Origin of the sequence: Leifsonia sp. Leaf264 (assembly GCF_001422325.1) — a bacterium.
Lineage (GTDB): Bacteria > Actinomycetota > Actinomycetes > Actinomycetales > Microbacteriaceae > Orlajensenia.
In genome coordinates this window covers 224111-279941 of sequence record NZ_LMMR01000008.1, presented here as the reverse complement: position 1 = coordinate 279941, position 55831 = coordinate 224111, and the positions used below count along the sequence as shown (strand labels likewise).

General features: G+C 68.6%; 55 protein-coding genes (2 of these 55 cut by a window edge). 23 read left to right on the top strand and 32 right to left on the bottom strand.

Features of this window, described 5'->3' with window-relative positions; genetic code table 11:
• From ASF30_RS20385 to ASF30_RS20360, 6 genes are all read right to left on the bottom strand, one after another.
• Window positions 1–601, bottom strand: partial view of a carbohydrate ABC transporter permease gene (locus ASF30_RS20385; protein ID WP_055911006.1) — the 5' portion only. The gene continues 233 nt to the left of window position 1, outside the view; the window shows 601 of its 834 coding nt (coding positions 1–601); its start codon is at window positions 599–601; its stop codon lies beyond the left edge, outside the window.
• A complete protein-coding gene (locus ASF30_RS20380; protein ID WP_055911005.1) occupies window positions 598–1542 on the bottom strand; it encodes a carbohydrate ABC transporter permease in 945 nt (314 codons plus the stop codon). Before ASF30_RS20380 ends, ASF30_RS20385 begins: the two co-directional genes overlap by 4 nt.
• A gap of 7 nt (window positions 1543–1549) precedes the next feature.
• Window positions 1550–2830 carry an ABC transporter substrate-binding protein gene (locus ASF30_RS20375; protein ID WP_055911003.1) on the bottom strand — a complete coding sequence of 427 codons (1281 nt, stop codon included), beginning with the start codon at window positions 2828–2830 and terminating at the stop codon, window positions 1550–1552.
• A gap of 38 nt (window positions 2831–2868) precedes the next feature.
• Window positions 2869–3993: a LacI family DNA-binding transcriptional regulator gene (locus ASF30_RS20370; protein ID WP_157497547.1), complete on the bottom strand. Its 1125-nt coding sequence runs from the start codon at window positions 3991–3993 to the stop codon at window positions 2869–2871.
• A gap of 164 nt (window positions 3994–4157) precedes the next feature.
• On the bottom strand, window positions 4158–5942 hold the full coding sequence (locus ASF30_RS20365) for a DUF4012 domain-containing protein (RefSeq protein ID WP_055911001.1): 1785 nt from the start codon (window positions 5940–5942) through the stop codon (window positions 4158–4160).
• A 4-nt stretch (window positions 5943–5946) separates the two neighbouring features.
• On the bottom strand, window positions 5947–6597 hold the full coding sequence (locus ASF30_RS20360) for a cell wall protein (protein ID WP_235480420.1): 651 nt from the start codon (window positions 6595–6597) through the stop codon (window positions 5947–5949).
• Window positions 6598–6779: 182 nt separating this feature from the next.
• On the opposite strand from ASF30_RS20360, the gene ASF30_RS20355 reads away from it, so the two are divergent.
• Window positions 6780–7616, top strand: a complete 837-nt coding sequence (locus tag ASF30_RS20355) for an exodeoxyribonuclease III (protein WP_055910998.1) — start codon at window positions 6780–6782, stop codon at window positions 7614–7616.
• A 93-nt stretch (window positions 7617–7709) separates the two neighbouring features.
• On the opposite strand, the gene ASF30_RS20350 is transcribed toward ASF30_RS20355, so the two are convergent.
• Entirely contained in the window at window positions 7710–8546 is an 837-nt protein-coding gene (locus ASF30_RS20350) for an SDR family oxidoreductase (RefSeq protein ID WP_055910996.1), read from the bottom strand.
• Between the two features lie 95 nt (window positions 8547–8641).
• Between ASF30_RS20350 and ASF30_RS20345 the strand changes: the two genes are divergently transcribed.
• The 5 genes from ASF30_RS20345 to acs all read left to right on the top strand — a co-directional run bounded on the left by ASF30_RS20345 (window position 8642) and on the right by acs (window position 14157).
• Window positions 8642–9118, top strand: a complete 477-nt coding sequence (locus tag ASF30_RS20345; protein WP_055910994.1) for a GNAT family N-acetyltransferase — start codon at window positions 8642–8644, stop codon at window positions 9116–9118.
• 89 nt (window positions 9119–9207) lie between these two features.
• Window positions 9208–10053: an ABC transporter ATP-binding protein gene (locus tag ASF30_RS20340; RefSeq protein WP_055910992.1), complete on the top strand. Its 846-nt coding sequence runs from the start codon at window positions 9208–9210 to the stop codon at window positions 10051–10053.
• Window positions 10054–10120: 67 nt separating this feature from the next.
• The gene (locus ASF30_RS20335; protein WP_055910990.1) at window positions 10121–11179 is read left to right on the top strand and encodes an aliphatic sulfonate ABC transporter substrate-binding protein; all 1059 of its coding nucleotides are present in this window, start codon (window positions 10121–10123) and stop codon (window positions 11177–11179) included.
• A gap of 81 nt (window positions 11180–11260) precedes the next feature.
• Entirely contained in the window at window positions 11261–12166 is a 906-nt protein-coding gene (locus ASF30_RS20330; RefSeq protein WP_082468182.1) for an ABC transporter permease, read from the top strand.
• Window positions 12163–14157, top strand: a complete 1995-nt coding sequence (gene acs, locus ASF30_RS20325) for an acetate--CoA ligase (RefSeq protein ID WP_055911129.1) — start codon at window positions 12163–12165, stop codon at window positions 14155–14157. Before ASF30_RS20330 ends, acs begins: the two co-directional genes overlap by 4 nt.
• Before the next feature lie 62 nt (window positions 14158–14219).
• Here the strand turns inward: acs and ASF30_RS20320 are convergent, their stop codons facing one another.
• Entirely contained in the window at window positions 14220–14978 is a 759-nt protein-coding gene (locus ASF30_RS20320; RefSeq protein ID WP_055910988.1) for a DNA alkylation repair protein, read from the bottom strand.
• A gap of 64 nt (window positions 14979–15042) precedes the next feature.
• Complete coding sequence (locus ASF30_RS20315; RefSeq protein ID WP_055910986.1) at window positions 15043–15510, bottom strand: hypothetical protein; 468 nt, start codon at window positions 15508–15510, stop codon at window positions 15043–15045.
• 274 nt (window positions 15511–15784) lie between these two features.
• Here ASF30_RS20315 and ASF30_RS20310 point away from each other — a divergent pair, with 274 nt between their 5' ends.
• The gene (locus tag ASF30_RS20310) at window positions 15785–17227 is read left to right on the top strand and encodes a DUF6421 family protein (protein WP_055910983.1); all 1443 of its coding nucleotides are present in this window, start codon (window positions 15785–15787) and stop codon (window positions 17225–17227) included.
• Window positions 17228–17230: 3 nt separating this feature from the next.
• On the opposite strand, the gene ASF30_RS20305 is transcribed toward ASF30_RS20310, so the two are convergent.
• The 4 genes from ASF30_RS20305 to ASF30_RS20290 all read right to left on the bottom strand — a co-directional run bounded on the left by ASF30_RS20305 (window position 17231) and on the right by ASF30_RS20290 (window position 22044).
• Window positions 17231–17830 (bottom strand): DUF4232 domain-containing protein, encoded by a 600-nt coding sequence (locus tag ASF30_RS20305; protein WP_055910981.1) that lies wholly within the window; start codon window positions 17828–17830, stop codon window positions 17231–17233.
• A 19-nt stretch (window positions 17831–17849) separates the two neighbouring features.
• Window positions 17850–20000, bottom strand: coding sequence for a M1 family metallopeptidase (locus ASF30_RS20300; protein WP_162240784.1), 2151 nt, complete (start codon window positions 19998–20000; stop codon window positions 17850–17852).
• A gap of 110 nt (window positions 20001–20110) precedes the next feature.
• Window positions 20111–20725 carry a sugar O-acetyltransferase gene (locus tag ASF30_RS20295; RefSeq protein ID WP_055911127.1) on the bottom strand — a complete coding sequence of 205 codons (615 nt, stop codon included), beginning with the start codon at window positions 20723–20725 and terminating at the stop codon, window positions 20111–20113.
• A gap of 23 nt (window positions 20726–20748) precedes the next feature.
• On the bottom strand, window positions 20749–22044 hold the full coding sequence (locus ASF30_RS20290) for an MFS transporter (protein ID WP_055911125.1): 1296 nt from the start codon (window positions 22042–22044) through the stop codon (window positions 20749–20751).
• A 130-nt stretch (window positions 22045–22174) separates the two neighbouring features.
• Here ASF30_RS20290 and ASF30_RS20285 point away from each other — a divergent pair, with 130 nt between their 5' ends.
• The 4 genes from ASF30_RS20285 to ASF30_RS20270 all read left to right on the top strand — a co-directional run bounded on the left by ASF30_RS20285 (window position 22175) and on the right by ASF30_RS20270 (window position 26220).
• A complete protein-coding gene (locus ASF30_RS20285) occupies window positions 22175–23596 on the top strand; it encodes an AAA family ATPase (RefSeq protein WP_055910978.1) in 1422 nt (473 codons plus the stop codon).
• A 9-nt stretch (window positions 23597–23605) separates the two neighbouring features.
• Window positions 23606–23992: a phage holin family protein gene (locus tag ASF30_RS20280; RefSeq protein ID WP_055910976.1), complete on the top strand. Its 387-nt coding sequence runs from the start codon at window positions 23606–23608 to the stop codon at window positions 23990–23992.
• 75 nt (window positions 23993–24067) lie between these two features.
• Window positions 24068–25504, top strand: coding sequence for a sensor histidine kinase (locus ASF30_RS20275; protein ID WP_082468176.1), 1437 nt, complete (start codon window positions 24068–24070; stop codon window positions 25502–25504).
• Complete coding sequence (locus ASF30_RS20270) at window positions 25501–26220, top strand: response regulator (RefSeq protein ID WP_055910974.1); 720 nt, start codon at window positions 25501–25503, stop codon at window positions 26218–26220. Before ASF30_RS20275 ends, ASF30_RS20270 begins: the two co-directional genes overlap by 4 nt.
• Before the next feature lie 49 nt (window positions 26221–26269).
• Here the strand turns inward: ASF30_RS20270 and ASF30_RS20265 are convergent, their stop codons facing one another.
• Entirely contained in the window at window positions 26270–27709 is a 1440-nt protein-coding gene (locus tag ASF30_RS20265) for an HNH endonuclease signature motif containing protein (RefSeq protein ID WP_055910972.1), read from the bottom strand.
• Between the two features lie 192 nt (window positions 27710–27901).
• On the opposite strand from ASF30_RS20265, the gene ASF30_RS20260 reads away from it, so the two are divergent.
• The 4 genes from ASF30_RS20260 to ASF30_RS20245 all read left to right on the top strand — a co-directional run bounded on the left by ASF30_RS20260 (window position 27902) and on the right by ASF30_RS20245 (window position 30882).
• Window positions 27902–28303, top strand: coding sequence for an ArsR/SmtB family transcription factor (locus tag ASF30_RS20260; RefSeq protein ID WP_055910970.1), 402 nt, complete (start codon window positions 27902–27904; stop codon window positions 28301–28303).
• The gene (locus ASF30_RS20255) at window positions 28296–28760 is read left to right on the top strand and encodes an SRPBCC family protein (RefSeq protein ID WP_055910969.1); all 465 of its coding nucleotides are present in this window, start codon (window positions 28296–28298) and stop codon (window positions 28758–28760) included. Before ASF30_RS20260 ends, ASF30_RS20255 begins: the two co-directional genes overlap by 8 nt.
• Window positions 28761–28897: 137 nt before the next feature.
• Window positions 28898–29782, top strand: a complete 885-nt coding sequence (locus ASF30_RS20250; protein WP_055910967.1) for an ABC transporter ATP-binding protein — start codon at window positions 28898–28900, stop codon at window positions 29780–29782.
• Complete coding sequence (locus ASF30_RS20245; RefSeq protein WP_055910965.1) at window positions 29779–30882, top strand: ABC transporter permease; 1104 nt, start codon at window positions 29779–29781, stop codon at window positions 30880–30882. The genes ASF30_RS20250 and ASF30_RS20245 overlap by 4 nt, the downstream gene beginning before the upstream one ends.
• 31 nt (window positions 30883–30913) lie before the next feature.
• Here the strand turns inward: ASF30_RS20245 and ASF30_RS20240 are convergent, their stop codons facing one another.
• On the bottom strand, window positions 30914–31531 hold the full coding sequence (locus tag ASF30_RS20240) for a TetR/AcrR family transcriptional regulator (protein WP_055910962.1): 618 nt from the start codon (window positions 31529–31531) through the stop codon (window positions 30914–30916).
• Window positions 31532–31617: 86 nt separating this feature from the next.
• Here ASF30_RS20240 and ASF30_RS20235 point away from each other — a divergent pair, with 86 nt between their 5' ends.
• Entirely contained in the window at window positions 31618–32688 is a 1071-nt protein-coding gene (locus ASF30_RS20235) for a threonine aldolase family protein (RefSeq protein WP_055910960.1), read from the top strand.
• A 308-nt stretch (window positions 32689–32996) separates the two neighbouring features.
• On the top strand, window positions 32997–33587 hold the full coding sequence (locus tag ASF30_RS20230) for a nitroreductase family protein (RefSeq protein WP_055911120.1): 591 nt from the start codon (window positions 32997–32999) through the stop codon (window positions 33585–33587).
• A gap of 160 nt (window positions 33588–33747) precedes the next feature.
• On the opposite strand, the gene ASF30_RS20225 is transcribed toward ASF30_RS20230, so the two are convergent.
• From ASF30_RS20225 to ASF30_RS20215, 3 genes are read right to left on the bottom strand one after another with little or no spacing between them, the layout of a single operon-like run.
• Entirely contained in the window at window positions 33748–34215 is a 468-nt protein-coding gene (locus ASF30_RS20225) for a heme-degrading domain-containing protein (RefSeq protein ID WP_055910959.1), read from the bottom strand.
• Window positions 34212–35261, bottom strand: a complete 1050-nt coding sequence (locus ASF30_RS20220) for a zinc-dependent alcohol dehydrogenase family protein (RefSeq protein ID WP_055910957.1) — start codon at window positions 35259–35261, stop codon at window positions 34212–34214. The genes ASF30_RS20225 and ASF30_RS20220 overlap by 4 nt, the downstream gene beginning before the upstream one ends.
• Window positions 35262–35296: 35 nt before the next feature.
• The gene (locus tag ASF30_RS20215) at window positions 35297–35770 is read right to left on the bottom strand and encodes a hypothetical protein (protein WP_055911119.1); all 474 of its coding nucleotides are present in this window, start codon (window positions 35768–35770) and stop codon (window positions 35297–35299) included.
• A gap of 141 nt (window positions 35771–35911) precedes the next feature.
• On the opposite strand from ASF30_RS20215, the gene ASF30_RS20210 reads away from it, so the two are divergent.
• The gene (locus tag ASF30_RS20210; RefSeq protein ID WP_235480419.1) at window positions 35912–37174 is read left to right on the top strand and encodes an MFS transporter; all 1263 of its coding nucleotides are present in this window, start codon (window positions 35912–35914) and stop codon (window positions 37172–37174) included.
• A 55-nt stretch (window positions 37175–37229) separates the two neighbouring features.
• Here the strand turns inward: ASF30_RS20210 and ASF30_RS20205 are convergent, their stop codons facing one another.
• From ASF30_RS20205 to ASF30_RS20195, 3 genes are all read right to left on the bottom strand, one after another.
• Entirely contained in the window at window positions 37230–39389 is a 2160-nt protein-coding gene (locus tag ASF30_RS20205; protein WP_082468174.1) for an ATP-dependent Clp protease ATP-binding subunit, read from the bottom strand.
• 115 nt (window positions 39390–39504) lie between these two features.
• Complete coding sequence (locus ASF30_RS20200) at window positions 39505–40176, bottom strand: GAP family protein (protein WP_055910953.1); 672 nt, start codon at window positions 40174–40176, stop codon at window positions 39505–39507.
• 55 nt (window positions 40177–40231) lie between these two features.
• Window positions 40232–41881, bottom strand: coding sequence for a SulP family inorganic anion transporter (locus tag ASF30_RS20195; RefSeq protein WP_055911117.1), 1650 nt, complete (start codon window positions 41879–41881; stop codon window positions 40232–40234).
• Between the two features lie 110 nt (window positions 41882–41991).
• On the opposite strand from ASF30_RS20195, the gene ASF30_RS20190 reads away from it, so the two are divergent.
• Complete coding sequence (locus ASF30_RS20190) at window positions 41992–42432, top strand: nitroreductase family deazaflavin-dependent oxidoreductase (RefSeq protein ID WP_055910951.1); 441 nt, start codon at window positions 41992–41994, stop codon at window positions 42430–42432.
• Window positions 42433–42466: 34 nt separating this feature from the next.
• Complete coding sequence (locus ASF30_RS20185; RefSeq protein ID WP_055910949.1) at window positions 42467–43873, top strand: DUF1254 domain-containing protein; 1407 nt, start codon at window positions 42467–42469, stop codon at window positions 43871–43873.
• Here ASF30_RS20185 and ASF30_RS20180 read toward each other — a convergent pair whose 3' ends face one another.
• Genes ASF30_RS20180 through clpS form a run of 6 tightly spaced genes read right to left on the bottom strand, consistent with a single transcriptional unit; the run spans window position 43874 to window position 47126 of the window.
• On the bottom strand, window positions 43874–44326 hold the full coding sequence (locus tag ASF30_RS20180) for a hypothetical protein (protein WP_147430615.1): 453 nt from the start codon (window positions 44324–44326) through the stop codon (window positions 43874–43876).
• Entirely contained in the window at window positions 44323–44619 is a 297-nt protein-coding gene (locus ASF30_RS20175; protein WP_055910945.1) for a WXG100 family type VII secretion target, read from the bottom strand. Before ASF30_RS20175 ends, ASF30_RS20180 begins: the two co-directional genes overlap by 4 nt.
• Window positions 44616–45047, bottom strand: coding sequence for a hypothetical protein (locus tag ASF30_RS20170; RefSeq protein ID WP_055910943.1), 432 nt, complete (start codon window positions 45045–45047; stop codon window positions 44616–44618). The genes ASF30_RS20175 and ASF30_RS20170 overlap by 4 nt, the downstream gene beginning before the upstream one ends.
• Window positions 45044–46258: a hypothetical protein gene (locus tag ASF30_RS20165; RefSeq protein ID WP_055910941.1), complete on the bottom strand. Its 1215-nt coding sequence runs from the start codon at window positions 46256–46258 to the stop codon at window positions 45044–45046. The genes ASF30_RS20170 and ASF30_RS20165 overlap by 4 nt, the downstream gene beginning before the upstream one ends.
• A gap of 53 nt (window positions 46259–46311) precedes the next feature.
• On the bottom strand, window positions 46312–46833 hold the full coding sequence (locus ASF30_RS20160) for a DUF2017 family protein (RefSeq protein ID WP_055910940.1): 522 nt from the start codon (window positions 46831–46833) through the stop codon (window positions 46312–46314).
• On the bottom strand, window positions 46830–47126 hold the full coding sequence (gene clpS / locus ASF30_RS20155) for an ATP-dependent Clp protease adapter ClpS (protein WP_055910938.1): 297 nt from the start codon (window positions 47124–47126) through the stop codon (window positions 46830–46832). Before clpS ends, ASF30_RS20160 begins: the two co-directional genes overlap by 4 nt.
• 115 nt (window positions 47127–47241) lie before the next feature.
• On the opposite strand from clpS, the gene ASF30_RS20150 reads away from it, so the two are divergent.
• Both ASF30_RS20150 and ASF30_RS20145 read left to right on the top strand, forming a co-directional pair.
• Entirely contained in the window at window positions 47242–48549 is a 1308-nt protein-coding gene (locus ASF30_RS20150) for an ion channel protein (RefSeq protein ID WP_055910936.1), read from the top strand.
• Between the two features lie 50 nt (window positions 48550–48599).
• Complete coding sequence (locus ASF30_RS20145) at window positions 48600–49994, top strand: glycosyltransferase 87 family protein (protein WP_055910935.1); 1395 nt, start codon at window positions 48600–48602, stop codon at window positions 49992–49994.
• Here ASF30_RS20145 and ASF30_RS20140 read toward each other — a convergent pair.
• The 5 genes from ASF30_RS20140 to dnaK form a co-directional block, all read right to left on the bottom strand.
• Window positions 49963–51093, bottom strand: coding sequence for a class I SAM-dependent methyltransferase (locus tag ASF30_RS20140; RefSeq protein WP_055910933.1), 1131 nt, complete (start codon window positions 51091–51093; stop codon window positions 49963–49965). The two genes, ASF30_RS20145 and ASF30_RS20140, sit on opposite strands and share 32 nt — an antisense overlap.
• Window positions 51094–51253: 160 nt before the next feature.
• Complete coding sequence (locus tag ASF30_RS20135; protein WP_055910931.1) at window positions 51254–51670, bottom strand: heat shock protein transcriptional repressor HspR; 417 nt, start codon at window positions 51668–51670, stop codon at window positions 51254–51256.
• 28 nt (window positions 51671–51698) lie between these two features.
• Complete coding sequence (locus ASF30_RS20130; protein ID WP_055910929.1) at window positions 51699–52685, bottom strand: DnaJ C-terminal domain-containing protein; 987 nt, start codon at window positions 52683–52685, stop codon at window positions 51699–51701.
• 28 nt (window positions 52686–52713) lie between these two features.
• Window positions 52714–53334: a nucleotide exchange factor GrpE gene (locus tag ASF30_RS20125; RefSeq protein WP_055910927.1), complete on the bottom strand. Its 621-nt coding sequence runs from the start codon at window positions 53332–53334 to the stop codon at window positions 52714–52716.
• A 2-nt stretch (window positions 53335–53336) separates the two neighbouring features.
• A complete protein-coding gene (gene dnaK, locus ASF30_RS20120; protein WP_055910925.1) occupies window positions 53337–55187 on the bottom strand; it encodes a molecular chaperone DnaK in 1851 nt (616 codons plus the stop codon).
• A gap of 315 nt (window positions 55188–55502) precedes the next feature.
• On the opposite strand from dnaK, the gene ASF30_RS20115 reads away from it, so the two are divergent.
• Window positions 55503–55831: the 5' portion of a hypothetical protein gene (locus tag ASF30_RS20115; protein ID WP_157497546.1), read on the top strand. It continues 286 nt past the right edge of the window; only the first 329 of its 615 coding nucleotides appear in the window; it begins with the start codon at window positions 55503–55505; its stop codon lies beyond the right edge, outside the window.

Below are 55831 nucleotides of genomic sequence, written 5' to 3'. Positions count from 1 at the left end.
TGAAGGTGAGCAGCACGACGGTGAGCAGCGCCGGTCGCACCAACGGGATGGCGACGCTCCAGAGGATGCGCAGTTCGCTGGCGCCGTCGATGCGGGCGGCGTTGAAGAGGTCCTTGGGCAACTGCAGGAAGTACTGCCTGAAGATGAGCACGGCCGCCGAGCTGATGAAGAACGGCAGGATCATGCCCAGGTAGTTGTCGCTCAGGCCGTAATTGCGGGCGATCATGACGTACAGCGGGATCATCAGCAGCTGGAACGGGATCACCTGCACCAGCAGGACCAGCGCGAACGTCACGCCCCGCCCGCGGTAGGACAGCACAGCGAGCGCATAGCCGGCCAGGAGTCCGAAGACCACGGTTCCGAGCAGCACGCCACCGGTGAAGATGCCGGAGTTGACCAGTCCCTGCGCCAGGTTGATGCGTTCGTTCACGGCGACGTAGTTGTCGAGCGTGAGGTTGCCCGGAGCCGGGAAGGCTCCGGCCGGGGTCGCGTCGGGTTCAGTCTGCAGCGACCCGACGATCATGTAGTAGAACGGGAACAGGAAGATCAGCGCGCCCAGGAACAGCAGGATGTACCGCAGCACGATTCCGAATCGGATCATGACTCCTCATCTCCCACGATTCGTCGCTGGATGAAGGCGATGATGAGGACGCCGATGATGAGGATGACGCCGATCGCCGAGGCGACATCGGGATTCCCCTGTTCGATGCCCTTCTGGTACATCAGGAGCACCGGGCTCGTCGATGCGCCGTTGGGCCCGCCGCCGCCTGTCAGCAGGTAGGGCTCGGTGAACAGGTTCGCGCCGGTGATGGTCGAGATCAGCAGCACGAGCAGGGTCGCCGGGCGCACGCCGGGGACCGTGACGGAGAAGAAGGTGCGCACTCCGCCCGCGCCATCCGTCGCCGCGGATTCGTACAGCTCCTTCGGCACGTTCTGCAGGGCAGCGAGGTAGAGCAGGATGTAGAAGCCCAACTGCTTCCAGGTCACGAACAGCGCGATGACCGGCATCGCGAGCTGGGCATTGATGAGCCACGACGGCTGCGGCGCGAACGGACCGAGCAGGTGGTTCACCAGGCCCGAGCCGCTGAACAGGAACAGCCAGACTCCCACCACGGCCACCGACGCCGTGACGTAGGGAACGTAGTAGCTCACGCGCAGGAACGCCCGGGCGTGCACCACCTTGTTCAGTGCCGTCGCCAGCACGATCGAGAGCACGACGGTGAGCGGCACGTTGATGATCAGGAAGACGCCCACGTTGCGGAACGACTGCCACACGGCGGGATCCTGCAGCACCGTGACGTAGTTCGCGAAGCCGACGAAGGGCCTGTCCACCTCGACGCCGGGCGCCGAAAAGAAGTAGTCCTGGAACGACATCCAGACCGCGAAGACCAGCGGATACGCGAAGACCACGCACACGAAGACCAGGTAGGGGGCCGTGAACAGCAGTCCGAGCGGGTTGCGCCCCATCCAGCGCCGGCGGCGGGGCCGAGGCGCGTCATGTCGCTGCGCCTCGACCTCCGTCGGTCGAGTGATCGTTGTCATGACAGCCTCAGTTCGCTGCCGCGAGGGTGTCGATCTTGGCGGCGGTGTCCTTCAGGAAGTCGGGGATGGTTCCCTCGCCGAAGATCACGGCCTTGGAGTAGCCGTCACGGAAGTTCTGCCAGATCTCGACGGAGTTCGTGACGTTCGGCACCTCGACAGTGCGGCTCGCCTGGTCGCCGAACGCCTCGTATGCCGGGTTCTTGGCGAAGTAGTCGGGGTAGACGGTGGTGAGGTCTGCGCGCAGCGGCATCTGTCCGGTGAGCTCGAGCAGCTTGCCGTCCTGCTCCTCGCTGGTCGCGAACTTCAGCACGTCCCAGGCCGTCTGCTGGTTCTCGCAGGCGCTGTAGAGGCCGATGTTCTTCGCGTCGCTGAAGGTGTAGGTGTCAGCGGCATCCGTTCCCTCCGAGGTGGGAACCGGAACCGCGCCCCAGTTCACGTCGTCGCCGTAGACCGCGATCGCCCACGGTCCGACGATGGCCATGGCGGCCTCGCCGTCGAGGAAGGAGTCGCCCTGGTACTGCTCCTGGCCGGCCAGCTTCTCGTCGTACATGGTGCGCCAGAGCTCGGAGACCGATTCGCCCTCGTCGGTGTCGAAGGTGGCCTTGCCGTCCTCGACGAGCTGGGTGCCGCCGGTCTCGGCCGCGTAGAGCGGGTAGAAGTCGAACCAGCTCTGGAAGAACTCGCTCGTGGGCGCCGGGTGGATGGCGTACTTGGCGGCGCCGGACTTCACGATGGCGCGGGAGGCGGTGAGGAAGTCGTCGTAGGTCGAGAGCTTCGGGTTCTCAGCGTCGAGCCCCGCCTTCGCGAACAGGTCCTTGTTGTAGAAGATCATGACGGGGTTCGACTTCCACGGCATCTGGAAGTACTGGCCGTCGGCGGAGGCGTACTGCGTCGCGAGGTCGCCGGTGCGCTTCGTGATGTAGTCGTCGCCGTCCTTGAACTCGCTCAGGGAGACGAGGCCGCCCTGCTTCTCGAACTGCGGCACGGCCGCGGGCGAGGTGTTGAAGATGAGGCACGGGGCGTTGCCCGCGGTGATGGCCGCACTGATGACCTCCTCGCTGGAGTCACCGGCCGGGATCTCCTGCGCCTTGATCTTCTCGTCGGGGTTGTCGGCGTTCCACGCCTCGACCATCTGCTTGCCCCAGGCGATCTCGGCCGGGTTGTTCGAGTACCAGATGGTGATCGGGCCCTTCGTCTTCGCGTCTCCCCCGCCTCCACCTCCCGAGCAGCCCACGAGGGCGATGGCTGTTGCTGCTGCGAGGATTCCGATCGTCATGCTTCTTCGCATGATTTCTTCCTTTCGTTGCGACGGGTCGTGCCGTCGGTTCAGACGGTTGTGGTGCCGGGCGAGGCCGGCGGGGACGGGGTTTGCAGGGGCGAGGGCGGCGGCGTGCGTGCCGCCTCTGGCGCTGCTGCCGTCGATTCGCGGATGACGAGGCGGGTCGGTAGCGGCACGCGGCCGTCGATGGCGTCGCCGGCCACGGCCGCGAGCAGCACGCGGGCCGCCGTGGCACCCCAGCGTGCGACATCCGTCGCCACCGAGGTCAGTGAGGGATAGACGTGCTCGGCGATGTCGGTGTTGTCGAATCCGGCCACGGAGAGGTCGCGCGGAACGTCGAGTCCGGCACGGCGCGCCACGGCGATACCCGCGATGGCCATCGGGTCGTTGGAGTAGACGATGGCGGTGGGCCGCATCGACGAACGCACGGCGAGCAGGCGCCTCGTCGCCTCGGCCCCCTCGCGCGCCGAGAAGTCGGTCTCGACGACGCGGCTCGCGTCGAGTCCGGCTTCAGTCATAGCCTCCTCGAATGCGATGCGGCGGTGCGTCGCATGCAGCATGTCTGCCGGACCGGCCACATGGGCGATCCGAGTGTGGCCCAGCACGATCAGGTGCGCGACGACAGCACGGATGCCGGCGCCGTCATCGCTGGAGACCACGGGGAACGGCGATGCGACGTCGGGATGCCCGAGGGTGACGGCACGCAGGCCGAGCTGTTGGAGCAGCGAGATGCGTTCGTCGTCTGCCCGGAGGTCGGTGAGGAAGAACCCGTCGACGCGCTTGTCGCGGGCGAGCTGCCGATAGGTCTCGGCCTCCTGCCGCTGCGAGGTCGTCGACGCCAGGACGAGGGACTGGCCGACCTCGGACAACTCGCTCTCCACCCCGGAGATGAACGTCGGGAAGAACGGGTCGGCGGCGACGATGCCCGGATCACGCGCGATGACGAGGCCGAGCGCGAAGGAGCGGTCGATGCTGAGGGAGCGGGCCCTGACGCTCGGCGTCCAGCCCATCTCCTCGGCCACGCCCAGGATGCGCTGCCGGGTCTCCGCGTTGACTCCGGGGCGATCATTGAGCGCGAAGGAGACGAGGCCCTTGCTCACGCCGGCACGACGCGCGACATCGGCGATGGTCGGACGCGAAACGGATGCCGGCACCACGGGCTGGTCGGTCATCGTTCCTCCTCGTCGAGGCCGATTCGCGAGCGTCAGTGAGCTTTGCTCGTCTAAACCGGTTTAGATGACTGTACCCCTTTCGGGGGTAATACGCGAGGGTCTCTTCCTCACCATCGGCAGGCCCATCCGTCAGACCTGTCGTCGATGAGTCGGCGCCGAGCGCTTCAGAGCGAGCCGACCTCGAGAGGTGTCATCGTGGGGGTGTGCACGATGACGGGAGAATCCTGGCCCGCCTTCGCCGAGATGTAGCCGAACTTCAGTGTCGTCGACTCGCCCGGAGAGAGTCTCACACCGAGTGATTTCACGAGTCGATCACCGTCGTCATGGCTGGCGTACGCGACGTTCGTGCCATCCTTCTGCACGCCGAAGTCATAGGCACCGGACGGAGAGTAGACGGTGACGTTGGTTCCGATCTGACCCTCCGGAACGACTCGACCTCCGCCTGTCACATGTGCCGTCAACGATGTGGCTGAATCTGACGGAGCGCTGTTACGCAGCGTCACCGTCACAGTGACGACCGAGCGTTCGTCCGAGCGTGGGACGACATCGGTGTCGATAGCGACATCGAGGTAGGCGTCCATCTTCGCCCGTGTCGTGTCATTGAAGTACACGCCGTACGCCTGATCACCCGCCGACCGCTGAGCGGCATCCAACCCACCCAGGGTCGTGCTTGCGAAGATGGCCTGTTCGGTCGGGTCGGCACTCCAGAGAGCGACGCGACTCTCATCTCCGGCGCGGATCAGCGCTCGCACGAGCTTCGTCGGATCGGCGTTGCCACCTGACACCGCGTCGAAGGCGGCTGAAGCGGCCTCGGCGAAATAGGCGTCCTGGTCAGCCGGCTCCTCCAGCCGCTGATAGACATCCTGGAGCAATGACTTCGCAGCGTTCTGGGAGGTCAGCTTCGAGCCGTCGGGCAGCACCACCGGCCCCGTCGCCTTGAGAAAGTAGCCGATGGCGACAGGATCGACGGCGATGACTCCGTCTACGACACCCCCGAACCGTCGCTCCCACATCGCCTTCGCGAGACTCGCGGAGACGGCGAAATCCGGTGTCATCGTCACGTTCTGCATGAACTGTCCCGGGAGTGAACCGTAGATGGCTCGCGTCGTCTCGTCGACAGGCAGCCCGGATTGGCGTGGTGTCGCGAAGTCGGACGCGGCCACCTGCGCGGTGAGCCGCATCGTCCCGCCGTCGGTGTGCAGGAGGGCCAGCGCGCCGGGAATGCCACCAGCAGAGCGGAGCTCGGCGTTGTTCTGGAACAGGATCAGGTAGTTCCGAGGACCGTCGGCGCCGAGCATCGTGGGTGCGACCCGCAGTGCATTCTCGAGCACGTCAGCCACTCCCACGGCCTTCGCGAGAGTTGCGGCGACATCGTCTCGGGCCGCGGCTATCGGCCCCAGAAGCCCGTCGTCCTTGATGGCACTGACACCTGCGGACGCTTCGGTCAGGGCACCCAGTGCAGACAGAACAGTCGGCTGCGCGTCGATGAGGGGCTGGACGTCGACATGTCCGTCGACCGGGCGGAAAGAGGCCGCGCCGATCGAGTCGGTCAATCCCGTGAGCGGGCGGATGGCGTCGCTCGCCGCGGTGTCGAGCTCGGCCGAGAGCACCCTGACGGCGTGCAGGTTCGCTCCGACCCCTGGCACGAGCTCGGCCAGTCGCCAGACGGGGTCACCGGTGAGGCTCGCGGCCTCGCCGGTGTGATCGACCAGACTGTCGGCCGCGTGGCCGGCGTCGGCCGTGTCGCCCGCCTCGATGTGCTTCTGGAGCACACCGGCCGTCGACGCGGCGGCCTCCAACTCTCCTTTGGCGAGCCACCCGCGCACACCCACCCAGACCGCTGCGCCGATCACGGCGACGAGCACGACGCCGAGGACCAGCCAGATCAGCCCTCGACGTCGACGCCGTGGTGTTGCAGCGGGGGCCCCCTCCGCCGATTCGTCACTCACGCTGTCAGTGGGTGCTGGCGCGACGTCGAAGCAGGAAGATCGCGAGGCCGGCGAGGATCACCAGGATCGAGCCGATGCCGATCGGCAGCATCGCCTGGCTCACGCCGGTGGAGGCCAGCCCGGAGCTCGACGACGAGGTCGTCGTCGCACTGTCGGACGGCGACGTCAGGCAGTCCGGTGCGCTCGGCGGGTAGCTGAGTGGAACCGTGGTCTCGGGGTTGACCGTGATCAGGGCCGACGTCACATCGCGGGTCCATGCGTAGTTCCCGTCGGTCTGCACCCAGGTGCCGCCGACGAGCATCCAGCCCGGCCAGCCCGTCGGCTGGCCGTCATCGCCGACGCTCGCGCCGGGCCAGAGCATGGTCCCGCTGAGCTGTCCGTCGACGATCTCGCCGAGGAGGAACGTCTCGGACTGGCCGCCGCCGCTCAAGGTGAGGTAGGCCGTGTGGCTGGTGGCCTGGTTGTCGGGATCGACGAGGGTGATGTCGTACGAGATGTACGGCACGTCGGCGACGCACACGGAACTCAGGCTCGAGTTGGCGATCGACGGCGCGACGGGGGGAGGTGGAGGAACATAGTCCTCCGCGTGGGCTGCGGCTGGTGCGAGCACCAGGACGGCAGCGAGAAAAATGGCAGCAGGGATACTTCGGAGCACAATGGCCTCCGCGATTCGGATTCGGGTTCCGGTCTGTCTTCGGGTGATAGACACTCTGACGGTACGCCGCGTCCCTCGTTCGAGCGCCCCCCATTTGTGGTGACAGTTCCTCGGCTTCGCCGCGGCTGTGCTCGCTCCTGCCCGGTTCGTCCGACGTCCGGGGCAGCCGGTACCGTTGCCCCATGCGCATCGCCACCTGGAACGTCAACTCGATCCGCGCCCGCGTGGGCCGCACCGTGGACTGGATGGTGCGCGAGGACGTCGACGTGCTCGCGATGCAGGAGATCAAGTGCAAGCCCGAGCAGTTCCCCTACGAGCAGTTCGAGGAGGCCGGCTACGAAGTCATCGCGCACGGGCTGAACCAGTGGAACGGCGTCGCCTTCGCGAGCCGCACGGCGATCACCGACGTCGAGACCGCGTTCCCTGCCATGCCGGGCTTCCTCAAAGGGGTCGAGGGCCCCGACCAGCCGCAGGAGGCTCGCGCCCTCGGCGTGACGATCGACGGCATGCGCCTGTGGAGCCTCTACGTGCCCAACGGCCGCTCGCTCGACGACCCGCACTACGCCTACAAGCTCGACTGGTACGAGGCTCTCGCCGCCTACACGCGCGACGCCCTGGCCGCTGATCCCCACCTGGCGCTCGCGCTCATGGGCGACTACAACGTGGCGCCGACCGATGGCGATGTCGGGGATCCCTCGCTCGTGCCCGGCCTGTCGACGCACATCTCTCCACCCGAACGCGCCGCCTTCGCCGCCCTCGAACAGGCCGGGGTGAGTGACGTCGTGCGTCCGATCCTGCCGACCGGCTACACCTATTGGGACTACAAGCAGCTGCGCTTCCCGCGCAACGAGGGCCTGCGCATCGACTTCATCCTCGGCTCGCACGCCTTCGCCGACAGGGTGACGGATGCCTCCATCCACCGCAATGAGCGCAAGGGCGACGCGCCCAGCGACCACGTGCCCGTGCTCGTCGACCTCGCAGACGACGGTGACGACGACGATCGGCCGATGATCTTCTAGCGCCACGCCATTTCGTGGGCCTGCGCTCCACCTGAGATGGCGCGCGCACCCACGAATGGCGCAGGGCCACTGTCCCCCTGCCGGCCCCTCCGGCTAGCGACCGGTGAAGCGGTCCATCGAACTGTAGACGCCGAAGAAGCGGCCGGCGACGGCGTCGAAGGCCGCGCCGGGCAGCACGCCGCGGAGCACCTTGGAGACGCCGACGGTCCACGGCAGCATGAGCATCGGACGCCCAGCGAGCATGGCCTTCCAGACCTGGTCGACGACGTACTCCGGGGTCAGCACGGGGGTGAGCAACGGACCACGCGCTCCGGCGAACATGCCCGTGGAGATGTAGCTGGGCGCCACGGTGGTGACCTTCACGTTGGAGTGGTCATCGCGCAGCAGTTCGAGCCGCAGTGAGTCGCTCCAGCCGATGAGGGCCGCCTTCGAGGCCGCGTAGACGCTCATCCGGGGGTTGGAGATCATGCCGGCCGCCGAGGCGATGTTGACGATGCGCGACGCCCTGTAGGCACGAGCCACCATGCCCGGCAGGAACTCCCGCGTGATGTACATGGGCGCGAGGGCGTTCACCTGCATGGTCGGGCGGGTGTCGTCGCCGTTGTCGGTCTCCCAGAAGTAGCCGTTGCCGCGCACGACTCCGGCGTTGTTGATGAGCACGTCGGGGTTGCCGACCTCCTTGCGCACCTTCTGGGCGGCCTTGGCGATGGCGCCGAGATCGGCGACGTCGACGACGTAGGAGTGGATGCGGGTGCGCCCCTTCGACGCGGCTCCGAGTTCACCGACGGTCTGGGCCAGCGCGTGAGCATCGCGATCCCACAGCACGACGGATGCCGCCCCTTCTGCGACGGCGCGCTCCGCGTACAGCCGTCCCATGCCCATGGCCGCTCCGGTGATCAACACGGATGCCCCGCGCACGGTTCTCGTCATGACTTCATTGTCGCAGGGGTCCCTCGGCTTCGGCGCCCTCGCTGCGCTCCCGGGCCTCTGCCAGCTGGGGTCGCCGCCCCGGCAGAATGGAGGCCATGACCGCCGTTGCATCCGTCACCCTCGTCGACAAGACCCCCGAGCAGCTCGGCGTGTGGCTGCCGATCGCGAACGCCCTCTACGCCCAAGCACGCGTCGATGCCGGCGACAGCCCCGAGGAGGCGGCGACGGCTGCGGAGAGCTCACGAGCGCGGTTCTTCCCCGACGACGTGCCGAGCGACGGCCACAGGATCTTCACCATCACCGTCGACGGGAGCGACGCGGGTTGGCTGTGGATCGGACCGACGGCCGACGGTCCCTCTGGCGACTGGTGGATCTGGGACATCGAGGTGCACGAGGCCTTCCGCCGCCGCGGCATCGCCGAGGCCACGATGCTGCTCGCCGAAGACGTCGCACGCGCCGCCGGAGTCGAGGCGATCGGCCTCAACGTCTTCGGCGGCAACGACACCGCCCGGCGGCTCTACGACAGGGTCGGCTACTCGGTCACCAGTGTGCACATGCGCAAGACCCTCTGAAGAGACCCCCTGTTACGCCGGACAGCGCACTGTTACGCCGTGTCTCACGTGCCTGTCCGGCGCCTGCATACGGTGGGTAATTTCGAAGGATGCCCTCCGATTCCGCGACCTCCACGACGCCCGCCGGCGTAGCGGTCTCGGTCGACTTCGCGGGCCTGGGCCGAGCGTTCGACCCCGCGAAGCCCGTGCTCGCCGATGTCGACCTGCGGGTGGAGCCCGGCGAGATCGTGGCCATCATCGGAGCGAGCGGATGCGGCAAGTCCACCCTGCTGCGCATAGCCGGCGGACTCGATACCCCGACGGCCGGGAGCGTGAGCATCGACGGCACGCCCGTGGCCACCTTCGATGCACGCACCGCCGTCGGCTTCCAGGAGCCGCGGCTGCTCCCGTGGCGCAGCATCGCCGACAACGTGGCCCTCGGAGTCCCACGCGGCACCCCGAAGGCCTCCGCCCGTGCCGGCGTCGCCCGCCTGCTCGACCTGGTCGGGCTCGCGGATGCCGCCGAGCAGCGCCCGCGCGAGGTCTCCGGCGGCATGGCCCAGCGGGCGTCACTGGCCCGCGCCCTCGCCCGACGGCCCGGCGTCCTGCTGCTCGATGAGCCGTTCGGCGCCCTCGACGCCCTCACGCGGCTGAAGATGCAGGATCTCCTGCTCGACATCCATGCGGCGGAGCCGACGACGGTGCTGCTCGTCACGCACGACGTCGATGAGGCACTGCAACTGGCCGACCGCATCGTGCTCCTGGGCCGTGGCGACGACGGCGGAGCGGCCTCGATCCTCGAGATCGTGACGGTTCCCGGACGTCGGCCGCGCGACCGCGGATCGGCCGAGCTCGCCGAACTGCGCGCCAGCCTGCTGGCCGGGCTCGGCATCGACAGGCACGGTCACGCCCGCGGGATCGCGAGCACCACGACCATCCCGGCATTCCCCTACTGAAATCGCACCACGGCACCACAGCACCTCCCTGCACCACTTCCCCTCACAGCACCAGGAGAGACACGCCATGACCTTCCTTCGAAAGACCTCCACGACAGCCGCGATCGTCGCGGCCGCGGCATCCGTCGCCCTCATGCTCACAGGCTGCGTAGCGGGTGAAGGCGCGGCGTCAGAGCCGGCCTCGACCAGCTCGGGCGACGGCGATGCCGTCGTCACGAAAGGCGGGACGCTCAACATCGACTTCGCCACGTACAACCCGCTGAGCCTGGTGATCAAGGACCAGGGCTGGCTCGAGGACGCCCTCGCCGACCAGGACATCACCGTCAACTGGGTGCAGTCGGCCGGCTCCAACAAGGCCAACGAGGCGCTCCGCGCCGGCGCCATCGACGTCGGCTCGACGGCCGGCTCTGCAGCGCTCCTGGCCCGCTCGAACGGCTCCCCCATCCAGGTCATCGACATCTTCTCGCAGCCCGAGTGGTCGGCCATCGTGGTCGGCAAGGACTCGACGATCACCGACGTGAGCGAGCTCAAGGGCAAGCAGGTCGCGGCCACCAAGGGCACCGACCCGTACTTCTTCCTGCTGCAGGCTCTCGAGGAGGCCGGACTGTCGGCCTCCGACGTGACGGTGCAGAACCTCCAGCACGCCGACGGCTGGGCGGCCCTGCAGAACGGATCCGTCGACGCCTGGGCCGGCCTCGACCCGATCATGGCCGGCGCCGAGGAGGAGGGCGCACAGCTCATCTACCGCAACGTCGACTTCAACAGCTACGGCTTCCTGAACGCCACCGAGTCGTTCCTGAAGGAGAAGCCCGACGTGGCGCAGACGGTGGTGAACGCCTACGAGCACGCTCGCGCGTGGGCCATCGCCAACCCCGAGAAGACTGCAGACATCCTCGCATCCGTCGCCAGCCTCGACCCGGCCGTCGCCACCAAGGTGATCTCGGAGCGCACCAACCTCGACGTCGACAACGTGCCCGGTGACGCCCAGATCGCCGTGCTGAAGACGATCGGCCCGGTGTTCGTCGAGAACGGCGACGTGCAGACGCAGGCCCAGGTCGACGACGCCATCGACACGATCGTCAACGACGTCTACGCCAAGGCCGCCGACCCCGACGCGATCGGCTAGCACCCCCAGTCGTGCGGGGCGCTGCACCGGCGCCCCGCACGACCGCAAGCACGAATCCCGCACCCGAGAGAGGAGAGACCGATGAGCTATCAGACCGAACCCGACGCGCGCACGCAGGTGGTCGCCGGAGTCTTCGGCAGCTCCATCGTCGAGCACCCTGCTGCTCCGGATGCCGGGAGCCAGCGGCCTCCGGGCGGCACTGCCCCGCGCGAGAACGGGCGCAAGCGCCTCACCAGCCGGCGTTGGTTCGTCATCGTCGGCGGCGCACTCCTGCCGCTGCTCATCCTCGCCGTCTGGCAGGTCGCCTCGACCACCGGCCTCGTTCCCATCTCCCAGCTGCCGTCGCCCGAGATGGTCTGGCTCGCCGCCGTCGACCTCGCGCAGCGCGGCCAGCTCGGCCTCTACGTCGCCATCTCGACCCAGCGCGTGCTGATCGGCTTCGCCATCGGCGGCGCACTCGGCCTCCTGATCGGAGCCGTCGTCGGACTGTCGCGCCTGGCCGACATCCTCCTCGCTCCCACGCTCGGCGCCATCCGCGCCGTGCCGTCCCTCGCCTGGATCCCGCTGCTCATCCTGTGGTTCAAGATCGGCGAGGAATCGAAGATCATCCTCATCTCGATCGGTGCGTTCTTCCCCGTCTACACGATCGTGGCGTCGTCCCTGCGGCATGTCGACCGTCACCTCATCGAGGCCGGGCGAGCGTTCGGCCTCAGCGGTGTTCGTCTGTTCACGTCGGTGCAGCTCCCCGCCGTCGTGCCCTCGGTCATCTCGGGCCTCCGCCTCGCGCTCGCCCAGTCGTGGTTGTTCCTGGTGGCTGCCGAGCTCATCGCCTCGTCGATGGGTCTCGGATTCCTGCTGAACGACTCCGGCCAGAACGGCCGCATCGACCGCATCTTCCTGGCGATCATCCTGCTGGCCCTGCTGGGCAAGCTGACGGATGCGCTCGTCGGCCTCTTCGAGAAGTGGGCGGTGCGCAAGTGGGCGTGAACGACACCATCAGCGCCCTGCTCGACGAGCAGCGCCGCTTCCCGGCACCGGCCGGGTTCACCGCGGAGGCGAACGTTCCGCACTCGGAGTACGAGCGGGCGGCATCCGACCCCGTGGCGTTCTGGGCCGAGCAGGCCGAGCGCCTCGACTGGGCCGAGCCGTGGCACACCGATCACGCCTGGGCCCCTGCGGTGACGGATGCCGCCGGCGACCTCTCCGTACCGCGTGCGGAGTGGTTCGCGGGCGGTCGGCTCAACGTCGCCGTGAACTGCGTCGACAGGCACGTCGACGCCGGTAACGGCGAGCGCATCGCCTTCCACTTCGAGGGCGAGCGCGGAGACCGTCGCTCCCTCAGCTACGCCGAGCTGCAGCGTGAGGTGGCTCGCGCCGCCAACGCCCTCACCGCCCTCGGCATCACGCAGGGCGACCGTGTGGTCGTCTACCTGCCGGTGCTGCTCGAGACCGTCATCGCCACCCTCGCCATCGCCCGCATCGGCGCCGTGCACTCGCTGGTGTTCGGCGGCTTCTCGGCCGAGGCGCTGCGCTTCCGCGTCGAGGACACCGGCGCCAAGCTGCTCATCACGACCGACGGTCAGTTCCGTCGTGGCCGGGCCGTGGCGGTCAAGGAGGCCGCGGATGCGGCCGTCGCCGGCGTCGCGTCGATCGAGCACGTGCTCGTCATCAGGCGCACCGGCGACGAGACGCCCGACATCCCGTGGACCGAGGGGCGCGACGTCTGGTGGCACGAGGCCGTGGCTGCGGCATCCGATGTGCACATTCCGGAGTTCTTCGACGCCGAGACCCCGTTGTTCATCATCTACACGAGCGGCACGACGGGGAAGCCGAAGGGGCTCGTGCACACCAGCGGTGGCTACCTCACCCATGCCTCGTACACGCACTGGGCCGTCTTCGACGCCAAGCCCGAGACCGACGTGTACTGGTGCACCGCCGACCTGGCCTGGGTCACGGCGCACAGCTACGTGCTCTACGGCCCGCTCTCGAACGGCGTCACCAGCGTCATCTACGAGGGCACGCCGAATACTCCGCACCCGGCGCGGCACTTCGAGATCATCGAACGCTACGGCGTCACGACGTACTACACCGCTCCCACGCTGATCCGCAGCCTGATGACCTGGTTCCCCGACGGCGTTCCCGCCGCGCACGACCTGTCGAGCATCCGCCTGCTCGGATCCGTCGGCGAGGCGATCAACCCCGAGGCGTGGATGTGGTTCCGCGAGAACATCGGAGCGGGCCACGCGCCCATCGTCGACACCTGGTGGCAGTCGGAGACCGGCGCCGCGATCATGGCTCCGCTCCCCGGCGTCTCGACCCTGAAGCCGGGCTCGGCCCTGCGAGCGCTGCCCGGGCTGCGGGCTTCAGTCGTCGACGAGAACGGCGTCGAGGTGCCACGGGGCGCAGGCGGCTACCTCGTGATCGCGGGCACCTGGCCCGGGATGGCGCGCACGATCTGGGGCAACCCCGTGCGCTATCGCGACTCGTACTGGGCGCGCTTCGCCGAGCAGGGGCTCTTCTTCTCCGGCGACGGCGCCAAGTACGACGCCGACGGCGACATCTGGCTGCTGGGACGGGTCGACGACGTGATCAACGTGTCGGGCCACAGGCTCTCGACGATCGAGATCGAGTCGGCGTTGGTCGCGCATCCGGCCGTCGGCGAGGCCGGGGCCGTCGGAGTGACGGATGCACTCACGGGCGAGGCCATCGCCGCGTTCGTCGTCCCGTCGTCCGGCGTGCTCGACGACCCGGCGCTGCTCGACGAGCTGCGCCGCCACGTGGCCCAGCTGATCGGACCCATCGCCAAGCCGCGCGACATCCTGCTGGTGCCCGACCTGCCGAAGACCCGCTCGGGCAAGATCATGCGCCGTCTGCTCGTCGACATCGCCGAGGGTCGCACGCTGGGTGACACGACGTCGCTTCAGGACGAGAGCGTTCCGGGGCGGATCGCGGAGCTCCTCACCGCCGCGACCTCCTGACCGCCTCCGGTCTCTGAGGGCCGAGCGAAGCGACCGCCAGCAGCGTGTCACCCGGTCCTCGATCAGCGGAGCTCCCGCGGCACCGCCCGGTACTGCGCTCGCAGCTCCGGCGAGAGGTGCTCGGTCGCGTAGGAGAGCGCCGTGCGCGGCATCCGTCCGGCGTACTCGTCGAGGAAGCCGATCAGCAACTCGCGGTCGACGCGCTTGCCGACCTCGCGCAGCATCCAGCCGACGGCCTTGTGCATGAGGTCCTCGGTGTCGCCGAGCAGTAGGGGCGCCAGGTCGAGAGTCGTCGAGGCATCGCCGCGGTTGATGAAGCCCTGCGTCGCGATGATCGCCACCCGGCGTTCCCAGAGGTCCGGGCTGGCGGCGAGCTCGAACAGCACGTCGCGCGGGCGGTCGAACAGCCAGCCGCCGAGGATGACTCCGGCCGAGGCGTCGACCAGGTCCCAGTTGTTCACCCGGCCGCGGCGCACGGCTGCGAGGTACCAGTCGGCGATGGCCGCACGGCGCTCCTCGTCGCGAGCAGCGGGCCGCGAGGCGCGCTCGAGACTGTTGCAGGCGATGATCAGTCCGCTGAGCCTGTGCTCGTGCACCTCCGAGTCGAGCAGCGCATCCAGCTCGGTGACCGGCAGTGCGGGGAACAGTCTCGCCACGCGACGTTGCGCCGGAACGGTGATGCCGATGAACACGTCACCCGCGCCGTACTGGCCCGGCGCGGTCTTGAAGAAGCCCTGACTGCTCGCTGCGCGCTCGGGGTCGGCGAGCTCGGCGAGCGCCTGCACGACGACGGCCGCGGACTGCGGTGCTGCATCCGTCATGGAAGCGGACTCTACCGCTGACGGATGACGCACCGCAGTCCGCGGCCGTCGGAGAGGTGTGCGACTAGCGCGCTGCGGGTGCCTCGGGGTCGGCGGCCGGTGCAGCGGGCTCGCTCACGACGACCGGCTCGGCAGCAACGGGGGCAGCGACCGGCGCAGCGGTGGCGGTCTCGAGCTCGTCGACGCCGTCGATGTCGTCATCGAGGAAGTCGTCCTCGAAGACGTCGATCTCGGCCACGACGGCGTCGCGGCGGAATCCGTTCAGGCCGATGAGGATGCCGATCGCGGCGAGCGAGATGACGACGCCGATGATGCCGGCCGACAGCACGGCGGAGGAGACGCTGATCGCGGACTGGCCGCCGTAGACGTCCGTGGCCGTGGCGGTCTGGCTCTCGAGTGCCTTGCTGAGGGCGGCGAGGCCTGTCGTCGTCTGCACGTAACCCACCACGGCGGCCACGAGCGCAAGCACGAGGGTGATGATCGGCAGGGCGAGCTTGGCGGGCGAGATGCTGCTGGAGCGGGGAGTTGACACGGAACGAACCTCTGACTTCTTCGAAGGGGTGTGGATGCGCGCCACGTTAGGGACGCACGCTATGACCAGCCTATGAGCAAGCTGTGAAGGGGCCCGGCTGTGACCGCTCGTGACGTGCTCTCGGACATCCGTTGCGCGAGGCAGCGGGAACCCGCTCACCACTGGCTGGCCACGCAGCAAAGCCGCGTCGGCCCTCAAGAAAACGCCCGGTGAGCCCGTCTAGCCTTGATGAAGCGGGGGTTTCCTCGCGCGCCTGAAGGATCGGAGGTTCACAATGTCCAACGCCACGCTGTCAACGCAGGCCGTCATCGGAGAGCCCGAGGTCCTCGAGGACGCCCGTCCCCTCGCCGCCGAGGTCGAGGCCCATCCGGCCTGGCTCCGTCTCAAGGACGCGGCCGGCACCCTTCAGACGCTGCAGACGAAGGACGGCTCGGTTCCGGATGCCGAGAACCACGCGCACGCGCACGGCCTGGTCTCGGTGCTCACCGACGCCATCACCGAACTCGCCCCGCTGTTCCCGCACGACGCCGCCTACCTCGACGCCGTCGTGGTCGACTTCGACCGCTGGGCACGGGACGGCTTCGGCGTGCCCGACTTCTACGACTCGCTGCTGGCGTTCCAGCCGCAGCAGCACCGCATCGACGGACTGCGTCACCTCGTGGTGTTCCCGATGTACACGCAGAACGGATCGACGAACCGCTTCGTGGAGGCCGTGCTCGTCGAGGTCATCTGGCCCGAGTTCATCGCCGCGCTCGAGGCCGGCGACTACGCCAACAAGCTGTTCGTGCCGATCCGTTTCGTGGACTTCACGGCCGGATATGACACCAATTCGGCCGTGCTGTTCCCCGAGACCGTCGCGATGCGCGCCATCCCGACCTTCACGTGGGGCGCGATCTTCCAAGACCGCGAGGCCGCCCGCTACCGCCGCGTGGTGCGCGAGGCTGCGGGCATCACGAAGCTCGAGCTGCCGGATGACGCCGCGGCGATGCTGGACGACCAGCAGCTCACCGAGGAGACCTTCGTGATGTGGGACCTCATCCACGACCGCACGCACATGCGCGGCGACCTGCCGTTCGATCCGTTCATGATCAAGCAGCGGATGCCGTTCTTCCTTTACTCGCTCGAGGAACTGCGCTGCGACCTCACGGCATTCCGCGAGTCCGTGAAGATCACCCGGGCGCTGCGGGCGCGGGTCGCCCAGGGCGAGTCCCTCGGAGAGCTCGACGCCGAGACGCTGCACCACTCGACGCTGGTGCAGTACGCGGTGATCTTCGATCGCATCTTCCGCTTCTCGATCACGGGTTCCCGAGTGCGCAACTACGACGGGCTCGGCGGCCAGCTGCTGTTCGCGTGGCTGCACCAGCACCACGTGCTGCACTGGACCGACACCCAGCTCACCTTCGACTGGGACGCCGTCCCGGATGCGGTGGTCGCGCTGGGCGATGCGATCGACGAGCTGTACTGGAAGTCGATCGACCGCCCGAAGACCGCACACTGGCTGGCCGCCTACGACCTCGTCGCCGGCGTGCTGACGCCGAACCCGGCATCGAACTGGGCGCGCGGGCTGCCGATCGACGTTCTCGCCGGAGCGCCGAAGGGCTACACGGACCTCGTGCTGGACGACGAGTTCCCGCTGTCGATGTTCTTCGAGGCCCTCGACAAGAAGATGAAGGTCGTCATCGAGTCGACCGTGGGGATCACCGGCGCCACGGCCTAGTCCTCAACCCGCCAGGACGAGCGAACCCACCGACAGGGTTCTCGTGTCATCCGCGCAGACCGGGATGGCGGCCGGGACGGGGACTCCCGGACCGGCCCCGTCCGCGGTGAAGCGCGCGAGCAGAGTGGTCGACTGCGCCTCGGTGCAGCTAAAGGCCCCAGGTTGCGTACCGTGCAGGCGGGCCACCGCGACCCCCTTCGGCTCGATCGTCACGGCCGACTCCGGTCCTTCGCCGTCCGCGGCCGCCCCGAGTTGGACCCCGTCGGCGTCCTGGGCGACCAGCCCGGGGAAGCCGTCGAAGGAACAGGCCGCCGCCGACACGTTCGTGAAGGTCAGGTCGCCGTAGAACTGGCCGGCGCCGGAATCCTGCGGTCTCGCCGTGTACGTGCCGGTGAGCTGCTCGTCCTGGCAGGCCGCGGCGGCTCCACCCGGCGGAGTCGGAGTCGGTGTCGGTGTCTGCGTCGGTGTCGGAATGGCCGTCGTTGTCGCGACCGCGGTGCCCGTGGATGCCGACGGTGACGACGGACTCCCCGAGCATCCGGCGAGCGCCGTCGAGAGCAGCGCGACCGCCAACGCCGTCCCGACGATCCGAGACGCCGTCATTCCGCCCCCGACACCGACGTCATCCCCGGCGCTGCTCCGGATGCGCCGGCTCGAGCAGCTTCGTCGGCGCGCTCGGTGAGCCGAAGGTCCGAGCCGCGGATGCGTCATCCGGCGCCACCGGCTTCTCCCCCGTGAACAACCAGTCGTCGAAGAGGTCGCCCAGGTCGGCTCCCGAGATCGACTCGGCGAGCGCGATGAACTGCGTCGTCGTGCCGTTGCCTCCGGACTTCTTGTGCGCCCAGGTCTGCACGATGTCGAAGAATGCCTCGTCGCCGACGGTCAGCCTCAGCGCCTGCAGGGTCATTGCTCCGCGGTCGTAGACGGCTCCGTCGAAGATGTCATCAGCTCCCGGGTCGCCGATGGTGAGTTGCCAGAACGGGTCATCGGCGGGCGCCGAGTAGAGGTCGTCGAAGTACGCCTGCGGATCGGCGTAGCCCTCATGCTCAGCCCACAGCCACTCGGCGTAGGTGGCGAAACCCTCGTTCAGCCAGATGTCGCTCCAGCGTTTCAGGGCCACGTCGTCGCCGAACCACTGGTGAGCGAGCTCGTGCACGACAACCCCGTCACCCTGCTCCGGCGTACCCGTGAAGAACGCCTTGTCGTAGATCGGCCTGGTCTGGTTCTCGAGGGCGAAGCCCAGGCCGCTGAAGTCATCGACGATCCCACCGGCCTCGTCGAAGGGATACGGCCCGAACTGCTGCTGCAGGAAGGAGATGATCTCGGGCTCGCGACCCAGGCTGGACGTCACCTGCGCGCCGATCGGCGGCGGGCCGTCGCTCGTCGCGATCCAGTCGTTCGTATTGCCCGGGCTGCCTGCCGGTGCACCGGGAACCGTCCAGCCGTCGAGCGGGTCGGCATCGGCCTCGAACGAGGTCGACCCCTGTCCGCCTGGTCCGGTGACGTCATCGATCGCGACGCCGTCGAGTTGGACGGCGTAGTCGCTGACCGAGGCGATGGCGAGATCGATCGTCTGGCCCGCGTAGGCCGAGAGGTCGATGGTCCACGGCTCCCAGCCGTTTCCCGACCCCGTCGCCGCCGACCAGGTTCCGGTCGACCCGGTCGGCAGGCAGGCGTCGCCGCTGCCGTCGTCGCCGAGGTAGTGGCCGAGGAACGGATGCTGCGCCAACAGGTCGGCACAGCCCGAGTTGCCGGCATCCGTCGTCGTGATGCCGCTCTCCTCGGGCAGGGTGGTCCAGTCGTCGCTGCCGGCGGGTGCCGCCTCGACGAAGGTGAAGTCCCAGCCGTCCTCGACGGCGCGATCCATCCAGAAGGTCAGCGACCCGCCCGTGGCCGGAACGTCGAAGCTGCGGCTCAGCCGCTTGTACCCGTCGTCGGCCTTCTGCGAATACGCGAAGGAGGCGCCGGTCCGAGGAGTGATCGTGGGCGTGAAGAGATCGGGGTCGACGGCGTCGAGGTAGTGGATGCCGTCTGCATCGCGCTCGTCGATGTCGAACTGGCCGATGGTCGCCGTGGCGAGGTAGCTCGCCATGGGCTCGTCGACGTTCCAGATCCACTCGTCCTTGCTGCCGATGCGTCCGTGGCGCAGCAGCTTCCCGTTCGAGAGCGCCTCGACGCCCTTCGGAACCGTGATGCGCACCGAGTAGAGCGCCTTGTCGGCCGGATGGTCGTTGGACGGGAACCAGCTGGCGGCCACGAAGGGCTGTCCGGCCACGAGCGTCCCGTCGTCGGTGTTGTAGAAGCCGGCATCTCCGAGGACGGAATCCTCGTAGATCTCCGGCACCCCGGTGTAGGAGACCGTCGTGAAAAACGGCAGCCCTGACCGCAGTGCCGCTGCCGGCGTGACGACGAGTTCGTCCCCCGTGCGCTTCCAGGTCGCCTTACGGCCGTTCACCGTGATCGACTTCACTGTCAGGCCGTGCAGATCGAGATCGAAGCGGCTCAGGTTCTGGGTCGCCTTCGCCGTGATGATCGCGTGCCCTGTGAGCACATCCGTCGCCGGCACGTAGTCGATGTTGAGGCCGTAGTGCTTCACGTCGTAGCCGCCGTTGCCCGAGAGCGGGAAGTACGGGTCGCCGATGCCGGGCGCACCGGGGCTCGGTTTCGAGGCCGCCGGCGCGGATGCCGGGGCCGCCGAGGCCGCCAGAGCCGGCGTGATCGCCAGCACTGCTCCGGCGAGGAGGGCGACAAGGGGGAGAGCGCGCTGTTTCACGGGAGTACCTCGCAGTCGTAGGGAGGAGGACCGTACCTGCCCATGGTGACGCCGTTGAGGATTCCTCACAAGGGGCGTGTCGTCTTCGTGACCTGTTCGCCCCGAGGGAATCAGTGCGCGGAGGTCCGCGTCGCGAGATCGGCGTCGGTGATCTCGCGCACGACGCGAGCCGGCGTGCCGACGGCGACGGACATCGCCGGCACGTCGCGGGTGACGACGGCGCCAGCCCCGATCACCGATCCGTAGCCGACGCGCACCCCGGGGAGGACGACGGCGTTGCTGCCGATCCACACCCTGTCCTCGAGCACGATCGGCTCCGAGAAGCGGGCGAAATCGACGCGGCGGGAAGGATGGACCGGGTGTCCCGTGGTGGTCAGAGTCACGCTCGGCGCGATCATCACGCCGTCGCCGATGCGGATCTCCACGTCATCGACGAAGGTGATGTTCACGTTGCCGAAGAAGTCATCGCCGATGTGGACGTTGCTTCCGAAGCCGGCATGGAACGGCGGGAGCAGGATGGTGCGCTCTCCGACCGAGCCCAGGATCGATTCGAGGAGTTCGCGACGACGCCCGGCCCGGCTCGGTGGCGTGCGGTTGTAGTCGAAGACGAGGTCGGCCCTGCGGAGCGGGTTCAGGAACGCGGCCTCCGACTCCGAGTAGATCAGGCCTGCACGCATCCGTTCGAGAACCTCCCGTTGGAGGTCGGCGGAGGGTCCATCGGGCATCCGGCCGTGCTGCGCCTCGTCGGTCACGACTGCGAGACCGCGGGGTCGGCATCCGATGCAGGTCCGGTATCGGCATCCGCCAGTGAGACGGCGGTGTCGGACGGATCGTGCTGCGCCCGGCTCGCGAACAGGAACGGCAGGGCGATCAGCTCGATGACCCCGCCGATGACCAGAGACGTGCCGTAGCCCCAGAGGTCGGCGGCACGACCGAGGGCCGGCTGGATGACGACGCCGCCGGCGCTGCCGAACAGGGAGTCGAAGGAGAGCACCGTCGCGCGCTGCTTCGACGGGATCATCCCGTTGAGGTACGCCTGGCGAACGGGGCCGACGACGGCGAAGACGAAGCCCCAGAGCACGAGCAGCACGAGAGCGAGCCAGAAGATCGAGTTCAGCCCCAGGGCGATGAGGAGCAGGACGCTGGCCACGGATGCCGAGATCACGACGGTGGTGCGCTTGTGGAACATGCCGCGCACCCGAGGGGCGAGCACCCCGCCGGCCACCTGGGCGAGCGAGAGGATCGCGGCCGCGAGGCCAGCGACACCGTACGCGGTCGGGTCACCGTAGAGCTCGAGCAGGTACGGCTGCATGGCGTAGAACGCGTAGATGCCGACGCCGGACGCGAACGGGGCCGCCAGGATCATGAAGCGCACCGACCGCTTCTTGAGGCCGTACTGGATCGATGCCCGCAGCACGGTGCGCGTGGCCCGGATCGGACCCTCGGAGCGGTCGGGCGTGAATCCGAGGTCTTTCATGACCAGTGCCGCTATGACGAACATGACGACCAGCACGACGGCCCTCAGCACGAACGGCACTCCGAGGTTCGTCAGCTGCGCGACGAATCCGCCCAGCACCGACCCCGTGAACATGGCGATGCCGGTGACGATGAGCCCCCGGCCGAAGACGCCCTCGAGCGAGCCCGTGAACCCCACAGAGGCCAGTGCATCGACCAGCCAGGCGTCGACGGCGCCGGAGAAGAAGGTGAAACCGAGTCCGAGGAACACCGACACGATCGCCCACCAGACGAAGGGCGCGTGCCAGACCCAGAGCATCCAGTACAGCCCCGTCGTGATGGCCAGGGTCACAGTTCCGAGCAGGTAGGACGCCTTGCGCCCCACGGTGTCGGCGACGACCCCCGTCGGCACCTCGAACAGCACCATCCCCGCGGTGAAGAAGGCGTTGGCCGCGAAGGCCTCGAAGTTCGTGAGGCCGGCATCGAGCAGGAACAACGTGTTGATGCCCCAGATCAGCGAGGCGGCGAGGGTGTTGCCGAGCATCAGCACCAGGTAGATGCGCTGCACTCGACGGGCGGCGGGGTTCACCCTGCCCATGGTCCTCGGGAGACGGCCCTTCCGCTAGTGCGGCGGCGCGACTGGCCGACCGGCGCAGCCACCGTGAGCGAGTACTCGGGTACCGCTAGCCTGAGCGGATCGAAGCGAGCCTGGGGGAACCGTGGACGAAGAGCAGAGCCGATTCATCGAGACGTTCCGCACGTTCATCGAGGAGGTCCTGCAGAGTCCACGCGCCTTCGTCGAGCAGCGCACTCCGCTCGGCGATGTCGTCGCCGCATTCCTTCGCGCTGACATCGAGGCGTTTCCAGTGATCAGCGAGGACCTCGCTCCCCATCGGTTGGTCGATGCCGACATCGCGCTCGACGAGCTGGCGGCATCCGGAGCCGATACTGCGTTGGATCCCCCTCGAGTGATCGGAGTGGGTGGCGGTTCCCAGCGTGAACACTCGACGTTCGCCGAGCTGCTGCGGAACCCCCATGTGCAGTTCATGCCAGCGCCTGTGGACTACGTGTCGAGCGCGACGGGGCCGGCGACCGAGCGTCGCACGGTGTCATTCGGGGTGCGGCTGCTCCACCTGGACGGCAAGCCCATCGCTGTGCTGCAGCGCGGACCCCGCGACGAATACGGGCGAAGCAGTGCCCGGCTCGAGATCCTCGCGGCGGAACCCGAGTCTGCGGCACGCCTGCTCACCGAGGTGCGGCGCCTCATGCTGGAACGCAGCGTCCTGCGCGGCCAGGTGCTCGCGTTCAGCGGCAACGAGTACGGCAGCGGCGGAGCGGGCGCCGACTTCCTTCCGCGCCCGGTCGTGTCAGCCGAGGACGTCGTGCTCGCTCCGGGCATCCTCGACGACATCGTGCGCCACGTCGTCGGCATCGGCGAGCAACGCACCACACTGCGCGCCGCCGGTCAGCACCTGAAGCGAGGTGTACTGCTCTATGGGCCTCCCGGGTCCGGCAAGACCCTCACCGTGCGCCACTTGCTGAGCAGCACGCCGGGAACCACGGCGGTGCTGCTCACGGGCACGAGCATCCGGTTCATCACCCACGCGGCCGACCTGGCACGGGCCATGCAACCCGCGATCGTGGTGCTCGAGGACGTGGACCTCGTGGCGATGGAACGCGATATGTATGACGGTCCGCAGCCGCTGCTCTTCGCCGTGCTCGACGCCCTCGACGGTCTCGACGGCGACGCCGACGTGGCGTTCGTGCTCACGACGAACCGAGTCGAGGTGCTCGAGCGCGCCCTCGCCGACCGTCCGGGCCGGGTCGACCTCGCCGTCGAGATCCCGCTGCCCGACGCGGATGCGCGCCGGCGCCTGTTCTCCCTCTATGCGCGTGACCTGCCGCTGTCGGAAGCTGCGGTGACGGATGCCGCCGAGCACGCAGACGGCGTCACCGGGTCGTTCGCCAAGGAGCTCATGCGCCGCACGGTGCTGCTGGCGGCCGAGGAGCACCGCGCACCGACCGACACCGACCTCGCCGACGCCCTCGAGGCGCTCCTGTCGACGCGGGAACAGCTCACTCGCCGACTCCTCGGGGCACGGGAGGACTCGCACCTACCCAGCCAGCCCGGCGAGGAGTAGCTTCTGGTCATGGTGCGAATCCTGATCCGTGCGGCGATCTTCCTCGGAAGCGCCGCCCTCGGCCTGCTCGTGGCCTCACTGATCATTCCCGACTTCCACGTGCACACGGCGGGCTTCGTCGTGGCCATCGTGGTGTTCGCGCTGGTGCAGGCGGCCGTCGAATGGCTCGTGCGCAGGCTGACGACGTCCTCCGTGCCCGTGATCGCCGGCATCGCCGGACTGCTGTCGACCTTCATCGCGCTGCTCGTGGCCTCCCTCGTCACCGACGGACTCAGCTTCGACGGCCTCTTCGCGTGGATCCTCGCCACCGTCATCGTGTGGGTGATCACAGCCCTCGCGACCTGGCTGCTGCTCAAGTACCTGCTGCCGACGCCGAAGGCCGCTGCGACTCGCTGAGGCGCTGCGCTCCTGTGTGCAGGTATCCCCCGCACGACGGATGGCGCCCCTGCCTCGTTTCGCTAGCGTGAGGGCATGAGCTCCTCCGCCGCGGCACCAGCCGCCGGACCCGCCGCCGGTCCTGGGCCGGGTCCCGCCGCGCCCGTCGTCGAGGACGGCGTCGAGTGGGTGCGCCCGCGGCCGGATCCTCGCAGCTATCGCAATGACGCGATCCTCGCCCTCGTACTCCTGGTCGGCACGGCCGTCAGCCTCATCTTCTACAGGGCGACGGGCACCTACGCCGAGGAGCCGTGGTGGATCGCGTTGCTGTGGGCGGCCGGAATGAGCCTGCCTCTCGCCGCACGTCGTCGCTTCCCGGAGATCGTCGCCGTGGTGGTGAGCATCGTCTACGCCGCCGGAGTGGTCGGACAGGTCGCCGAGCTGCTGATCAGCCAGATCGTCCTGTTCATCTCCGTCTACACGGTCGGGGCGTGGGGCCGCAGCCGACTGATCGCCAACATCACCCGAGGCGCCATCGTCGTGGGCATGTTCGCCTGGCTGTTCTGGCAGCTCATCTTCTTCTCGGCCGTGCAGGACTACCTGCCCGACCTCGAGCGCTCGACCGACGGCTACATGTCGCCGTACATCGCCTTCGGTGCCATCCAGATCTTCACCAACCTGCTGTTCTTCTGGGGTGCCTGGTACTTCGGGGACTCCGCCTTCCGAGCCGCCAGGGAACGCGCCGCCCTCGAGCAGCGCACGGCCGAGCTCGCCGGCGCCCGCGCCCGTGCGGAGGCCCAGGCCGTCGCGCTCGAACGCGTGCGCATAGCCCGGGAACTGCACGACGTCGTCGCGCACCACGTCTCGGTGATGGGGGTGCAGGCCGGGGCGGCGCGTCGAGTCCTGGCATCGGACCCGCAGGCGGCATCCGCGTCCCTCAGCGCCATCGAGGCCAGCGCACGATCGGCCGTCGACGAACTGCATCGCCTGCTCGGCACCCTGCGCGATGACAGTGTCGACTCGGGTGCTGTCGCGGTGACGGATGCCGCCAGCACGTACGGGCTCGCCCGACTCCCCGCTCTCGTCGACGAGGCCGCATCCGCCGGGCTCCCCTCGACGTTCACCGTGATCGGCGCGGAACGTGCCGTGCCGGCGACGGTCGAGCTCAGCGCCTACCGCATCACCCAGGAGGCGCTCACGAATGCGCGCAAGCACGCCGGAGCCGGCGCGACGGCCGACGTACGCCTGCGCTACCTCGACGACGCCGTCGAGCTCGAGGTGGCGAACACCGGTGCGAGCTCTCCGCGTCGCGGGAGCGGTTCGGGGCTGGGGCTCATCGGCATGCAGGAGCGGGCGGATGCCGTGGGCGCAGTCGTGGAGGCCGGCCCGCGCAGCCGCGGCGGCTGGCTGGTGCGCGCACGGTTTCCGCTGGCCGTCGGGGTGGCGGACTCCGAGGGGTCGGCCTCCGAGGGGTCGGCTTCCGAGGTGTCGGCCTCCGGGGCGACGGCTTCAGACGTCGAGGACACAGCATGATCCGCGTGCTGATCGTCGACGACCAGGCGCTGGTGCGCGGCGGATTCCGCACCATCCTCGCCTCGGAACCCGGGATCGAGGTTGTCGGCGAAGCAGCATCCGGGGAGACGGCGATCGAGCTGACCCGGGAGCTCCGCCCCGACGTGGTCTGCATGGACGTGCAGATGCCCGGAATGGACGGCCTCGCCGCCACGCGCATCATCACCGCCGATGCCAGCCTGCACTCGGCTGTGCTCGTGCTCACCACCTTCAACCGCGAGGACTACCTGTTCACGGCCCTGCGTGCCGGCGCGAGCGGCTTCCTGCTCAAGAACTCGACGCCCGAGGACCTCATCGAGGCCGTGCAGGTGATCGCGCGCGGCGAGGCCCTGCTCTCGCCCGCGGTGACCCGGCGAGTGATCGCCGCGTTCGGAGTATCAGGGGCGCCAGCGGTGACTGCGCCTGCTGCACCTGCCGCACCGCCGGCCGCCTCGACGCCTCCGGCTTCGGCTACCCCGCCAGCCGCGACCCCGCTCACCGACCGCGAGCGGGAGGTGCTGGTGCTGCTCGCCGAAGGACTGTCGAACGCCGAGATCGCGGCACGCATCTTCGTCGGCGAGGCCACAGTGAAGACTCACGTGTCGAAAGTGCTGCAGAAGCTGGGCCTGCGCGACCGCGTGCACGCCGTCGTCTACGCCTACGAGAACGGCGTGGTGCGTCCGGCGCCAGCTCGCTGAGGTCGGTCACCGTCGCGGTCGCGGTCGCAGTCGAAGTCGCAGCGCATCTTCAGTTGCGCAGACGTCGTGCGAGGGCGTCCTGTTGCCGGGTGCGTGATCCTCGGGGCGGCCGCCACACCTGGAGTCCGAGGGCAGGCGGCGGCATGATCTCGGGATGCCCGTTCACCATGCGGATCCGCCAGCCCGAGGTGTTAATGGTGCGGTGGTGGAACCAGCACAGCAGCACCCCGTTGGACACGTGTGTCGCCTTGACCGCCGCCCAGGCGATGACGTGGTGTGCTTCGGTGAACTGGGGCGCGATCCCGCAGATTATGCAGCCACCGTCGCGGGCGGCGAGGGCGCGTCGTTGGGCCCGGTTGAAGCAACGTTCAGTGCTGCCCAGCCGAAGGATCTCCCCGTCGGTGCTGATGGTGACGGGTTGGATGCCGTTCGCGCAGCAGAGCTGCTCGACAGCACCGGCCGACAACGGTACGTCGAGCCCGTCGACGTGACCAGCACCGGTGACAGCACCGGTGTGCTCGTCGAGGTCGGTCGCCAGAACATGGGTGACCATCGTCGCCGACGCGCCGTTCAGGGTGGGGAGTTCCTCGGACCGGCCTGCCAGTGCGAACACCGCAGCCAGGACGTCGTGTTGGCGTTGCACTCGGCTGCGTGGATCGCGCGGTCCCTCGTCAGCCTCCAGGGCCGCGCGTTCCTCCTCGGTGAGGAACTTCAGCGACGAGTGCACGTTCGTGGTGGCATCGAAGACGGCCTGCAACTGACCGGCTACCTCGGGCAACAGGGACCCGCTCACCGGGATCAGGCCGTTCCGTGGCCGATGCAGTCGCAACGATCGCGACTCGAACTCCGTCACCGAAGGTTCGGCACCATCAGGGTTCAAGGCCAGCACCCAGACCGACGCCTGATCGTTCGTCTCGGCCGGAGTCACCGGCGGCAACGCCGGAGCATCCGGAGCCGGGGAGGCCCCGATCGCGGCGCACACCAACTCGTGTTCGGCGGGCAGGAACCTCGACAGGGTGTCGGTCGGGCAACCGACCATCGCCTTCGAGAGGGCTGTCGTGATCGCGGTGGCCGAGTCGATGCCGAGCCGCCCTGTCGCGAGTCCGCGACGCACCACGTCGAACGGCGCCGGCAAGGCTTCTCCGGACAACGACAACCCCGGCCTCGTCTGAATGCCGAGCTTGAGCCGGGCCCGCGCGGTCTGCGGGGACACCCGGGCGACGCGTTCCAACAACTCCACCGGGGTGGCGCAGCCGAACCGTTCTGGCAGCGTCTGCGGGCCCAGGATGCCCCGCGACCTGTCGGCCACCTCGCCGGCGAACGCGATCCGGCCGGCATCGGCCGGGCGGCCGAACTCCTCCATCAACGCCGCCCCGGCCAGGAGATCCTCGTCCGTCGTGCCGGGCAACACCCCCACAGTCGTGGCCTCAGCCAGCAGCGGCATCGCCGCAGCGAGCGCCTCCTGCATCAGCGACTGGAGCGTTTCCATACCCTGACACTACGGACACCCACCGACACTCGAGCTGCCCGATAGGCCAACTGACCGGGTATTTTTCGTCCACACCCTGTGGACTCCTGCTTCTCCGCAGCGGGGTGTGGAGGAGCGCCTACCGCCGAGCTCTTGACCAGCGCCAGCATCCGCCGTACATTTAAGCAATTCATTAATTAAGGAGTTACTTACATGCCGGATTCGGCGACAGATGAACTGAGCCTGGTGTTCCATGCTCTCGCCGATCCGACGCGGCGCGCGATCCTCTCGCGCCTCTCGACAGGGGAGGCGACGGCGGGCGAGCTCGCGGAGCCCTTCGCCATCAGCCGCCCGGCCGTGTCGCAGCACCTGCGGGTGCTCGAGTCCGCTGGGCTCATCGACCGCAACGCACGCGCGCAGTGGCGCACCTGCACGATCCGCACAGAACCCCTCGACGACGTCTCCGCCTGGATCGACGAGCACCGAGCACTCTGGACCGAGCGCTTCGACCTGCTCGAGCGCCTGAGCGCCCTGAAGCAGGAGAGACAGCAGCAGGACCAGACGAAGAACCACCCGGAGCAGGACAACAAGGAGAAGCAGAACCCCCATGGTTGAGACACTCGCCACGAGCGCGAAGCACTTCACCATCGTGCACGTCTTCGATGCGCCGCGCGCCGACATCTGGCGCGCCTGGACCGACCCTGACGAGGCCGCGTTCTGGTGGCATCCGCGTGGCATCGAGACTCCCCGGGAGAGCGTCGAGATCGACACCCGTGTCGGCGGCAGCTACAGCTACACGATGGTCGCTCCCGACGGCAGCACCTATCCCACCTACGGCGAGTACCTCGAGGTGGTCGAGCCCGAGCGACTCGTCTTCACCTGGGGCCACCCCGATCGGCCCGACGAACCGCAACCGCTGCTCACGGTGGAACTGGCCGAACACGGCGACGACGGCCAGCAGACCGAGATGACCTTCACCGTGCGCGGCATCGATGGCAAGGCCGGCGACGACGACGTCTACGACGGCTGGGAGAGCGCGTTCGGCGTGCTCGACGAGCGCCTGGCGGCGTAGTCGGCGGCACAGTCGGTCTGCGTAGTCGGCCAGTGCGGGCGGCATCCGCCGCTCGGGTGAGACCGCTGCCGGATCGCAGCGAAGAACCACCCGTGCGACGGATGCCGAAACTCCATCGCCGTCCGTAGCGTAGAGCCATGCTCGAACTGAGGAACATCACCAAGCGCTACGGCGAGCGCACGGCTCTCGACGACGTCAGCTTCACCGTCGGCGACGGACGCATGACGGGCTTCGTCGGCGGCAACGGCGCCGGCAAGACCACGGCCATGCGCATCATCCTCGGAGTGCTCGGGGCCGACGCAGGCTCCGTCACCTCCGACGGGTCGCCGCTCACCGCCGTGGACAGGCGCCGCTTCGGCTACATGCCCGAGGAACGCGGCCTCTACCCGAAGATGAAGGTGCTCGAGCAGATCGTCTACTTCGGACGACTGCACGGCTGGAATCCGGCATCCGCCCGCCGCAACGCCCTCGACCTGCTCGAGCGGCTCGGACTCGCCGAGCGCATCGACGACACGGTGGAGAGCCTGTCGCTCGGCAACCAGCAGCGCGCGCAGATCGCCGCGGCCCTCGTGCATCACCCCGATGTGCTCATCCTCGACGAGCCGTTCTCGGGCCTCGACCCCATCGCCGTCGAAGCCGTGCAGGCGGTGCTCACCGACTACGCCGGCCAGGGCGCGCCCGTGCTGTTCTCCTCGCATCAGCTCGACATCGTCGAGCGGCTCTGCGACGACCTCGTGATCATCTCCGGCGGCCGCATCCGCGCCGCAGGACCACGCACCGAACTGCGCGACACCCACGCGCCGGCCACCTACGAGTTGCTGCTCGACAGCGACGTCGGCTGGCTGCGCTCCCTTCCCGGCATCACCGTGATCGAGTTCGACGGCGGCTATGCCCTGTTCGAGGCCGAGACGGATGCCGCCCGCCAGGCCGTGCTGCGAGAAGCGCTGACGCACGGCGAGGTCGTCAGCTTCGGCCGCCAGAAGGTCACCCTGGCCCAGATCTTCAAGGAGGTCGTGCGATGAGCATCACCCGGAACACCACCGACTACGCCCCGCCATCGCTGGGATCCAGTGTCGCCCTCGTCGCGGGCCGCGAGATCCGGATGCGGCTGCGCAGCAAGGCCTTCCTCATCTCGACCGGCATCCTCATGCTCGCCGTGCTCGCGTCCGTGCTGTTCGGCAGCATCGCGAGCGCGAACCAGTCGGAGCCGAAGGTGGCCGTGATCGGCTCGGCGGAGCAGGTCGTCGGAGAGACCGGGCTGGAGGTGGTGCCGGCGAGCGACCGCGCCGAGGCTGAGCAGATGCTGCGCGATGGCGAGATCGAGGCCATCGTCGTGCCGGGCTCTGGCGGAACCGGAGTCACGGTCATCGGCTACGACTCGGTGCCGAGCGCCGTCGTCGCGAGTCTCAGCGTCGCCCCCGGCGTCGAGCTGCTCGACCCCGACGCGCCCGATCCGTTCCTCAGCTACATCGTGGCCCTCGGGTTCGGCATCGTGTTCTTCATGTCGGCCATCACCTTCGGTTCCACCATCGCGCAGAGCGTCGTGGAGGAGAAGCAGACCCGCGTGGTCGAGATCCTGCTGTCGACCGTTCCCGTGCGTGCACTGCTCGCCGGCAAGGTGATCGGGAACAGCGTGCTGGCGATAGGTCAGATCGTGGCGATAGCCGTCATCGCCATCGGCGGACTGATGGTCACGGGCCAACGCGTGCTCATCGGCGGCCTCGGCGAATCGGTGCTCTGGTTCGTGGTGTTCTTCCTCGTGGGCTTCGTGATGCTCGCCGCCCTGTTCGCCGCGACGGCCGCCCTGGTCTCCCGCGCTGAAGACGTCGGCAGCGTCACGTCACCCGTGACCATGCTCGTGATGATCCCCTACTTCCTGGTCATCTTCTTCAACGACAACGCCACCGTGCTCGCGATCATGAGCTACATCCCGTTCTCCGCCCCGGTCGGCATGCCGATGCGCATCTTCCTCGGGCAGGCCGAATGGTGGGAGCCGTTCCTGTCCCTCGGCATCCTGCTCGTCACGACCGCTGTGGTGCTCTGGATCGGCGAGCGCGTCTACTCCAACTCGCTGCTCAAGATGGGCGGCCGCGTGAAGCTGGCCGAGGCGATCAAGGGCTGAGCCGACGGCCGGATTCGGGGGGATCCGGCCGTCACCCCAGCCGCGGCAGCACGTCGGCGATGAGCCTGCCGAGCCTGGCCTGGTCGAGCGGCGGCTCCCCGCTCTCGATCGAGCGGGCGATCGCCTGGCCGAGGAACCTCATGGCTCCGGCCACGATGTTGGTGATGAAGTCGGTCTGCAGGGTGCGGTCGGCTGCATCGAGCTCCGGATGCTGCAGCTCGAGTCGCGCGCCGATGAGCTGGCGCAGCTCGGTCTCGATGCCCGCGAGCCGCTCCATCTGGCGGGCGAGCAGCTCGGGGTGGGAGGAGATCGCGCGGATGCGGTCGGCGAAGAGCCTCTCGTCGTCGAACACGAACTCGGTGTCGACGCGGATCAGGCCGATGGCCTCCGTGAGGAACGGCCCTGTCGATGGCGGGAAGACGCGAGCGCGCTCGGCGTCGATCTCGGGGAGAGCGTTGCCCAGGAGGGCGGCATCCTTGGTCTTGAAGTAGTTGAAGAAGGTGCGCTGCGAGACGGCCGCGGCCTCGCAGATCATGTCGACCGTCACGTCGGCGTAGCCGTGCTGGAGCACGAGCTCGATGGCTGCGGACTCGATGGCCAGCGCGGTCTCGGCGCGCGTGCGGCGGCGTGGTCCTGCATCCGTGGCCATGATCCGCCTCTGTCCTCCGCCGCACTGCACGGCTCTCGTAGCGTACCCAGTCGAACGGCGCCCGGCGTCGATGGGAGGATGGAGAGGTGACTGAAACGCTCCACGACCCGAACACCCGCGGCTTCGCCTCCGACAACTACTCGGGCGTGCACCCCGAGATCCTCGAGGCCATCACGGCTGCCAACGGCGGCCACCAGATCTCCTACGGCGAGGACGCCTACACGGAGCGCCTCCAGGAGGTGTTCGCGGAGCACTTCGGCGACGGCATCCAGGCGTTCCCGGTGTTCAACGGAACCGGCGCGAACGTGAATGCGCTGCAGTCGATGCTCCCGCGCTGGGGCGCCGTAGTCTGCGCGTCGACGGCGCACATCAACACCGACGAGAACGCCGCTCCCGAGCGCATCGGCGGCATCAAGCTGCTGACGGTCGACACCCCCGACGGCAAGCTCACGCCCGAGCTCATCGCGCAGCAGGCCTGGGGTTGGGGCGACGAGCACCGCGCCCAGCCCCTGGCCGTCTCGATCACGCAGTCGACCGAGCTCGGCACGCTGTACACGGTCGACGAGATCGCCGCCATCGCCGAGTACACGCACATCCACGGGATGAAGCTGCACATGGACGGCGCGCGCCTCTCCAACGCCGCCGCCGCCCTCGACCAGCCGTTCCGCGCCTTCACGCGCGACGTCGGCGTCGACGTGCTGAGCTTCGGCGGCACCAAGAACGGCCTGATGTTCGGCGAGGCCATCGTGGTGCTCGAGCCGGCGGCATCCGATGGGCTGATCTACCTCCGCAAGATGAACATGCAGCTCGCCTCGAAGATGCGCTTCATCTCGGCGCAGCTCATCGCGCTGCTCGAGGGCGACCTCTGGCACCGCAACGCGTCGCAGGCCAATGCCATGGCGGCGCGCCTCCGTTCCTCGATCGAGGCCGGCGTGGCCGACGGCACCATCCGCGGCGTCTCCTTCTCGCAGGCCACCGAGGCGAACGGCGTGTTCGCCACGCTGCCCGATGGCGTCGCCGACAGGCTGCGCTCCTCGTTCAGGTTCTACGACTGGGATGCCGCACGCAACGAGGTGCGCTGGATGTGCGGCTTCGACACCACCGAGGCCGACATCGACGCGTTCGTCGCGGCCATCGCGCGGGAGACGACGGCGTAGCAGCGCGCTCGGCGTTGCGCCTGCCGCCGGTTGTGCTGCCGCCAGTGCAGCCGATGCTGCCAGTGCTGCCAGTGCTGCCAGTGCTGCCGCCGTGTGAAGGCATCCGCGCCGCCGTGTGAAGGAACTCCCCGGCGCAGGCCCGGAATGCCGCGGATCTGGCTTTCCGGATGCCTTCACACGGCGGCAGCGGAGAGCCGGTCGTCGCCGTTCTATGCGCACTCATGGAATAAGCAGCGACGTGTGATGTTGTAGAGCGTGGGACAGCGTCGCCCCGGCCTATTCGCATCCACTGGAAAGCTGTGATCCCGATGACTCTCATCACCGACACCTCTCGTCACGCCGACACCACCGCCGCTCTGATCACCCCGCTCGTCGAGCGCTGGAGCCCGCGTGCCTACGACCCCACCGCTGTCGTCGACCCCGCCGCCCTGCACTCCATCCTCGAGGCCGCCCGCTGGGCACCCTCGGCGAACAACGTGCAGCCGTGGCGCTTCGTCGTCGCCACCCGTGGCAGCGACGTCTTCACCACCGTGCACGACAACCTCATGGGCTTCAACCAGGCCTGGGCCGACTCCGCCGCCGTGCTCATCGTGAACATCGCCGAGACGGTCGACCCCGAGGGCAAGCCGCGCCACTTCGCCCGCTACGACCTCGGCCAGGCCGTCGCGCACCTCTCCGTGCAGGCGCAGCACGAGGGCCTGCACACGCACCAGATGGGCGGCATCGAGATCGCCAAGCTGCACGAGGCCCTCGGCCTCGACGAGCGCTTCGAGATCGTCTCGGTCACGGCCCTCGGCGTTCTCGGCGACGCCGCGTCGCTTCCCGACGTGCTGCGCGAGCGCGAGGTCGCTCCCCGCACGCGCCTCCCGCTCGACGAGATCGTGCTCAAGTCGGCGTAGTCGCCTCGCCGCCCGCGCCCCCGGCGCGGTCATCCACCCCTCGAACTGCCCACTTCCGCCAGTCCAGCACCCGCCGGACTAGCGGAAGTGGGCAGTTCGGTGTTGGGGCGCCGCGTCGCGGTGCGTCGCGGCGCGGTGCGTCACGTCGCGGTTCGCGACGCTAGCTCTGCTGCGCCGCCAGCAGCTTCCGCAGGTGCTCGACCACCAGCGCGTGGTCGTCGCGCTGCGGCAGGCCCGAGACACCGACGGCGCCGATGATCCCGGCATCCCGGATGCGGATGGGCACGACCCCGCCGTGCGCCGCGAACTCCGTGGGATCGAGCCGCGAGTCGACGTCGAAGTTCTTGCCGCCCTCGCGGAACATCTCGCCGACGGCCATCGACGCGCGCCCGTAGCGTTGCACCACCCGGTACTTGCGCTCGAGCCAGGCGTCGTTGTCGGCGTTCGCTCCCGGCAGCGCGGCGTGGAACAAGCGCTGCGGGCCGAACCACACGGCGATGGCGACGGGGAGCGAGCCGTCGTGCGCTGCGGCACGGATGCCGCTGCCGAGCGTCCACGCGTCGTCGTGCGTGAAGGTCGTGAACTGCAGTTCCTGCTCCTGCTCGAGCAGCTCGTCGTAGAAGCTCACGGGCGCAGCAACACCTTCGTGGCGCGGCGCTCGTCCATCGCGGCGTAGGCCTCTGCGGCATCCGCCAACGGCAGTTCGAGGTCGAAGACCCGGCCCGGGTCGACTGCGCCTGACAGCACGTCCGGAAGCAGCTCCGCGATGTAACCGCGCACGGGGGCGACGCCGCCGTTGACGCCGACGTTGCGGTTGAACATGGGGCGGACGGGCAGCTCCGGACCGCCGTTGGGGGCGCCGACATAGCCGACCATGCCGCCGGGACGGGTGGAGCGCAGCGCCTGGTCCATCGACTCCTTGGTGCCGACGCACTCGAGCACCTGGTCTGCGCCGATGCCGCCGGTGAGTGACTTCACAGCCGCGACACCCTCCTCTCCGCGCTCCTCGACGATGTGGGTGGCCCCGAATTCGCGCGCGATGGCCTGGCGATCGGCGTGCCGCGACATGGCGATGATGGTGGTCGCGCCGAGGCGCTTCGCCGCCAGGATGGCGCAGAGACCGACGGCGCCGTCACCGACGACGGCGACGACGGACCCCGGGCCGACGCCGGCCGAGACCGCCGCGTGGTGGCCGGTGCCGAACACGTCGCTGAGGGTGAGCAGGCTGGGGATGAGAGCGTCGTCGGGCTGCTCCTCGAGGGCGAAGAGGGTGCCGTCGGCGAGGGGCACGCGAACGCGCTCCCCCTGGCCACCGTCCGCGAAGCCGCCGACCCTGTCGTCGTTGCCCCACCAACCGCCCTGCAGGCAGGAGGTGCTCACGCCGTTGCGGCAGTTCACGCATGTACCGTCGCAGACGTAGAACGGGGCGATCACGAAGTCGCCCGGCTTGATGCGGGCGACATCCGGCCCCACCTCCTCGACGACGCCCACGAATTCGTGGCCGATGCGGTGAGGTTCGTTCGTCGGCGTCACGCCGCGATAGGGCCAGAGGTCGGAGCCGCACACGCACGCGGCGACGACGCGCACGATGGCGTCGGCTCCGGTCGAGAGCTCGGGGTCGGGGACCTCTTCGACCCTGATGTCGCGTTCGCCGTAGATGAGGGTAGCCAGCATGCACCGAGCCTACGCCGAAGCGGCCGTGGTGCCGCCTACGGAGCCCGGGGTGCGAGCGCCGACGTCAGGGCGAGTCGGCGGATCGCCCAGCCGGTCAGGATGAACAGAACGCCGACCGCCGCAGCGAACAGGGAGACGCCGAAGGCGACCACGGAGGTGAACAACGACGCGCGCAGGAACGACGCCGTCATCACGGTGTTCCGCACGGGGTCGTCCTGGGGAAGCTCGGCGTAGGTCTTGCCACCGCTCGCATCGAGTGCGTGGGTGTTGATGATGTTCGCCTGCACGTAGGCCGTGATCGGCCCGTTGACGGGCGCACCGGCCAGGATCGGCGCGTCATCGGAGACCGTGATCTTCTCGGCGCTCAGCTGCGCCGAGACGGCGAACCAGGCGATGATGCCCACGAGCAGGAAGAGAGTGCCGCCGATGATCGCCAGAAGCCCGATGACCCTCAACCCCCGGGCCGGCTTCGATACGGCGGTGGACGTTGCGCCAACGTTCTCGGTCATGGTGAGCTCCATTCGACTTCTTCAGACGATAGCGTCAACGACTCCTCCAGCGCGAGAGGCAGAATCGCCGATCAGGCGGCCGCTCCACGGTCTCCGGCGGGCGGCCCGCCCGATGTCGGCGGCATGCGAGAGCATTGCAGCATGGACGGGATCCGAGGCTTCTGGCGCGCCCTGTCGACCGAGGGCCGGTGGCTGCTCTCCACCGTGGCCGTGCAGACGCTCGGCCGCGGACTGACCCTGCCGTTCACGATCATCTACCTGCACGAGGTGCGGGGATTCGACCTCGCCCTCTCCGGCACTCTCATGGGCATCATCGCCGTGGTCGGACTCGTCGTAACCGGACCCGGCGGCAGCCTCATCGACCGCTACGGCGCCCGCCGCATCCTCATCGCGGGACTGGCCGCCATGATCGCCGGATGCTCCCTGCTCGCCTTCGCGACTGTACCCGCCGTCGCGGCCGTCGGGCTCGTGCTCATCGGGATCAACTTCGGCGTCTCCTGGCCGGGGCTCAACGCGCTCATTGCGAGCGTGGTGACGGGGGATCTCCGGCAGCAGTACTTCGGAGTCAACTTCGCCCTGGTCAATCTCGGAATCGGGATCGGCGGCATCATCGGCGGGTTCTACGTCAACGTGAATGCCCCGGAGACCTTCACGCTCATCTTCCTGGTCGACGCCGCGACCTGCCTGATCCCCATGGGCCTGCTGCTCGGCCCGCTGCGGCACGTGCGCACACAGGCCGTGCCGACGGACGATGCCCCGCCGACGGGAGGCTACAGGGAGATCATCCGCCGGCCGGCCGTGATCTGGGTGAGCCTGCTGACCTTCATCGCGATGTTCGTGGGCTACGGCCAGATGGAGGCCGGGTTCCCCGCGTTCGCCCGGCAGGTGTCCGAGGTCTCCACCCGCACTGTCGGCTTCGCCTTCGCCGTCAACACTCTCGTGATCGTGCTGTTCCAGTTCGCCGTGCTGCGCTGGATCTCGGGCAGGAGGCGCACCCGGGTGATGTGCATCATGGCGCTGGTGTGGGCAACCTCGTGGCTGGTGCTCGGGTCGACGGGGCTCCTGCCCGACACCATCGCCGCCGCGATCGGGGTGATCGCCTTCATGGGGATCTTCGCCTTCGGCGAGACCCTGCTGCAGCCGACGGTGCCGGCGATCTACAACGACCTCGCTTCAGACCACAATCGCGGGCGCTACAACGCCATCAACTCCGCCGCTTTCCAGGGCGGGGCGATCGTCGGTCCCATCGCCGCCGGTGTCCTGCTCGGCAACGGCCTGTACGCGGTCTTCATCGCCGTCATGGTCGTGTGCTGCCTCGGCATCGGCGTGATGGCGGTCGCCCTCGAACGTCGGATCCCGGCGAGCGCGAACGGCATCACGGAGCCGCAGCCCGCGACCGAGTGACCCGCGCGCCTCCGCCAAGGCCTGGACCCGGACGGAGAGCGCACGGATGCGGTTGCTACCCGTCGGCGCGAGCCACCGTCAGCGATTCCCCGTCGTCGGAGAGCCCGACGATGACGGAGTCGCCGTCGCGGATCACGCCGCCGAGCAGCGCCCTGGCCAGCCTGTCGTCGATCTCGTGCTGCATGAGCCTGCGCAGCGGCCGCGCGCCGTAGATGGGATCGTAGCCCCGCTCGGCCAGCCAGGCTCGGGCATCCGGAGTCACCCCCAGCTGCAGGCGACGGTCGCCGAGACGTGTCGACAGCCTGTCGATGTAGAGGTTCACGATCTCGGCCAGCTCGTCCTCCGACAGGGCCGAGAACACCACGATGTCGTCGAGGCGGTTCACGAACTCGGGCTTGAACGCCTGCCGCACCAGCTGCTGCACTGCGCGCTCCTTGTCCGGCCACTCGAGGGAGGGGTCGACCAGGATCTGCGATCCGAGGTTCGAGGTGAGCACGAGGATGGTGTTGCGGAAGTCGACCGTGCGGCCCTGGCCGTCGGTGAGGCGTCCGTCGTCGAGCACCTGGAGGAGGATGTCGAAGACCTCCGGATGCGCCTTCTCGACCTCGTCGAGCAGGATCACCGAGTACGGCCGGCGGCGCACGGCCTCGGTCAGCTGTCCGCCCTGCTCGTAGCCGATGTAGCCGGGAGGAGCGCCGACGAGCCGCGAGACGCTGTGTTTCTCGCCGTACTCCGACATGTCGATGCGCACCATGGCGCGCTCGTCGTCGAACAGGAAGTCGGCCAGGGCCTTGGCGAGCTCCGTCTTCCCCACGCCGGTCGGGCCGAGGAAGAGGAAGGAGCCGGTCGGCCTGTTGGGGTCGCTGATGCCGGCACGCGAACGGCGGACGGCATCAGCCACGGCGGCCACCGCCCGCTTCTGGCCGATGAGACGCCGACCCAGTTCGGATTCCAGATGCAGCAGCTTCTCGGTCTCACCTTGGAGCAGACGGCCGACGGGGATGCCGGTCCACGCCGCAATCACGGCGGCGATGTCCTCCTCGCTCACCTGCTCGTTGACCATGCGTCCCTCGGCCGGCGCGTCCTCGGCCTGTTCGGCCGCGAGGAGGTGCTCCTGGAGCTCCTTGATGGTCGTGTACTCCAGACGCGAAGCCTCGGCGTAGTTGGCCTCGCGCATCGCGCGATCGCGGGCCGTGTGGGCCTCGTCGAGCTGCTTCTTCAGGTCGCCGACGCGGTTGAGGGATGCCCGCTCCCGAGCCCAGCGCTCCTCCAGGCCGAGAAGCTCGCGCTCCTTCTCGACGAGCTCGGCCCGCAGCTTGGCGAGTCGTGCCTTCGAGGCGTCGTCCTTCTCCTTCTTGAGGGCGAGCTCCTCGATGCGCATGCGGTCGACGGAGCGCTTGAGCTGGTCGATCACGACGGGCGAGGAGTCGATCTCCATCTTGAGCCGGCTCATGGCCTCGTCGACGAGGTCGATCGCCTTGTCCGGCAGCTGACGGGCCGAGATGTAGCGATTGCTGAGGGATGCCGCGGCGACGAGGGCGGCATCCGTGATGGTGACTCCGTGGTGGGCCTCGTAGCGTCCCTTCAGTCCGCGCAGGATCGCCACGGTGTCCTCCACCGACGGCTCGCCCACGTAAACCTGCTGGAAGCGGCGCTCGAGGGCGGCGTCCTTCTCGATGTACTCGCGGTACTCGTTGAGGGTGGTGGCTCCGATGAGGCGCAGTTCACCGCGCGCCAGCATGGGCTTCAGCATGTTGGAGGCCGCGACCGACCCTTCGCCACCGCCGGCTCCCATGAGCAGGTGCAGTTCGTCGACGAAGGTGATGATCTGCCCGTCGGCGTCGTTGATCTCCTTGAGCACGGCCTTCAACCGCTCCTCGAACTGGCCGCGGTACATCGCGCCGGCCACGAGGGCCGAGATGTCGAGCGAGACCAGGCGCTTGTTCTTCAGCGACTCGGCCACGTCGCCGGCGACGATGCGCTGGGCGAGGCCCTCGACGACGGCGGTCTTGCCGACCCCGGGCTCGCCGATGAGCACGGGGTTGTTCTTGGTGCGCCGGGTCAGCACCTGGCTGACGCGACGGATCTCGGCATCCCGTCCGATGACGGGGTCGAGCTTGCCCGCGGCCGCGATGGCCGTGAGATCGATGCCGTACTGTTCCAGCGCCGACTTCTGCTCCTCCTGGGAGCTCGGCGCGCCCTGCATGTTCGCCATGGCAGTCCAATCCTTAAGTTGAGTCTGCTTATATCAACTTTATCGCGGCGCGTTCTATTCCACGAGGGAACCGTCAATCAGGCCTCGATCAGGACTTTCTCTGCTCGGCGGGGCGTTAGAAGCTGCCGATTCCCTTGCCGATCAACACGACGCCAAGCACCAGCAGCAGCACCGACATCACCGTGGCGTTATTGTGCACGAGCCACGTCCGCAGCGACTCGAGGGGAGCGGCCATCCTGTCAGCCGCGAGGAGGTACGCGATCACCGGCAGCGCGACCGAGATGGCCGCGATGATCACGAAGATCACCGTCACGACGACGATCGAGCCGAGCTCGAGGCCTGCTGTTCCGATGATGACACCGGCACCGGCCGCCATGAGCAGGTTCTTCGGGTTCACCGCCGCGAGCACGAAGCCGAGGATGAAGCCGCGCACCGTGGTCATGGTGTCGATCGCGCCCATCCAGGCTGGAAGGGCGGGTTCGACACCGGCCCGAGGCCGTGAGCTCCACTGACGCCAGGCCAGGAACAGCAGGCCCAGGCCGAGCACGATCTTGATGACTCCGGCGACGGGCTTGGCCGCATCCGGATCGCTGGCGGGAATGATCGAGGAGAGCAGCTCGAACACCACGACGGCCACGATGATGCCGAGCACCCAGCCGAGCAGGAAGCCGATGCTCGTGCCCTTCGCCTTCGGCGAGAGCAGCATGAGGATGGCCGCGATGATGGGGATCGGACTGATCGCGACGCCCAGGGCGAGCGGAAGGATGTCGCCGATGACACTACCCATGCGTTGCCTCCATCGGGTCGGAGGGTTCGGCGAGCGCCACCCCTCCTCTCCGACGCTAGTGCACGGTGTCGGAGAGGGCGGCGATGGCCGCCCGGTTGGTCGCGAAGACGGGCTCCTGCTCCAGGATGGCGAGCCTCACCAGGCGCTCGCGCGCGTCGGGACGCATGCGGCTGAAGGCGAGTTCCACGTGTTGGGCCGCGAGCCACTCCCGCAGTGAGGCGAAGGCCTCCGCGCCGGTGACGTCGACGTCGGTCACAGCCTCCATGTCCACCACGAGGTGATGCACCGCACCGGCCGGCGCCGCCGTGATGGCGCGCTTCACGGCGTCGCTGAAGACCGAACCGTTCGCGAAGAAGAGGGGAGCGGCGAGCCGCACGACGATCACTCCCGGGGCCGTGACGGCGCCGGTCGGCGCTCGATCGAGCAGCGAGTCCGTCGCGTTGTCGTCGGCGGCGAGCACGTCGATGGCCGGATTGGCTGCGCGCTTGGCGAGATTGATGAGGGCGAGCACGAAGGCCACGACGATGCCGGGGATCGAGCCGATGAACAGGGTCACGAGGAAGCACACGGCGCCGATGGCGAACTCGAACCGATCCACCTTCCAGAGCCCGACGAAATCGCGGATGCCGAGCAGGGGCACGACGGCGAAGGCGACGATGGCGCCGATCGCGGGTGACGGGATGTCCGCGAGCAGAGCGGTGCCGAATATGAGCAGCAACAAGGTTCCGACGGCCATCACGAGCGACGGCAGTTGGGTGCGGGAGCCGGCCTGGTCCATGGCCGCCGTGCGCGACGTGGACGAGCCGACCGAGAAGCCGCCCGAGGCACCCGCCGCGATGTTGCCGAGGCCGAAGGCGAACAGGTCGCGATTGGGGCTGGTGTCGTAGTGGCGCTTCTCACCGTAGGAGCGGGAGACCAGCAGTCCCTCTGCCGTCGTCACCAAGGTGAGGGCGATGGCCGAGGGCACGAGCACGAGCCACGTGCTCCAGTCGATGACCGGCCAGGTGAGAGTCGGTGGGCCTGCCTGCACCTCGCCGAGCACCGAGACCCCGGCCTTGTCGAGGTCGGCGATGACGACGACGACGGTGGCGACGATCAGCACGACCAGCGCCCACGGCACCGCCCGCGCGAATCGCTTGCCCAGGATGAGCACGGCGAGCGCGGCGAGCGAGATGAGCAGCGACCATCCGTTCACGGTGTCGAGCCCTCCGAGGAGTCCGGCGACCTTGTCGACGAATTCGCCACCCGAGTCGATCTTCACGCCGAGCATCTTGGCGACCTGGCTGACCAGGATGTCGAGGGCAAGACCGCCGACGAACCCGACGAGAATCGGCTTCGACAGGAAGTTCGCGAGGAAACCCAGCTTGAAGAAGGCGAGGGCCAGGAACATCAGCCCGCAGAGGATCGCCTGGGCGAGGGCCAGCGTCAGGTAGTCGGCGCTGCCGGCCACGGCGAGGCCGCCGATCGACGAGGCCACGAGGGCGGCGGCAGCGGCATCCGGAGACGCGACGAGCTGGCGTGATGACACCGTCAGCGCGTAGACGACGGCCGGCAGCACCAGGGCGTAGAGGCCGGCCGTCGGCGGCAGGCCGGCGATCTGGGCGTAGCCGATGTTCAGCGGGATGGCGATGGCCAGCAGCGTGACGCCGGCCGTGAGTTCGCGCACGACGTTTCGGCGGTTGAGACCGGCTAGCGGCTTCTGCATGGTTCCCCTGTCGACGCTGCGAACACTGTCGACAGTACCGAACAGGCGGATGCGGCTGGCGGACGTGGGAGGGTGGAGATGACGCACGTTCAACGAACAGGAGACGACGAATGCCGCTGGAAGGCGAATACGAGCACGGGAGCGCCGAGTACGCGCGCAAGCAGGTCGAGGCGTTCGAGGCGTCAGGCGGGGCCGAGGCCAACACCATGCGCGGCAAGCCGATCATCGTGCTCACGAGCCGGGGAGCCAAGTCGGGGAAGCTCCGCAAGACGCCGCTGATGCGCGTCGAGCACGACGGCGAGTACGCCGTCGTCGCTTCGCTCGGTGGCGCCCCCAAGCACCCCGTCTGGTACTTCAACCTCAAGGCCGACCCGCACGTCGAGCTGCAGGACGGCGCCGAGAAGCACGACTACGACGCCCGGGAGATCACCGGCGACGAGTACGCGGCCTGGTGGGAGCGCTCCGTGGCCGCCTGGCCCGACTACGCGAACTACCAGACCAAGACCGACAGGATCATCCCGGTCTTCGTGCTGACGCGCCGCGAGGGCTGAGGATCCGTCAACGGCTCGGCCTAGGCTGGCGCCCATGACGAGCACTCCGCCCAACCCTGACGACAGCCCGACAGCCCTGGCCGGAGTCCGGCTCGACGGGGATGTGCCACGTCGACAGGACCTCCCCACGATCTTCGACGAGCTCGACTTCCAGCAGGCCTGCCAGACGTACCTCTGGGCGCTTCCGCTGGTCTCCTACGCCCAGTGGAAGCACGTCCACTACGACGTCTTCGGCGCCACCGGCAGCGACCTCGTGCGTTACGTCAGCTACCGCGATCGGCTCGGCATCATCACGGCGAACGCCACGACACCGTACATCCTCAATTTCTTCGACCTGGCGGCATCCGGCCCCCTCGTGATCGAGCTGCCGGCCGGCCCGACGGCTGGAGGGGTCTCGGACTTCTGGCAACGCGAGATCGGCGCCATGGGAGAGATGGGGCCGGATCACGGCGAAGGCGGCAGATACCTGATCGTCCCGCCGGGCACAGCCGCTCCTGACGACACCGGGTACCGGGTGCTCGAGTCCAGCGGCGTGAACATCTTCTTCGGGTTCCGCACGCTCGACCCCGATCCCGAAACGGCTGCGGCCCTGGTCGCCGGGGTCCGCATCTACCCCTATGCGGAGCGGGCGAATCCCGCGCCGACCCGCATCGTCTCGCCCGACGGCCGGGAGTGGTCGGGCGACCAGCCGCGCGGCCTCGAATACTGGGAGCGGCTGCACGGGATCTATCAGACCGAGGTCGTCGACGAGCGCGACAGGTTCTTCCTCGCGATGCTCAAGCAGCTCGGCATCGAGAAAGGCAAGCCGTTCGCGCCGGACGATCGCCTGGTGCGCATTCTCGAGCGCGCATCCGCCGCCGGCGAGCTCATGGCACAGGCGAACGCCTTCGCCAAGCGCTTCGCGGGTTCCCGAGTCTGGCCCGACCGAGCGTGGGACACGGCGATCATGCTCGAGAACCCCGCCCAGAGAGGCGACGGCTACGACGAGCTCCTCGAGCGCGCTGCCTGGTTCTACGAGGCCGTCAGCTTTTCGGAGGCCATGAAGAGCCAGACCCCCGGCGTCGGCCAGGCGTACCTCGGTTCCTACACCGATGCGGCGGGCGACTGGCTCGATGGTGGAGCGCGGTACACCCTGCACGTTCCGGCCGCCGTCCCGGCCAAGCTGTTCTGGTCGGCCACCGTCTACGACGTCGCCACCCGGTGCCTCATCGACAACGAGCAGCAGCGCGGAGATCGCGGGTCACGCGACGCCGACCTGACCTACAACGGCGACGGCTCGGTCGACCTCCACTTCGGTCCGACCGCTCCGGATGCCGGTGAGTCGAACTGGGTGCAGACCATACCGGGGCGGCACTGGTTCTCCTACTTCCGTTTCTACGGTCCGCTCGAGCCGTACTTCGACCGCCGCTGGAAGCTCGGGGACATCACGCGCGTCGCCTGATCAGTCCGCCAGCAGCCTGGCGATGTTGGCGGGGGAGCAGAACGAGTCGGCCGGGAGGGTACGCGCCGGGATGTCGGATCCGGCAGAGATGAGCACTCCAGCCTCGGTGAAGCTCGCGATCAGATCGGACAGGGCGGCGGGGAACTCCGCGCTCTGCGACGAGCCGCGCGAGACCGCCATGGTCACGACGCTCGTGCCTGGATCCCCTCCGTCGCTCACCGAGAGCGTCGCGTAGTCGTGGGAGAAGAAGCGGCCCAGGGCGCCGGGCAGCACGTCGAGCCCGGAACCACTCGTGAGCCGGCCGATCGAACTGCCGCACTCGTAAAGGGCCGACACGTCGGTGACACGCTTCCTGACCGTCCAGTGGTGGCGGAGCAAAGCGGCCTCGGCCGTCGCGAAGGCACGGTCAGCCGAGCCTGAGACCTGCATGATGCGCGCGGGGAGGCCGATCACGGCCGCCACCGAGAGGCGTTCGCGTGCTCGGCGTGCTGATAACGCCGCTCCGCCGCGGACAGCTCGGCCGCCGCGTCGGCGAGAAGAGTGGTGAGCTCTGCCATCTGCCCGTTCCAGTCGGCCTGGGCGCGCAGGTAGGCCTCCTGTGCCTCACCCGTCCAGATCGCACGTAGCCCCGCGACCCGGCCGTCGAGTGCCGCGAGCTCCTCCCGGATGCCGGAACTCGCATCGGCGAGGCGCGTGGCCGTCGCCGCGACGGCGTCGAACTCGACCCGCAGTTCTCCCGCGCTCATGCGAGACCCCTCTCCTGGAGCAGCCGACGGACGTCCGCGCTGCGCGACGCGATGCGCCCCTGCAGTGCTGCGGCCTCGTCGAAAACGCTCTCGCGCTCCTCCTCGGCAGCGAGGTCGCGTTCGCGTTCCACAGCTGCATCCAGCCCCTGCCGGGTGCTCGTCCGCAGGGCTCTCGCCGCGGTCGAGTCGTCGGCACCGCTCATCACGTCGGCGAGGGTCGTCTGACCCAGGTCGATGCGCTGCTGCACTGCGCGCCAGTGCGGACCGAGCTCCCCGCTCCTCGCGGCCCGCGCACGTTCGGCGTCGCGGTCGTCGCTGTCGGGCCGCGTGTCAGCCGCCTGACGCTGAAGCTCGGCGAGCGCGCCGGTGATCATGTCGATCCTGGTCTGCATCCGTGCCGTGACGTCGGCGTAGGCGTCGCCGGTCATGCCGTCACCGCCTTCGCTCCTGCACGCACGTAGTAAGCCACGAGGTCCTCCACGATGAGTGCGACATCGACGAGAGCCTCCCTGGCCGCGACGGCGTCGTAGATCGCATCGAAGATGGCGTCGACGACCGCATAGATCATCCGGAGGATGCCGACGATCTGGTAGACGGTCACGGCGATCTCGGCGGCAGCGGCGATCCAGCCGGCGACTGGGATGGCGGCCTCCGCTGCGATCCTCAGCAGCTTGATGGAGATCTGATTGATGGCGAAGCCGATCGTCGCCGCGGCCAGCTTCGACACGGTTCCGACCATGCCGACCATCGACGACGCCGACTCGCAGGCTGTGGCCAGGCCGAGCAACGCTGCGCTCAGCGCGGCCATCGCATTCCTGTAGGCATCCCCGGCTTCACCTTCCCAGAACCTGGTGCCGTCGACGAGACCGGAGAAGTTGCCGGCCATCTCGCGGTTCGCGTCGGCGAGGTGGCCCCACGCGATGGAAGCCCGATCGATGGCCTCCCAGTCGCCGCGGAACGGCTTCATGATCACCTCGGCTATGAAGCTGAACCCGAAGATCTTCTCGAAGACCCAGTCGATGCCGCCGATGATCACGCCGCACGACCAGCGCATCTCCTCGATCTCGCTTGTCGCGCCGACGGGCGGCACGAGATAGGAGGACACATCGACGCGTTCGACGACGCCGGAGCCGGAGCCGGTGATGCTGGAGAGCCTGTCGCCTGCGCGGTTCGCGCGATCCTCGAGGTACTCGCGCAGGTCGCCGCCCTCGTCGGCGGCCTGGCTGAGGATGTTCCCCTCGCCCTCGCCGTAACTCGACGGGGCAGAGCCCTGGGCGGCGCCGAGCGCCGGCAGGTTCGCCGTCGGATCCCTGTAGGGCGGTGCGGAGGCACCGAGCGCCTGCATCAGCGCGGCGACAGCCTCGGCCGCGGCCCTGTCTGCATCGGCGTACTCGTCCATGGTGGCGGTGAGGGTGCGGGCGACGGCATCCGTCAACGCCTCGAGGCCGGTGAACACCTGCGCCCCGACCTCGACCACGACTTGGTTGAGCGGATACAGGGCCACCAACAGCAGCCCCAGATCGAACGGCGCGATCTCGCACTCCGCGCGCACGTAACGCACCATCCCGGCAGCGTGCACGGCACCCTGTCGCTCGACCACCTGCTGTACCAACGACAACTGTCCGTAATCGACCAGCATCGAAACCCCCTTCATGCAGCAGGAATCACCCTAACGCGCCGGCCCCTCCCGGCTCAGTCTTGTGTGTCGGGCGTGGCCGCGGCCTCGTGCAGTGACTCCAGCGCCGCGATGATCGCGCCCTGCAGCCAGCCCAGCCAGTCGTAGAGCGGGAGCAGGGTGAGCAGCTCGTCGTCGGGCTCGATCTCGCTGTCGTCGTCCTCGATGCCGAGCCTGTCGGCGAGCACGCTGCGCACGTCGGTGAGGTGCGTGAGCCAGGGCCAGATGTCGTCGTCATCGAGTTCGACCTCGACGATCTCGCCGGGATCGAGTTCGCCGACGGATGCCGCAGCGTGCACCGTGCGGGCCGCGTTCACCTTGCCCTCAGCCAGTCCCGCTCGCTCGAAGCGCTCGAACTCGGCCGCCGCCGCCGAGTCGTCGCGGTACGCGGGTGGGAACAGCCTGGTGAACGCGCTGTCGTGCGGGGCGTCGGTGATGAGTTCGGCGATCTGACCGGCGAGGTCGGCGAGCATCGATGCCTCGTCGGGCTCGAAGTCGATCCGTATGCGGCCGGCATCGGTCACCTGCACGCTCGTCATGAGTCCTCCCTGGCGACGGATGCCTGCAGCCCGTATCCGTGCATGGCCGCGACGTGCCGTTCCATCTGCTCGCGATTGCCGACGGCCACGATGGCGCGGCCCTCGTTGTGCACGAGCAGCATCAGCCTGTCGGCCTCGGGCGCGGAGTAGCCGAAGTAGCTGCGGAACACGAACGCCACGTAGTTCATGAGATTGACGGGGTCGTTCCAGACGATGGTCACCCAGGGAACATCGATGGCAGCCCGAACGTCCCCCTCCAGGTGGGTCTGCGCACGTTCGAGAGTCTCGGGCATCAGCCCAGCGTTGCACGATCCGGGCGCCGTCGCATCTCACTCGGTGCCGATCCATTGCAGTGCCGTCCGATGGTCAATACGGTGTGACAAGGCGCCGACCACGGAACGAGGCACGATGACGGATCCGAGCACTCCACCGGCAGGCGCTCCTCCGCTGCGGACGACGTTGATCCTCTCGCTCCCGGCCATCGCCATCGGGGTCCTGACCGCGGTGATCCTGTTCGCGGTCTCGCGGGTGGCGGATGCGCTCGAGGACGTCGTGTGGACGACCCTGCCGACGGGACTCGGCGTCGACGACACGACCGGCTGGTGGACCTTCGGCGTCCTGACGCTCACGGGTCTCGTCGTCGGGCTGATCGTCTGGCTCATGCCCGGCCACGCCGGACCCGATCCGGCCACCACCGAACTGGTGTCCACTCCGCTCGGACTGCGCACGCTGCCCGGGCTCCTCCTCGTGACGATCATCGGCCTGGCCGGCGGGGTGAGTCTCGGCCCGGAGAACCCGATCATCGCCATCAACACCGCGCTCGTCGTCGCACTGATGGCGCGCCTGTTCCCGAAGGTGCCGACGATGCTCGCCGTGATGCTCGCGGCGAGCGGAACGATGGGAGCACTCTTCGGCACTCCGGTGGGCGCCGCCCTCATCCTCACCGGCATGGTGGGAATGGCGAAGGGCGGAGGGGCCCTCTGGGACCGACTGTTCCTCCCCCTCGTCGCGGCCGGCACTGGTTCGATCACCATGCTGCTGCTGGGCGAACCGCAGTTCGCCATCGCCCTTCCGCCGCTCGGTGCACCCGAGGCCGGCGACATCCTGAGCGGTGTGGTCGTCACGGTCGTCGCGGTGCTGCTCGGACTCGGCGCGGTGCACGTGTACCCGCTGCTGCACAGGGTCTTCCACCTCCTGAGGAACCCGGTGATCCCACTGACCGTCGCGGGTGCGATCCTCGGCATCCTCGGTGTCATCGGCGGCGAGGTGACCCTGTTCAAGGGCCTCACCCAGATGGGCGAGCTGGCGCAGGACGCCGACTCGATGACGGTCTGGCAGCTCACCCTCGTCGCCCTCGTGAAGATCGCCGCCCTCCTGATCGCGGCCTCCGCCGGGTTCCGGGGCGGGCGCATCTTCCCCTCGGCGTTCATCGGCGTCGCCATCGGCCTCGTCGCCCACGCCATCGTGCCCGCCGTACCGACGAGCCTCGCCGTGGCCTGCGGCGTACTCGGGTTCGTCCTCGTGATAGCGCGCGACGGCTGGCTGGCCCTGTTCCTCGCGGCGATCATCGTCGGCGACCCGACGGTGCTGCCGATCCTCTGCATCGTCATCCTGCCGGCGTGGCTCATGGTCACCCGCCAACCGCCCTTCCTCATCCGCGCACCGCAGCCCGGTCCGGAGGAGGCGGCCGCGAATCCGGAGAAGGCCGCGCCCTGATCTCAGCCGACGTTCAACGAAGGCTCAGAGTCGGGTACTAACGTGCCGACGTGCCCGTCACCACTTCGCGCCCCCTGACCTCGCTCCGGTCGGTTCGCGGCATCCGCTGGCGCGCGATCACGACACGTACCCTGCGTTCCCGCCGCGCCCTGGTCGTCGCGTTCGTGGCCCTGCATCTCGCCTTCCTGGCCTGGCTGCTGCCGCTGATGCTCGCGGGTGCCGTGGACGGCGACCTGCCGCTCTACAGGGAGTGGGCCATGCATGCCCTCGACCACGGCGTCTGGGTCGGCGTCGACGCCGACTGGGTCTATCCCGTCGGCGCCCTGCTCCCCGTCGTGCTGCCGGCCGTCTTCGGGGCGGCGGCGTACCAGCTGGTCTGGTTCCTGCTGCTGACGGCCGCCAACGGCATCTCGCTCTGGGTGCTGACGGATGCCGGCCGCCGGCGCAGCGCGTACCCGGCGGCGTGGTGGTGGCTCGCCATCCTGCTGATCCTGAGCCCGGTCGCCCTGCTGCGACTCGAGGGCTTCACCGGCCCCATGGTCATCGTCGCCCTCGTGCTGCTCGGAACCCGACCCCGCCTCGCGTCGGCCCTCCTCGCCGCGGCAGCCTGGATCAAGGTCTGGCCCGCCGCCGTGCTCCTCGCTGCGCTCATCGCGTCAGGGCGCCGTCGGATCATCGCGATCTCGGCGGGGCTCACCTCCCTCAGCATCCTCGCCATCGCCGTCGCCGCCGGTGGCCTCTGGCATGTCGCGAGCTTCCTCACCACCCAGGGCAGCCGTCACCTGCAGTTGGAGTCCGTACTCGGCACCCCGTGGCTGTGGATGGCGATAGCCCACGTTCCCGGCGCCGAGGTCTATCAGGACTGGGCGCTCGAGACCCGCGAGGTGAGCGGCCCAGGCGACATCTGGATCATGGAGAACGGAACCGGCGTCATGCTGGCGGCCGTCGCGGTGATCGCCGTGCTCATCGGGTGGGCGCATCGTCGTCGCGGGGCATCCGACGCAGACATGCGTCTGTTCCTGACGGGTGCGCTGGCCCTCGCGACAGCATTCATCGTGTTCGACAAGGTCGGATCACCGCAGTACATGCTGTGGCTCGCACCGATCGTGGTGGTCGGCATCGCACAGCTCGGTCGGGCGTGGCGGGTGCCGACGGTACTCCTCACGGCCATCGCCGTGGCCACGACCCTGGTGTTCCCGCTGTTCTACCTGCAGCTCATCGACCTGGATCCGGGAGCGGCGACTGTGCTCGGCGTGCGCAACCTGCTGCTCGTCGTGCTGCTCGGCTGGACCGTGCGCGAGCTCTGGCGCCTCGGCCGCGACGGTGGTGGCACCTCGGCCGCGGACGCCGCCGTGGGCTTCACTCGCACTGGCCGTTCGGGGCTCGTGGGAGGGACGGCCCGGCCCGATCGGCCTAGCCGAGGCGCGTCGACACCGTCACGGTGAACTTGTCGTTCCGGCCCACCTGACGGGTCGGGCCCACGAGCCGGGTGAGCGCCGAGCTGTAGCCGAGGTGGGTGTTCCACACGGTCCACAGCTCCCCGCCCGGCGCGAGAACGCGGCCGGAGTCGGCGAAGAGCTTCATGGCTGTGCCCGTGTGCACTGTCGCGCCGATGTGGAACGGCGGGTTGAGCACGATGAACTCGGCGCTGGCGTCGGGTTGCAGGCTGAGGCCGTCGTCGCGCACGACCGTCACCCTGTCGCCGACGCCGTTGGCTTCCGCCGTCTCCCGCGCCGAGGCCACTGCAGCAGCCGACTGGTCGGTGGCGAGCACGCTGAGGCCGGGGCGGCGGAGCGCCAGGACAGTGCCGAGCACGCCGGTGCCGCATCCGAGGTCGATGACGGTGCCGGCATCCGGAGCCGCCGTCCCGAGATGCCCGAGCAGCATGCGGGCACCCATGTCGACGGATGCCCCGGCGAAGGCCGCAGCGTGGGCGACGATCTCGAGGCCCAGGGCCTCGTCGTGGCTGTGCCGGGGCCAGCTCGGCTCGGCCTCGGCGGCCGGCCGTCGCGGCTCGGTGGCGAGCAGCACGCGGGACTTCTGCCGGGCGAGGCTCACGTCGACGCGGCCGAAGCGGCGCAGCAGCACCTCGTTCTGGGTCGGCGTCATGTGCTTGAGGCGACCGCCGGCGATGACGCGCACGTCGGGGGCGGCATGGCGCGCTATGGCCTCGGCGATCTCGTCGAGGGCGTCGAGGCCGCGCGGAAGCCGCAGCAGCACGATGGAGGCTCCGGCGAGCAGCTCGGCGTCGAGCGCGTGGGAGCTGTAGACGTCGCTGAGGTCTGCCGCCGCCGCGTTGTTCGCCAGGGCGAGCTCGCCGGTCAGGTCGTCCTGGTGGGTACGGATGCCTGTGACGTCGTAGAGGGCCGCAGCGCCCAGGGTGAGGGCACCGTAGTCGTCGCCGATGACGACGACGGATGCCGGGGCGGCATCGAGCAGCGCGGGCCCGGCCTCATCGATGATGAGCCTGTCGGCGGCATCGGAGGCGAACAGGTTCGGCGCCTCGACGTCGGGGTACCGGCGGAGGGACTCGAACTCGAACATGTGCCAAGGGTAGTTCCCCTCGCTGGGGCCCACGCACCCGCCCGCGGAGCGACGGGAGCGCCGGGAACGACGCGAAGCGCCGCGAAGCGCCTGTGCTCCGCCCGGTTTGCCTCCACCTCGGCGGCGACTGCGTCGCTGCGCGAGCGGGGCGGAAAGCCGACTACTCGTGCTCCAGCGGCCGCCAGACCACGAGCTGGGTCGAACGCCGCACGCGGGTGCCGGCCTTGAGCGAGATGACGTCGCCTTCGGAGCCCGCCGCGAAGACGCGGCGGCCGGGGCGCTGCAGCAGCTCGTCGGCGAGTGCGGCCTCGAGTTCATGCACGCGCTTGGAGAGGGTGACCACCTGGTTCTCCAGCTCGAGTACGCGCTTGATGCCCTCGAGGCTCACGCCCTCGGCGCTCAACCGGGCGACCTCGCGCAGCTGCACCACGTCATGCATGGAGTAGCGGCGGGACTTGCCCGAGGTGCGCGACGGCGAGACCAGTCCGAGCCTGTCGTACTGGCGAAGGGTCTGCGGATGCATCCCGGCCAGCTCGGCCGCGACCGAGATGCCGAAGATGGCGCTGTGCTCGTTCATCCGCAGACCCTCCCTGACGTTCTGTGAGCTAGCCGCGGGCGCGAGCCAGCAGCTCGTCTCGGGGGTTCTCGGCCGGCAGCGCTGCCGCGAGGGCCTCGACCGCCTCCTGCGCCTCCTTGGAGAGATGCGACGGCACGGCGATCTGCACGACGGCGAGCAGGTCGCCCGTGCCCTTCGCCGTGGCGACCCCTCGACCCTTGACGCGCAGCACGCGACCGCCGGGGGTTCCCGGAGTCACGCGCAGCTTGACGGTCTCGCCGCCCAGTGTCGGCACCTCGATGGTGGCGCCGAGGGCGGCCTCCACGAAGGTCACCGGCACCGTCACGCGCAGGTTGAGTCCGTCGCGCTCGAAGACGGGATGCTTGCGTACGGCGACCGTCAGGATGAGGTCACCGGCAGCGCCACCGTCGGGCGACGGCTCGCCCTTGCCGCGGAGCCGGATCTTCTGTCCATCGGACACTCCGGCCGGGATCTTGACCTTGATCTCGCGCCCGGCCGACGTCTGCAGGGTGATCGTCTCGCCCGTGACCGCCGTCTGGAAGTCGAGGGTCGTCGACGCCGAGACGTCGCGCCCAGGCGTCGGGCCGCCGAAGCCGCGGTATCCGCCGCTCGGCTGCCCGAACCTGCCGCCCTGACCGCCGAACATGCCGCCGAGCAGGTCGTCGAACTGCGTCTGCTGGCTGGACTGCTGGCCACGAGCGCCGCCGCCGAACATGCCCCCGAAGACGTCCTCGAAGCCACCCTGACCGCCGGCGCCGCCCGCTGTGAAGCGGGCACCGCCGCCCATCGCGCGCACGGCGTCGTACTCCTTGCGCTGCTCAGGGTCGGAGAGCACCGAGTTGGCCTCGCTGATCTCCTTGAACTTCGCCTCGGCCGCGGCGTTCCCCGGGTTTGAATCGGGGTGGTACTTGCGGGCGAGCTTGCGGTAGGTCTTCTTGAGGTCGGCCTGCGTCACATCCTTCGAGACGCCGAGCACTTTGTAGAAGTCCTTGTCGAACCAGTCCTGGCTGGCCATCTGGCTCCCTTCTGGGGGTTCGGGAGGCCTAGGCCGGAACCTTCACGACGACCTTGGCCGCGCGAAGCATGGAGGATCCCAGGTAGTAGCCGGTCTCGACGACATCGGCGACGGTGTCCGTCTCGACCTCGTCGGTCGGCTGCTGGAAGATCGCCTCGTGGATGGTCGGGTCGAACAGGTCGCCGGCCGTTCCGAACGGAGTGAGGCCGAGTTTCTCGACGGATGCGCGCAGCTTCGACGCGATGGTCGAGAACGGCGAGTCTCCGTCGAGATCCCCGTGCTTCTCGGCGCGGTCGAGGTCGTCGAGCACCGGGAGCAGGATCTTGACGACCTCGCCCATCGACCGCTCGCGCTCGACCTCGCGGTTGGCGTCGGTGCGCTTGCGGTAGTTCGCGTACTCGGCGGTGACCCGCTTGAGGTCGTTGAGGTGCTGCTGGGCGAGCTCCTCGGCGGACGACTGGCCCGAGAGGAAGCTCAGGTCGGCATCCGACAGGCTGGTCTCGATGTCAGGGCCTTCGAAGCCGTCCTCGACGTCCGACAGTCCCGCCTCGGGGGCGTCCTGTGCGGACGCCCCGTCGGTCTCGGGCTGCTCGGGTCCGTCGTTCCCAGGCTCAGGAGCCGTGTTCTCGTTGTCCCGATCGTCGGCCATGGTTACTTCTGCTCCTCGTCGTCGACGACCTCGGCGTCCACGACATCCTCATCGGATGAGGTGGGCTCCTCGGCGCCATCGGCGGGGGCGGCATCCGGAGCAGCCTGCGACTGCGAGTAGATCGCCTCGCCGAGCTTGCCCTGCGACGCGTTCAGCTTGTCGAACGCGGTCTTCACGGCCTCGTCGTCATCGCCGGCGAGGGCGCTCTTCAGACCGTCGACATCGCCCTGGACCTCGGACTTGACGTCTTCGGGGAGCTTGTCGTCGTTGTCCTTGATGAGCTTCTCGATCGAGTAGACGAGCTGCTCGGCGGAGTTGCGGGTCTCGGCGGACTCACGACGCTTCTTGTCGTCGGCGGCGTTCTCCTCGGCCTCGCGGACCATGCGCTCGATGTCCTCCTTGGGCAGCGACGAGCCGCCCGTGATGGTCATCGACTGCTCGGTACCGGTGCCCTTGTCCTTCGCCGACACGTGCACGATGCCGTTGGCGTCGATGTCGAAGGTGACCTCGACCTGCGGAACGCCGCGGGGGGCCGGCGCGATGCCGGTGAGCTCGAAGGTGCCGAGCGGCTTGTTGTCGCGGGTGAACTCGCGCTCGCCCTGGAAGACCTGGATGGCCACTGACGGCTGGTTGTCGTCTGCGGTGGTGAAGGTCTCGCTGCGCTTGGTGGGGATGGCCGTGTTGCGCTCGATGAGCTTGGTCATGATGCCGCCCTTGGTCTCGATGCCGAGGCTGAGCGGGGTCACGTCGATGAGCAGCACGTCCTTGCGCTCGCCCTTGAGGACGCCGGCCTGGAGGGCGGCGCCGACGGCGACGACCTCATCGGGGTTGACGCCCTTGTTGGGCTCCTGGCCGGTCTCCTTCTTGACGAGCTCGGACACTGCGGGCATGCGGGTCGATCCGCCGACGAGCACGACGTGAGCGATCTCGTCGAGCTTCACGCCGGCCTCGCGGATGACGTCCTCGAAGGGCTTCTTCGTGCGGTCGAGCAGGTCGCTGGTCATGTTCTCGAACTCGGCGCGGGTGAGCGTCTCGTCGAGGTTGGCCGGGCCGTTCTCGGTGAGCGACAGGTAGGGCAGCTGGATGCTGGCCTTCATCGAGGAGCTGAGCTCCTTCTTCGCCTGCTCGGCCGCCTCCTTGAGGCGCTGCTTGGCGATCTTGTCGTTGGAGACGTCGACACCGGTCGAGTCCTTGAAGCGCTTGATCAGCCAGTCGACGATCCGCTGGTCCCAGTCGTCTCCACCGAGGCGGTTGTCACCGGCGGTCGAGCGCACCTGGATGGTCGAGAAGTCGTCGTCCTTGCCCACCTCGAGGAGGGAGACGTCGAAGGTTCCACCACCGAGGTCGAAGACGAGGATGAGCTCGTCCTCCTTGCCGCGATCCAGGCCGTAGGCCAGAGCAGCGGCCGTCGGCTCGTTGATGATGCGGAGCACGTTGAGGCCCGCGATCTCGCCGGCCTCCTTCGTGGCCTGGCGCTCGGCGTCATTGAAGTAGGCGGGAACAGTGATGACGGCATCCGTAACGGTGTCACCGAGGTACTGCTCTGCGTCCCGCTTGAGCTTCGAGAGGATGCGCGAGGAGATCTCCTGCGCCGTGTACTTCTTGCCGTCGATGTCGGTCTTCCAGTCGGTGCCCATGTGGCGCTTGACGCTGGAGATGGTGCGGTCGACGTTGGTCACGGCCTGGCGCTTGGCGGTCTCGCCGACGAGCACCTCGCCGTCCTTCGTGTACGCAACCACCGACGGGGTGGTGCGGAAGCCCTCGGCGTTCGCGATGACCTTGGGCTCGCCGCCCTCGAGGACGCTGACGACCGAGTTGGTGGTTCCGAGGTCGATACCTACTGCACGTGACATGTGATGTTTCTCCTTCTGCCGCGATGGTTCCGCGGCCTGTGGTTCGGCCTTGCGGCCTGCCCTTCGGCAGGCCCGTGAGAGCGATCCGAAGTCTGTCCATCAAGACTTGAGCCTTGATGACTCAAGTGTTCCACCGGGGCGAAATGGTGTCAAGCCGAGCTGCTCAAAGTTGAGTCGAATACACTCAACTCTCAGCTTCAAGAGCGTCCTAACCCCTGACCATGCGTGATTTCCGGATGCGGCGGCCGATTGCGCTTGTGCCACGATCGCACCGATCCCCTGCCATTGGTCATCGGCGCTGCCTACTATGGCGCCATGTCGACTCGCAGGCCCTTGGCCATCACCGCACTGACCGCCGCCGCGCTCACAGTCACGGCGATGTTGGCCGGATGCACGGCGCAGACCGGAAGCGCGAGCAGCGCATCGGCATCAGCGAACCCGACACCCACCTTCACTGATGCCTCCCCATCGGCCACCCCGACGCCGGAGGCCACTCAGGTCGCCCCTCGCGACGAGCCATCGCCCACCGCCGAGACTCCGATCGCCGCGGCCGGCTGCGACACCTTCCTGACCGAGGCGCAGACGTCGGAACTGGCATCCGAGGGTTTCGTCCCCGACCCGACCTCGACCTGGCCCGACGTGAT

Excerpts from the sequence above, each read along its gene's own strand:
- ASF30_RS20380 (WP_055911005.1), bottom strand. The coding sequence starts at position 1,542 with ATGACAACGATCACTCGACCGACGGAGGTCGAGGCGCAGCGACATGAC.
- ASF30_RS20375 (WP_055911003.1), bottom strand. The coding sequence starts at position 2,830 with ATGCGAAGAAGCATGACGATCGGAATCCTCGCAGCAGCAACAGCCATC.
- ASF30_RS20370 (WP_157497547.1), bottom strand. The coding sequence starts at position 3,993 with ATGACCGACCAGCCCGTGGTGCCGGCATCCGTTTCGCGTCCGACCATC.
- ASF30_RS20355 (WP_055910998.1), top strand. The coding sequence starts at position 6,780 with ATGCGCATCGCCACCTGGAACGTCAACTCGATCCGCGCCCGCGTGGGC.
- ASF30_RS20350 (WP_055910996.1), bottom strand. The coding sequence starts at position 8,546 with ATGACGAGAACCGTGCGCGGGGCATCCGTGTTGATCACCGGAGCGGCC.
- ASF30_RS20345 (WP_055910994.1), top strand. The coding sequence starts at position 8,642 with ATGACCGCCGTTGCATCCGTCACCCTCGTCGACAAGACCCCCGAGCAG.
- ASF30_RS20340 (WP_055910992.1), top strand. The coding sequence starts at position 9,208 with ATGCCCTCCGATTCCGCGACCTCCACGACGCCCGCCGGCGTAGCGGTC.
- ASF30_RS20335 (WP_055910990.1), top strand. The coding sequence starts at position 10,121 with ATGACCTTCCTTCGAAAGACCTCCACGACAGCCGCGATCGTCGCGGCC.
- ASF30_RS20330 (WP_082468182.1), top strand. The coding sequence starts at position 11,261 with ATGAGCTATCAGACCGAACCCGACGCGCGCACGCAGGTGGTCGCCGGA.
- ASF30_RS20320 (WP_055910988.1), bottom strand. The coding sequence starts at position 14,978 with ATGACGGATGCAGCACCGCAGTCCGCGGCCGTCGTCGTGCAGGCGCTC.
- ASF30_RS20310 (WP_055910983.1), top strand. The coding sequence starts at position 15,785 with ATGTCCAACGCCACGCTGTCAACGCAGGCCGTCATCGGAGAGCCCGAG.
- ASF30_RS20305 (WP_055910981.1), bottom strand. The coding sequence starts at position 17,830 with ATGACGGCGTCTCGGATCGTCGGGACGGCGTTGGCGGTCGCGCTGCTC.
- ASF30_RS20295 (WP_055911127.1), bottom strand. The coding sequence starts at position 20,725 with ATGCCCGATGGACCCTCCGCCGACCTCCAACGGGAGGTTCTCGAACGG.
- ASF30_RS20280 (WP_055910976.1), top strand. The coding sequence starts at position 23,606 with ATGGTGCGAATCCTGATCCGTGCGGCGATCTTCCTCGGAAGCGCCGCC.
- ASF30_RS20275 (WP_082468176.1), top strand. The coding sequence starts at position 24,068 with ATGAGCTCCTCCGCCGCGGCACCAGCCGCCGGACCCGCCGCCGGTCCT.
- ASF30_RS20270 (WP_055910974.1), top strand. The coding sequence starts at position 25,501 with ATGATCCGCGTGCTGATCGTCGACGACCAGGCGCTGGTGCGCGGCGGA.
- ASF30_RS20265 (WP_055910972.1), bottom strand. The coding sequence starts at position 27,709 with ATGGAAACGCTCCAGTCGCTGATGCAGGAGGCGCTCGCTGCGGCGATG.
- ASF30_RS20260 (WP_055910970.1), top strand. The coding sequence starts at position 27,902 with ATGCCGGATTCGGCGACAGATGAACTGAGCCTGGTGTTCCATGCTCTC.
- ASF30_RS20255 (WP_055910969.1), top strand. The coding sequence starts at position 28,296 with ATGGTTGAGACACTCGCCACGAGCGCGAAGCACTTCACCATCGTGCAC.
- ASF30_RS20250 (WP_055910967.1), top strand. The coding sequence starts at position 28,898 with ATGCTCGAACTGAGGAACATCACCAAGCGCTACGGCGAGCGCACGGCT.
- ASF30_RS20245 (WP_055910965.1), top strand. The coding sequence starts at position 29,779 with ATGAGCATCACCCGGAACACCACCGACTACGCCCCGCCATCGCTGGGA.
- ASF30_RS20240 (WP_055910962.1), bottom strand. The coding sequence starts at position 31,531 with ATGGCCACGGATGCAGGACCACGCCGCCGCACGCGCGCCGAGACCGCG.
- ASF30_RS20230 (WP_055911120.1), top strand. The coding sequence starts at position 32,997 with ATGACTCTCATCACCGACACCTCTCGTCACGCCGACACCACCGCCGCT.
- ASF30_RS20220 (WP_055910957.1), bottom strand. The coding sequence starts at position 35,261 with ATGCTGGCTACCCTCATCTACGGCGAACGCGACATCAGGGTCGAAGAG.
- ASF30_RS20215 (WP_055911119.1), bottom strand. The coding sequence starts at position 35,770 with ATGACCGAGAACGTTGGCGCAACGTCCACCGCCGTATCGAAGCCGGCC.
- ASF30_RS20210 (WP_235480419.1), top strand. The coding sequence starts at position 35,912 with ATGGACGGGATCCGAGGCTTCTGGCGCGCCCTGTCGACCGAGGGCCGG.
- ASF30_RS20205 (WP_082468174.1), bottom strand. The coding sequence starts at position 39,389 with ATGGCGAACATGCAGGGCGCGCCGAGCTCCCAGGAGGAGCAGAAGTCG.
- ASF30_RS20200 (WP_055910953.1), bottom strand. The coding sequence starts at position 40,176 with ATGGGTAGTGTCATCGGCGACATCCTTCCGCTCGCCCTGGGCGTCGCG.
- ASF30_RS20195 (WP_055911117.1), bottom strand. The coding sequence starts at position 41,881 with ATGCAGAAGCCGCTAGCCGGTCTCAACCGCCGAAACGTCGTGCGCGAA.
- ASF30_RS20190 (WP_055910951.1), top strand. The coding sequence starts at position 41,992 with ATGCCGCTGGAAGGCGAATACGAGCACGGGAGCGCCGAGTACGCGCGC.
- ASF30_RS20185 (WP_055910949.1), top strand. The coding sequence starts at position 42,467 with ATGACGAGCACTCCGCCCAACCCTGACGACAGCCCGACAGCCCTGGCC.
- ASF30_RS20175 (WP_055910945.1), bottom strand. The coding sequence starts at position 44,619 with ATGAGCGCGGGAGAACTGCGGGTCGAGTTCGACGCCGTCGCGGCGACG.
- ASF30_RS20170 (WP_055910943.1), bottom strand. The coding sequence starts at position 45,047 with ATGACCGGCGACGCCTACGCCGACGTCACGGCACGGATGCAGACCAGG.
- ASF30_RS20165 (WP_055910941.1), bottom strand. The coding sequence starts at position 46,258 with ATGCTGGTCGATTACGGACAGTTGTCGTTGGTACAGCAGGTGGTCGAG.
- ASF30_RS20160 (WP_055910940.1), bottom strand. The coding sequence starts at position 46,833 with ATGACGAGCGTGCAGGTGACCGATGCCGGCCGCATACGGATCGACTTC.
- clpS (WP_055910938.1), bottom strand. The coding sequence starts at position 47,126 with ATGCCCGAGACTCTCGAACGTGCGCAGACCCACCTGGAGGGGGACGTT.
- ASF30_RS20150 (WP_055910936.1), top strand. The coding sequence starts at position 47,242 with ATGACGGATCCGAGCACTCCACCGGCAGGCGCTCCTCCGCTGCGGACG.
- ASF30_RS20140 (WP_055910933.1), bottom strand. The coding sequence starts at position 51,093 with ATGTTCGAGTTCGAGTCCCTCCGCCGGTACCCCGACGTCGAGGCGCCG.
- ASF30_RS20135 (WP_055910931.1), bottom strand. The coding sequence starts at position 51,670 with ATGAACGAGCACAGCGCCATCTTCGGCATCTCGGTCGCGGCCGAGCTG.
- ASF30_RS20130 (WP_055910929.1), bottom strand. The coding sequence starts at position 52,685 with ATGGCCAGCCAGGACTGGTTCGACAAGGACTTCTACAAAGTGCTCGGC.
- ASF30_RS20125 (WP_055910927.1), bottom strand. The coding sequence starts at position 53,334 with ATGGCCGACGATCGGGACAACGAGAACACGGCTCCTGAGCCTGGGAAC.
- dnaK (WP_055910925.1), bottom strand. The coding sequence starts at position 55,187 with ATGTCACGTGCAGTAGGTATCGACCTCGGAACCACCAACTCGGTCGTC.